Raw genomic sequence first — 57,419 nt, 5'->3', positions numbered from 1 at the left:
CCACCGGAAGATCGGCGGGGGCCACATGGCGGTGCAGGGCGATGAGCGCGTCGGTTGCGCAGAGATAGAGCCGCTTTTCGCTCTGCGGATCGGTGGCGAGCCGGGCGATGAGACCGTCGCCAAGGTCTTCGAGCAGCAGCAGGCCGGGGGCTTCGGCCTGAACCTGCGGCGCGCTCAGCCCGAGCGATGTGAGGTGCCGCGCCAGCCGCGCAAAGAGCGCCACGTCGCCGTCGGGGTCTTGCATCAGGATGGCGGTTTGCCCGCCCATCGACAGGCGCGTGTAGCGGCGGGTCGACGCATCCCCGGCGAGCGGCTGCGCCGCAGCAGCCTCCCACCCGGCGGCGCGCAGGAAATCACGCATCGAGAGCCTCCAGCAGCGCATCCCAGCGCGGGTCTTGCCAGCTCAGCGTCACCCGGCGGCTGTCGTCGCCGGTGACCTCGAAGCTGAGCGACAGCGCGGCCTTGGGGGTCAGGTCCTCCAGCCGGTCGGGCCATTCGACGAGGCAGATCGCCTCTTCGAAGGCCTCGGTGAGGCCCAGTTCGACCACTTGGTCGGGGTCGGAGAGGCGATAGAGATCGGTGTGCCAGAGCTCGCCCGTGGGCACGTCGTAGACCTGCACCAGCGTGAAGGTGGGCGAGGGCACATCCTCGGGCTCCTCCTGCAGCGACTGGATCAGGCAGCGGGCGAAATGGGTCTTTCCGGCGCCGATGCCGCCGTCGAGCAGCAGCACGTCGCCGGGACGCAGGCGCGGCGCAAGCGAGGCGGCCAGCGCGCAGGTTGCGTCGGAAGAGGGCAGGGACAGGGCGCGGGTCGTCATGGCGCGAAGATACCTTCGCCAGCCGCACGCGCAAGCGGCATCCAGAGGTTAGGCGGGCGTGGCCGCGCCGGTGTCCTCGGGGGTAAAGCGGACCAGCGTCGCACCGCCGGCCATCGGCGCGACGCGGCACAGCAGGCCGCCCCCGCTATGCAGCCGAAGGTGGGCTTCCCATGGCGCGCGCTCGCGCAGGCAGAGGACGAAATCGCGAATGTCGCCCCAGACCGGGCTGGGCGCGCAGAGCGCCTGCCAGCGCGCCGTCGCCTCGGCCACTGAAAGATCGGCGACGCGGCTGTCGGGGTCATCGTCCCAAAGCCTGCGGTAGGCGGCATTGCACAGGCTGAGGGTGCCGTGATCGGAGAAGACCGCGACCGCATCTTCGAACTGGTCGAGCACCGAATGCGCATGTTCGATCTCGCGCCGGAAGCGCCGGGTGAGCGAGATCTCGGAGCTGATGTCTTCGAACAGGAAGGCGATGCCGCCATCGGGATGCGGGCGCCCGGTGATCCGATAGGTCAGCCCGGAGGGCAATTCCCATGTTTCGACGTAAAGATCCGAGGCGGCGGCGGCGATCACCTCGGACAGATGCTCGCGCCAGCTTTGGTAGTTCTTCGGCTCGGGCATCATGCGCCCCTCGCGCAGCGCGTCGAAGAAGCTCATCAGATTGGGCCGGGTGCTGAGAAACTCGGCCTCGAGATGCACAAGATCGATCAGGGCCGGGTTGAACAGCGCCAGCCGGCGCTCGCGGTCAAACACCGCAAGGCCGATCGGCAGATGCGCAAAGATGCGGGTGAGGGTCTGCAGAAAGTTGCGCTGGGTGACCTCGGAATGAATGACCGAGTCGATATTCGTCGCCACATGCAGCCAGCCGTCGCAGGTGCGGTGCGATTGCACCTCGTACCAAAGCTGTGCGCGGTTGCCGCGCGGGCCGACGGCGGTGCGGCTGCGGCGGGTGTCGCTGCCATCGGGGGCGGCAAGCTCGAAGGGCGCGGGACCATCGGGCGCGGTGCCGATCTGGGCGCAGACATCCTCATAAGCGGGATTGAACCAGCTGACCTGACCCAATGCGTCGCTCTGCCAGATCGGGCAGGGCACAAGCGCCATGGCGCGCCGCAGCCGAAGCATTTCCGCTTGATCGAGCCGCAGACGAATTTGATGCCCGGCGGCGAGGTAATCCGCCTGCACCGACAGCCGCAGGGAATCCTTGGCGGGGAACATGGAGAGCCGCGCCTCGGGGAAGAGCGGCGAGTCGATGCTGGCCGGTGTGTGCGGTGGCTGCTCCGGCAATGGGCCGAAGACCGGCTCGAGGTGCCGGATCAGCGTGGGCCAGTCCAGATCTTCATTCGGTTCGCAGTCGAGCATCTGCCGCGCGGCGCCGGTCATATCGGCGACTTGGCCGTCCACGAGTAGGATTTCCGTGTCGGCGCTGTTTCTGGCGATCGGGTCAACGTCACTCGCACGCCGCGATTTGGGCAGCAGGAGCGAGCCGAGGAAGGCCGCGCCTCCGGCACCGAGTCCGATGGCCAATGCGACGGACGGGGTCATGACGATCTCCTCAAGGCAGGTCGTCCCCTATGCCTATGGGAAGATTGGTTAATAACCCGTTAATTCTCGAGGGATTTGACGCCGGTTCAGAGCCGTTTCGGCAGGCTTCAAGGCTCGAACACGGGGTTCTCGCCAAGCATCGCGCCGAGGTCTTGCTCAGGCACAACGATCACCTCACGCGGCCAGACCAGTTCGACCACGGCACCGCGGCGGGTGCCGGGCGGCTCGGGGGCATTGGGATCGGAGGCATTGGCAAAGCTCAGTTCCGCGCCCGAGCGTTCCAGCAGTGTCTTGGCGATGAACAGGCCCAGTCCCATGCCCTCATACTCGGGCCGCGCCTTGCGCTCGGCTTCCGAGCGGCGGCGGCGGATCATCGGCTCACCGATGCGGCCGAGCAGATACGGCGGATAGCCCGGCCCGTCGTCGATGATCCGCACGGTGATGCTGCGCTCGTTCCAGCCGGTCTCGATCCAGACCCGGCTGCGGGCGAAATCCACCGCATTCTGCACGAGGTTGCGCAGCCCGTGGATCACCTCGGGGCGGCGCAGCACCTGCGGCATCGGCCCCTCGGTGCCGGTGATCTGTTCAAGCTCGATGGTCTTGCCGCGGTTCTCATGCGGTTCGGCGGCCTCGCGCAGCACTTCGCTCAGCGGCGCGCTGCGCAGGTGCAGATCGTCCTTCCCGGCGCGGCCCATGGACCGCAGGATGTCGCGGCAGCGGTCGGCCTGCTCGCGGATCAGCCGCGCGTCTTCCTGCAGGTCCGGCCGGTCGTCGAGATCATCAATCAGTTCCGCCGAGGTCAGTTTGATCGTGGCCAGCGGCGTGCCCAGTTCATGCGCGGCAGCGGCGACCACGCCGCCCAGATCGTTGAGCTTTTGCTGCCGTGACAGCGCCATCTGCGTGGCATTGAGCGCGTCGGACATGGCGTTCATCTCGGTGGTCACCCGGCGCGAATAGACCGACAGGAACACCAGCGCGATGGCGATGGCGACCCATTGGCCAAAGACGAAGAGATCGGGGATCTGCAGCACCTGCCCGTCGAATGTGTGCAGCGGCACATTGGCAAAGACCATGCCCGAGATCAGCACAAAGGCGGTGACGTTGAGCACGATGGTCGAGCGCAGCGACAGCATCACCGCAGAAACGGTCACCGGCCCCAGCACCATAACCGAGAAGGGGTTGTTCAGCCCGCCGGTGAGATAGAGCAGGAAGCACAGCTGCAGCAGATCGAACATCACCATCAGGAAGTTCTCGGCTTCCGACAGGCGTTTTGTTTCTGGAAAGATCAGACTGGCGACGAGATTGCCGATCACCGAGATGCCCACCGCGACGTAGCACAGGCCCAGCGGCAGCTGCAGGTCATAGATCGACTGCGCCACCACCAGCGCGGCGATCTGGCCGCAGATCGCCACCCAGCGCAGCAGGATCATCGTGCGCAGGCGGATGAAGGTGCTGCGCTCTTCGGTCCAGAGCAGCGCCTGCCCGGGTTCGTTCAGGTCGGTCTGGCTCATGCCCTTGCTTTCGTGTCTTGATCCTCTGCCGGCAATTGTTAGGTCTGGGGCGGGGATTTGCAATGCGATCCCGGGGTCCGGGCTTTGCCGCCGGGACGGGATCTCTCAGGGAGGCCAGATGAAAACCGCACCGATCGTCGCCATCGCCGCTGCTGGTGGGCTTATCGCGCTGAGCGCCGGAATGTGGGTCGCCACGCAATGGGGCCGCGGCGACGACCGTTTCGCGCAGTGCCGCGCCGGGGCCGTGGCGGGCGACATCGGCGGGCCGTTCGAGCTGCTGAATGCAGCCGGAGAGACGGTGAGCGATGCCGATGTGATCACCGAGCCGACGCTGCTCTATTTCGGCTATACCTTCTGCCCGGACGTCTGCCCGATGGACAATGCGCGCAACGCCGAGGCGACGGATCTTCTGGCCGAAGCGGGCTATTCGGTGACCCCCGCGATGATCACCCTCGATCCGGCGCGCGACACGCCCGAAGTGATGGGCGATTATGTCACCAACTTCCACGACAAGATGATCGGTCTGAGCGGTACGCCAGAGCAGACCGACGCGGCGGCCAAGGCCTATAGGGTCTATTACAAGATCAACGACCCCGACGAAGAGTTCTATCTCGTCGACCATTCGGCCTTCACCTACCTCGTGCTGCCGGGGGAAGGCTTTGTCGACTATGTCCGCCGCGACGTGACGCCGGAGCAGCTCTCCGAGCGGGCCGCGTGCTTTATCGACCACATGTGAGCCGCCTTGGTTTGACCGCATCCCTCGGGCGGGATAAGAGAAATTCTCATACGGCGATATTTGCCGATGGATAACACGGGGGCCGCCGTGGCGGAACTTTCACAAGACGATCTGGGCGACGATCGCTCGCTGTTGCTTGTCGATGACGACGAGCCTTTCCTCAAACGCCTCGCCAAAGCTATGGAGAAACGCGGCTTCGAGGTTGAAACCGCCGAAACCGTGGCCGGGGGCAAGGCCATCGCCACGGCCCGACCACCAGCCTATGCGGTGATTGACCTGCGGCTTGAGGATGGCAATGGCCTCGACGTGGTGGAAGTGCTGCGCGAACGCCGCCCCGACAGCCGTATCGTGGTGCTGACCGGCTATGGCGCGATCGCCACCGCCGTGGCCGCGGTGAAGATCGGTGCCACCGACTATCTGTCGAAGCCTGCCGACGCCACCGACATCACCAATGCGCTGCTGTCGAAGGGCGACGACCTGCCGCCACCCCCCGAGAACCCGATGAGCGCCGACCGGGTGCGTTGGGAGCACATCCAGCGGGTCTATGAGCTTTGCGACCGCAACGTCTCCGAAACCGCGCGGCGGCTCAACATGCACCGCCGGACGCTGCAGCGCATTCTCGCGAAACGCTCGCCGAAGTGAGGGAGGCGCCCTTTGGGCGCTGCCTCCGGCGGGGATATTTTTGCCAAGAGGAAGGGGCTGCCGAAGCGGCCTGAGCGAGACACGAAGTCGTGTCGCGGCTCGATCCGATGTGTGGCGATTTTTCTCTTCACTTGTGGTAAGATAAAGCATTCTCGACATGTGAAGCCGGTCGGACACCGGCACTGGCGGCGCTCCTTCCGGCGGGAAGGAGGATCCCATGTACAAACGTCTGTTCACCGCAAGTCTGATCTTCGGCGCGGCGGCGCTGGGCCCACCCGTGGGCGAGGCGCAAGTGCCAAGCTGCCTGCCGCGTGCGGCGCTGGTGGAGCGGCTGAAAAGCGAGTTCGGCGAGCGTCAGATCGCATTTGGTCTGCAATCTCCCGAAACACTCTTCGAGCTTTGGGGCTCGGAGGACAGCGGCGGCTACACGCTTTTGCTGACGCGCAGCGACGAGATCAGCTGCGTGATTTCGGCGGGTGGGGCGCTGGTGCTTGTGCCGCGGCAGCCGCCGGGGGTGCGCGCCGATCTGGAACCGGAGTGATCGGGCTCAAAGGTCGTAGCGTTTGAGCAGCTTGTCGACACGCGTGCCGTCGTCGAGACGATAGTCTCTAATGTGGCCGTATGTCTCGAACCCGCGGCTTTGATAGTAGATCAGCCCGCCTTCGTTGTCGGCGCGGATCTCGGCGTTGATCCATCGGTACCCGGCATCGCGGCAGGCCGCCCGTGTCGCCTCGAAGAGCGCCGAGCCGATGCCGAGCCGCGTGCGGCCCGGACGCGCGAAGCTGGCGATCTGCGCCACATCCGCGCCGTGCTTGGGGTGCGGCTCGACCCACTGAAAGCCCAGAAGCGCGCCGCCGGTATCCTCGGCGATGTGCCAGATGGCGCGCTCGGTCTGCATCCAAGCGCGCAGCTCCGCTCCGGTGACGGGCCGTGTCATCGCGGTTGTGCCGCCCTGCGCGATCACCTCGTTCAGCAGCTCGGCCATGGGCCGTGCGTCCAGCGCACCGGCGCGGCGGACGGAGACCGGGGCGCTCACAGCTCGGCCAGCAATTCTGCGTGGCGCGCGGTATAGGCGCGGCGCACCTCGACCGGCGGGCGCAGGTGAATGTCGAGCCCCGCGATCAGTTCCGTATCCGGGCGTTTGAAAAAGCGCGAGGCCTCGGCTTCGGAAAACCCGGCGATCTGCACCGCCTCCATCCAGGCCGAGACATTGTCGGCCTTCTTGATCTGCCTCTTGAGTTTCTGGCTGGGCGCCGACGGCAGGCCAAAGCGCAGGTGGATCGCCGCCTCGAGCCGCTTGTCGAGCTCCTTGTAGCCCGGACCCACCGCCGCCTTCACCGGCGAGATCATGTCGCCGATGACATACTCCGGCGCGTCATGCAGCAGCGCGAAAAGCTTTTCGGCGGGCGTCGCATTGGGGCAGAGGCGGCAGAACAGGGTCTCGACCAGCAGCGAATGCTCGGCCACGGAATAGGGGTAGTCGCCATGGGTCTGGCCATTCCAGCGCGCCACGAAGGCGAGACCATGGGCGATGTCCTCGATCTCGATGTCCACCGGCGTGGGGTCGAGCAGATCGAGGCGGCGGCCCGAGAGCATGCGCTGCCAGGCGCGGGGCTGTTTGGCCATGGGTCAGCCTCCGCTGCTTGGGTGCGGGACGGGGCAAAGAAGGGCGGGATGGGTCATCTGGACGGGGCCTGTCTGCGGATTATGCTTCCGTTTGCCGTGGATTGTGATCCACGTTGCGGGGTATCGCAAGGGATGCTACCCCGCTCCGCAATCCCGAGATTGGAATTGGAGCGCCGGAACATGGCTGAAGACTATATCGTCAAGGACATCGCGCTGGCCGAGTTCGGCCGCAAGGAACTTGATATCGCCGAGACCGAGATGCCGGGCCTGATGGCCTGCCGCGCCGAATTCGGTGAAGCGCAGCCGCTGAAGGGCGCGCGCATCGTCGGCTCGCTGCATATGACCATCCAGACCGCCGTGCTGATCGAGACGCTGAAGGCGCTCGGCGCGGATGTCCGTTGGGCCTCGTGCAACATCTTCTCGACGCAGGACCACGCCGCCGCAGCGATCGCCGCGGGCGGCACGCCGGTCTTTGCCGTGAAGGGCCAGACGCTTGAAGAGCATTGGGATTATCTCGACCGCTCGTTCCAGTTCGCCGAAGGCGCGAACATGATCCTCGACGATGGCGGGGACGCCACGCTCTACATCCTTCTGGGCGCGCGCGCCGAGGCGGGCGAGGATCTGGGTGTGCCGACCTCGGAAGAGGAAGAGGTGATCCACGCGCAGATCAAGAAGCGCATGGAGCAGAGCCCGGGCTGGTTCGCCAAGACCCGCGACGCGATCATGGGCGTCTCGGAAGAGACCACCACCGGCGTGCATCGCCTGTATGATCTGCAGAAGAAGGGCCTGCTGCCCTTCCCGGCGATCAATGTGAACAATTCGGTGACCAAGTCGAAATTCGACAATAAATACGGCTGCCGCGAGAGCCTCGTGGACGGCATCCGCCGCGCCACCGACGTGATGCTGGCGGGCAAGGTCGCCGTGGTCTGCGGCTATGGTGACGTGGGCAAGGGCTCGGCGGCCTCGCTGGCCGGCGCCGGTGCGCGGGTGAAAGTGACCGAGGCCGACCCGATCTGCGCCCTGCAGGCGGCGATGGACGGCTTTGAAGTGGTGCTGCTGGAAGACGTCGTCGCCGACGCCGACATCTTCATCACCACCACCGGCAACAAGGACGTGATCCGCATCGAGCATATGCGCGAGATGAAGAACATGGCCATCGTCGGCAACATCGGCCACTTCGACAATGAGATTCAGGTCGCTTCGCTGAAGAACCACAAGTGGACCAACATCAAGGATCAGGTGGACATGATCGAGATGCCCTCGGGCAACAAGATCATCCTGCTGTCGGAAGGCCGCCTGCTGAACCTCGGCAATGCCACCGGCCACCCGAGCTTTGTGATGTCGGCCTCCTTCACCAACCAGGTGCTGGCGCAGATCGAGCTCTATAAGAACGGCAGCCAGTATGAGAACAAGGTCTACATCCTGCCCAAGCACCTCGACGAGAAAGTGGCGCGCCTGCACCTTGATCGCGTCGGTGCCAAGCTGACCAAGCTCTCGGTGGAGCAGGCGTCCTACATCGGCGTGACGCCGGAGGGCCCGTTCAAGCCCGAGCATTACCGCTACTGATTTCGAGTCTGTTTCAGGCTTTTTGCGACGCCCCGCCAACTGGTGGGGCGTTTTGCATTTGGATTATTTTGCGTCACTGAGCCCGGAGCAGAGGCCGTAGGCCGCCGGGCGAGCGCCTGCCCGTCCCGGCGGGCTGGCGCTTTGTCGTCTGCGCAAAACGTTTGGGTGTCACACGGATTTGGCGAGATAAAGCGCAGACCTCAACAGGCGCAGCGCCACCCCACGGGCAGGCGCTCACCCGGCTCTCCACTTTCACCCCGGCGTCACATCGCGGCCATGTGAGCTTTACGCAAGGGCGGTAGCAGCGGCGCATTGCAGCATCCCTGAGGAGATACACGATGCGCCTTTCGCTGTCCGTCCTTGCCCTCGCCAGCGCGCTTGCCGCGCCCGCCACGGCTCAGGAAGTCTTCCCGGCCAAGCTCGCCGGTCACGCCTACCTGCCCGCCCTGTCGCTGGTCGAGCCGCCGGCGGATGCGCCGCGCGATGCATGGCTGTCGGGCAAGTTCACCGGCGCCGTCCGCAACGCGCAGGCGATGAGCGTCGAAGGCAACACCGGCAAGAGTTACGGCAACCACGGCACCGGCATCTCGCTGCCCTTCATCGGCCAGCCTGTGCAGGGCATGTCGGGCTTTGCCATGACACGCGCCGAGGATGGCAGCTTCTACACGCTGACCGACAACGGCTTTGGCTCGAAGCGCAACTCGCCCGATGCGCTGCTGTTCTTTCACAAGATGGCCCCGGATTTCGAGACCGGCACTGTCGAGCGCCGTGAGACCGTCTTCCTGTCGGACCCCGACCATAAGGTGCCCTTCCGCATCGCCTATGAAGGCACAGAGAGCCGTTATCTGACCGGCGCCGATTTCGACACCGAGTTGATTCAGGTGCTGGACGGTGAGGTCTGGATCGGCGACGAGTTCGGTCCCTATATCATCCGCGCCGGTCTTGACGGCGTGGTGAAAGAGGTCTTCGCCACCGAGCTCGATGGCAAGGAATTGCATGGGCCGGACACCTACAGCGTCTTCGTCCCTGCCGAGGCGGGCCGCGACTATCAGGTGCAGCGCTCGGGCGGTTACGAGGGCATGGCGCTGCAGCCGGGCACGGATTTGCTCTGGGCGATGCTGGAAAAGCCGGTGCTGATCGAGGGCGGCGAGACCGAGGGCCCGTTCCTGCGGGTCATCGCTTTCGACCCTAAAGCAGGCGAATGGACCGGCGAGAGCGTGAAGTTCCAGCTTGCCGAAGGCGCCACCGCGATCGGCGATTTCAACTTCATCGACGAGACCCGCGCGCTGGTCATCGAGCGCGACAATGGCGAGGGCGACATGGCGCAGGCCTGCGTCGAGGGCACAAGCGACACCTCGGACTGCTACCCCAACCCCGCCAAGGTGAAGAACATCGTGCTGGTCGACATGAGCCAGACCGACGATGAGGGCTTCATCCGCCGCATCGGGCAGATCGACCTGCTGAACATCGCCGATCCGGGCGCCAAGGCGCTGCCGGGTATGGGCGCTGGCGGCGAGACCTTCAGCTTCCCGTTCTTCACCATCGAGGACGTGATTGCCGTGGACGAGAGCCACATTCTGGTCGCCAACGACAACAACCTGCCGTTCTCTGGCGGCCGCGTGCCGGGCGAAGCGGCGCACAACGAGTTCATCCTGCTCGAAGTGCCGGAGCTGCTGGCGGCGAAGTGATCGCCTGCAAAAGACAATGGGGGCGCCTTGTGGCGCCCCCATCCGTAAGCTTTGGGAGGTCTTACGCGTAGCGCTTGATCTCGCCGGACTTCAGCCGCGCGTTGTAGCTGTTCAGCTCGCCCTTCACGATCGGCATCAGGAAGTAGAGGCCGAAGATGTTGACCAGCGCCATGGCGAAGATCGCGGCGTCCGAGAAGTCGATCACCGGGCCGAGGTTCATCGCCGCGCCAATGATCACGAAGATGCAGAAGATCACCTTGAAGATCAGCTCCTGCGCCTTGCCTTCGCCGAACATATAGGTCCACGCCTTGAGGCCGTAGTAGCTCCAGGAGATCATCGTCGAGAAGGCGAAGAGGATCACCGCCAGCGCCAGCACGTAGGGGAACCACGAGATAGTCGTGCCGAAGGCCGCCGAGGTCAGCGCCACGCCCGAGACGTCGCCGATGGTTTCGACACGGCCCAGATCGGCGTTCCAGATGTAATTGCCGGTCTCAGGGTCGATCTGCATGACGCCGGTGATGATGATCACAAGCGCGGTCATGGTGCAGATCACCACCGTGTCGATGAAGGGCTCGAGCAGCGACACGAAACCTTCGGTGATCGGCTCTTTGGTGCGCACCGCTGAGTGGGCGATGGCCGCCGAGCCGACGCCCGCTTCGTTCGAGAAGGCGGCGCGTTTGAAGCCTTGGATCAGCGCGCCGACAAGCCCGCCCGCAACACCGGCACCGGTGAACGCGCCGTCAAACACCTGACCGAAGGCCCAGCCGATCTTGTCGAAGTTCATCAGCAGGATGATCAGCGCGGTGCCGACATAGAGCACGCCCATGAAGGGCACGACTTTCTCGGTCACCTGCGCGATGCTCTTCAAGCCGCCGATGATCACCGCAAAGACGATCGCGGCAAAGATCACGCCGGTGATCCAGCCTGGATAGTCGCCGACGATATTGGCGATCTGCGCATGGGCCTGATTGGCCTGGAACATATTGCCGCCGCCAAGCGCGCCCAGCACGCAGAAGATCGAGAAGAAGATCGCGAGGATCTTGCCGAGCCAGCCAAAGCCGCGCTCTGTCATCCCCTTGCTGAGATAGTACATCGGGCCGCCCGAGACGGTGCCGTCGGGGTATTCGTTGCGGTATTTCACGCCCAGCGTACATTCGGTGAATTTCGACGCCATGCCCATGAGGCCAGCGAGGATCATCCAGAATGTCGCGCCGGGGCCGCCGATCGAGACGGCCACCGCCACACCGGCGATATTGCCAAGGCCGACGGTGCCCGAAAGCGCTGTGGCGAGGGCCTGGAAATGGCTGACCTCGCCCGCGTCGTTCGGATCGGAATATTTGCCCGAGACGAGCGCGATGGAATGCGGGAAGGATCGAAATTGAACAAAAGCGAAATAGAGCGTGAAAATGGTCGCGGCGATCACCAGCCAGAGCACGATCCACGGAAAGGACGTGCCGGGAAAGGGTGAGAAAATAAAGCTGACGAAAGGCCCAGTGAGATTGCCGACCGCTTCGTTGATCGCGGCGTCGATGCTGTGCGCCTCTTCCTGAGCCTGTGCAGGCGCGGCGGCAAGCAGCGCGGTCGCAGGCAGCAGAGCGGCGCGAAGAATGTTTTGGTTTATGGACATGAGAGGTCTCCTTCGGCTCACGGCACGATGACGGTTGGCACGGTGGCAATCTGTGCCAGCCCCAGCGGGACCGAGCCAAAGATGCGCGCCGTCATGGATTGCGTGCCGGAGCGGCCGACGATGATCATCGAGGCCTTCGCCTCGGTGGCGATCTCGGCCACCAGTTCGACCACAGAGCCGTATCGGATGCGGCAGTCGACCTCGAGCCCGGCGTCCTTCACCTTGGCCAGAGCCGGATCGAGGATGACCTCCTGCGCGCGTTTCAACTCTTCCTTGCGCCGTCCGTGCCGCTCTTCAAGCTCCTGCGGTGTGAGGAACTTGTAGGGCGACCATTCCAGAATATGGACAAGCAGCAATGCCGCATTGTCCTTCTTGGCCCGCGCGATCGCATAGTCGAGCAGGCCGTCATCACCTTCCTTGTTCTCGTAGGCGACGACAAACGTCTCAGTTGCCATTGTATTTCCCCGGTATGATTTTTCTGAGGCCGCGTCTGCGCCCCCTGTTGGCCGGGGCTCTTTGGCAGATGCTTTCCCTAGGGTCTATGCTGCGGGCGACGTTACGCATTTGTCACGAAAAAAAGCAAAATGCCGCAGGTTCCCGCCGAATGGAGCGGGGTGGAGGAGAAAATTTTCTCCTTTTTTTCAACAATGCGGCCTGACTATAGTCGGTCTTGCCGGGAAACGGCTGCTGTGGCCCGGTGCAACACGTCCTTTGGGAGAGCGACATGGGCAAGAGAGACGATCTGATCGAGAAATACGCCGAGGACCTGCGCAGCAAATGCGGTGTCGAGCCGGACATGGACCTGCTGACCAAGGTCACCATCGGCTGCGGCCCGTCGATCTATGACGCTGATGCCTCGACCGTTGCCTCCAGTCAGGATCACGAACTGGAAACGGTGAAAGACAACTTCCTGATCAAGAAGCTGGGGCTCGACGACGGGCCCGAGCTGATGGATGCGATCCATGCGGTGGCCGAGACCTACGGCCATTCCGAGCGCAACAAGTACCGCGCCGTGGTCTATTACCTGCTGGTCAAGCATTTCGGCAAAGAGGCGGTCTACGGCTGAGCGCTTCGGCGCGCTGGATTTTAGACAGTTCGCCTTTGCCAGAGTCGCTTTGCGATGGCATTTTGAGGATCCGGCCAGAAGGTCGGATCCGGTTTCACCGCAGCGCCTGTGGGAGTGCGCGTGGGGTGGCAAGGGGTCCGGCGATGCGTCGGGCCCCTTTTCCGTTTCCAAACTCGATATCGGATCGCCTTGGCTCATGCCCGGCCAGTAGACTCGGCAAGCAGCCTAGACGGGCAGGCAACCTAGAACAGACCGAGCACCAGCCCGATCACCGCGCAGCCAAAAATCGCATAGCCGCCGTCGATCAGTGTCAGCTTAAAGGGCCGCTGGCCGTAGGCGTTGTTGATCATGATCCACGGCGCGATGAAGAAAAGGCCGATGCCCAGCCCCGCGACCAGACCGGCGCCGGGGCTGGTGATGCCCGCCATATGAAAGATGTGCCGCATCATGCCCGCCACCAGCAGCATTGCGATGGCCGATAGCACGAAGGGCAGGGGGCTGCCTTTCTTCGGCTTGCCCGACGCGTCGCACTCTATGCCCGAGGCTGCGAGCCAAGGCTTCGACAGGCTCATGTACCAGCCCGCCCCGAAGAGCCAGCCCGCCAATGCCGCGACGATCACGCTGATCAAGTCCATCAAGGCCTCCCTCGCTGTCGCGGGAAGCCTGCCGCAAAGCGGGCGTGCTGCCTAGCGGCAATCGCGGGATCAGGCCTTTAGGCCGCCTTTGGCGCAGATGTGCTGAAACTCGGCCTCGGTCACCGGCTGCACCGACAGGCGCGACTGTTTGATCAGCGCCATCTCGGACAGCGCCGGGTCGCCCTTGATCTCGTCGAGCGTCACCGGGTTGGGCAGTTTCTCGATGGCCTTGATGTCCACGCATTCCCAGCGCGGGTCATCGGCCTTGCTGTCGGGGTGCACCTCGGCGCAGATCTCGACGATGCCGACGACGGCCTTCTCCTTCTGCGAATGGTAGAAGAAGCCGCGATCCCCAAGCGTCATCTCGCGCATGAAGTTGCGGGCCTGATAGTTGCGGACGCCGTCCCATTCCTCGCCCGCCTCGCCCTTGGCGACCTGGTCATCCCATGACCAGGTCGAGGGCTCGGACTTGAAGAGCCAGTATCTCATCGCAGCATCCTCAGCCGATGACTTTTTTCCACGCGGTCAGGGTGACGCTCTCGAACAGACCGGCGAGCGCATAGGGGTCCTTGTCGGCCCACTCCTGCGCGGCGGCCATATCCTCGACGTCGAGGATCACCAGGCTGCCCGCCATCTCGCCCGCCTCATCCAGCAGCGGACCGGCCTGCGCGACCACGCCGGTGCGTTCGATATAGGCGAGGTGTTCGGCGCGGGTGTCCTTGCGGATTTGCAGGGCACCGGCTTTGTCCTTGGCGATAAGTGCGACGAGCATGGTCATTCCTCCTTCAGGGGTCTGGAAAGAAGCTCATCCAGAGCTTCGGCAATGGTAACGCGTCCCTCGGTCAGACCGGCGACAACGGCAGAGATCGGCATGGCGATCCCCTCGCGGTTGGCCAACGCAGTGACCGCGCGTGCGGTTGCGGCGCCCTCGACCGTCACCGACGGATCGAAACCCTCAGCGCGGCCCAGCGACTGGCCATAGCGATAGTTGCGCGACAGATCCGAGGTGCAGGTGAGCGCCAGATCGCCAAGGCCCGAAAGCCCTGTAATCGTCTCTGGTTTCGCCCCCAGATGCACCGCAAGGCGGGTCATCTCGGCAAAGCCGCGGGTCATCAATGCGGCGCGGGCGCTGTCGCCCAGACCGGCGCCGATGCAGGCGCCGCAGGCGATGGCCATGACGTTCTTCAGCGCGCCGCCAACTTCGGCCCCGGTGACATCGAGGCTGCGATAAAGCCGCAGCGTCTTGGTCGAGAGCACATGCTGCAGCACCAGCCCGGCCTCGGCGTCCTCGCAGGCGAGCGTCAGCGCCGTCGGCAGGCCGCGCGCGATGTCGGCGGCAAAGCTGGGGCCGGTGAGGATGGCGGGCAGGGCGCCGGGCTTGGCATGGGCGATCACATGGCTGGGGCCGGTGGTGGTGGCCAGATCGATGCCCTTGCAGCAGGCGACCAGCTTTTGCCCTTCGAGAGAGCTGTCAATCGACCCTAAAACGGCGGAAAGCGTCTGCATCGGCACCGACAGAAGCAGCGTTTCCGCTTCGGCGGTGCGCGGCAGATCGGCGGTGATCTCGATGCTTTCGGGCAGGGTGACGCCGGGCAGGCGCGCGGTCTGGCGGGTGCGGGCCATCTCGGCCATCGTCTCGGCGTTGCGGCCCCAGAGCATCACCTTGCGGCCATCACGGGCCAGCGCCACGGCCAGAGCGGTGCCGAACGCCCCAGCGCCAAGCACGCCGATCATGCTTTGGCGCCTTTCTTGCCCGAGCCAAGAAGCGGTGCCGCCGCCTTATCCAGCGGCCAGCGCGGGCGCGCGGCCAGCGTCATGTCCGAGCGTTCGCCCGCCGCCAGAAGCTCACCACCCGCATAGGCGATCATCGCCGCGTTGTCGGTACAGAGCCGCAGCGGCGGCGCGGTGAAACTGACGCCATGCGCGTCGCACAGGCTCTCGAGCGCGCCGCGCAGAGCCTTGTTGGCCGCCACGCCGCCTGCCACGGCAAGCGCGGGCTGGGCGGGATTTGCTTCGAGATAGAGCCGCAATGCGCGCTTGGTCTTCTCGGCCAGCACGTCGCGCACCGCCGCCTGAAACCCGGCGCAAAGATCGGCCCGATCCTGCGCGTGCAGCCCGCCCTGCTCGTCGATCAGCTTGTCACGCATGCGCAGCAGCGCGGTCTTCAGCCCCGAGAAGGACAGATCGCAGCCCTCGCGGTCGAGCAGCGGCCTTGGGAAGCGGAAGCGTTTCTCGTCACCCTTTTGGGCCTCTTCCTCGACCGAAGGGCCGCCGGGCTGCGGCAGGCCAAGCAGGCGTGCGGTCTTGTCGAACGCCTCGCCCGGCGCGTCGTCGATGGTGCCGCCAAGCCGGGTGAACTCCTGTGGGCCGCGCACCACAAGGAACTGGCAGTGCCCGCCCGAGACCAGCAACATCAGATAGGGATAGGCCAGATCATCGGTCAGCCGCGGCGTCAGCGCATGGCCCGCGAGGTGGTTCACCCCGATGAGCGGCTTGCCGGTGGCCGCGGCGATGCCCTTGGCCATCATCACGCCCGACAGCACGCCGCCGATCAGCCCGGGGCCGGAGGTGACGGCGATGGCATCAAGCTCGCCCACGGGCACACCGGCCTGCACCAAGGCCTGTTCCACCGCCAGATCGAGCTTTTCGGCATGGGCGCGGGCCGCGATCTCGGGCACCACGCCGCCAAAGGCCGCATGCAGCTCGGCCTGCCCAAGCACCACCGAAGACAGGATCTCCCGCCCGCGCAGCACCGCCGCCGCGGTGTCGTCGCAGCTGCTTTCCAGCCCGAGGATCGTCAGTTCAGCCATCAGCGCGTCCGTTGCATCCCTTTGCTCTTGCAGCTACCACCACAGAAACGCTGCCACAATCCCAGCCCTTCTGAATACAGGAGCAAGGATGCCCGACACCCAGCCTCTCCTGCTGCTCACCCGCCCGCGCGCGGCCTCCGAGCGGTTCGTGCAGGAGCTGGCCGAGGAGGGCATCAGCGGCTTTACCCCCGTTATCAGCCCGTTGATCGAGGTCGAGCCTACGGGCCCGCTGCCGCAGATGGAGGGGATCACCGGGCTGATCTTCACCTCTGCCAACGGGGTGCGCGCCTATGCCGAACTGGGCGGAGCGCCGCTGCCGCTGTGCTATGCGGTGGGCGAGGCCACGGCGCGGGCGGCGCGTGATCTGGGCATGTCGCCGCGCGTGGCCGGGGGCGATGCCGAGTCGCTGCTTGCGGCGATCCTCGGCGACGCGCCGGGCGGCCAGCTTCTGCATCTGCGCGGCACCCATGCGCGCGGCGATCTTGCGGCCCGGCTGGGCGCGGCGGGCCAACCTTGCCTTGAGGCGGTGATCTACGACCAGCCGACTCGCCCGCTGACCGCCGAGGCGATTGCCGCGCTGCAGGGCAGGCTTCCTGTGGTAGTGCCGCTTTTTTCACCGCGAACTGCCCGGATTTTTGTGGAAGCCGCAGCGGCCGTTAGCGCAACCGCGCCGCTTTTCGCCGCATACATGAGCGCAGAGGTGGCCGGAGCTTGCTCTGGCCACTATGTTCTCGACTCAGACATTGTTTCGCGACCCGAGGGGCAGCTGATGCGTAAGTCGGTGGGAAAGCTTCTAGAATGCGCGCGACCGCTTGTAGAGCGCGCCGGGTCTGTGGAAAGTTATCAACGTGACGCAGGGTCCGGCAGGGACTCGCGCGCGACAGATTGAAAGGGTGGACCGCGTGGCCGACGAGAAGAAGCCAAAGACCGGCGTCGATGAAAACACGGAACGGGATGAGGGCCTGACGCCCGAAACCGAGCCCACCCAAAGCGAGATCTCGGAGGGTGAGACCCCCGAGGAGAGCGTGACCGCATCCACGGGCGACGACACGCTGGCCTCCGAGGTGCAGAACGCTTCCACCAATGACACCGAAGATGCGGATGCGGACGACAGTCTTGCCGGGGCCGATACGGAACGGACCGAGGGTGACGACACTCTGAGCGAGGCCGAGACGGTTGGCGAAGGCGATCCGCTCTCTGGCGATGATACGCTGGCTGTCTCGAACGAAGACGACACGGTCGCGCATGAGCCGGCGAACTCGATGGAATCCATCCACTCGGTGGGCGAAGCGGTCGAACTTGACGCGGATGAGGATACACCGGCGCAGGCCGAGGACACTCTGGGGTCTGCCGGTGCCGATACGGTCGTGGTCGAGGAAGAGCGGATCGACCCCGCTTCCGATCCGATGGCGCGCGAGCCTGTCTCGCCCGAGCCCGCAGCCACCGTGCCGCCGCAGGTGATCCAAGAGAAGGTGATCGAGCGCAAAGGCGGCTTCGTGCCCATGGTCGTCGGCGGCATCATTGCCGCGGCGCTGGGCTGGGGCGCGTCGGCCTATCAGTCCGGCACCTTCCCCTTTGGCGACGCCTCCGGAGCCTTCGAGGAAGAGACCCGCGCCGCATTGGCTGATCAGTCCCAGCAGATCGACGCGCTTGGCGCGACGCTCGAGGACACCGCCTCGCAAGTTGGCGGCATCGACCTCACCGATCTGGAGAATTCCGCCGTCGATCTCGGACAGCGCATGGCCAATGCCGAGGGCAGTGCCGCCTCGCTGAGCGAGCAGGTGGCGCAGCTGCAGACCCGCATCGAGGACATGCAGAACCAATGGCTGTCGGAATCGGTCTCGCCCGAGGCCATGGCGGCCTATGAAAAGGCGCTGGCCGATGTGCGCACCGCGATCGAGACGCAGCGCGCCGAGGTCGAGCAGATGACGCAGGAGGCCATGCAGGCCCGCGAAGCCGCCTCGGATGAGGCGCTGACCGCCGAGTCACGCTCGGCGCTGGCCGATATCGAGACCGCTTTGCGCGACGGCGCCCCCTATGCCGAGGCGCTGGCCACGCTGCAGGAAAACGGTGTCGATGTGCCCGAGGGGCTGAGCGCCCCGGCGGGTGACGGTGTGCCGACGCTTTCGGCGCTCGAGGCCGACTTCCCGCCCGCCGCGCGCGATGCGCTTTCGGCGGCGCGCCGGGCCGAGGCGACCAATGAGGACACCACCAGCCGCGTTGCCACCTTCTTTGCCAACCAGCTTGGCGCGCGCTCGGTCGAGCCGCGCGCGGGCGACGATCCCGATGCCGTCCTGTCGCGCGCCGAAGCGGCGCTGCGCTCGGGCGATCTTGGCGCGGTGCTGAGCGAGGTTGCGGCTTTGCCCGAACCCGCGCAACAGGAACTCTCGGACTGGGTCGCCAGCGCCGAGACGCGCAAGGCCGCACTCGACGGGGCCGATGCCGTCGCACAAACTCTGAACCAGAACTGAGGGTAAGGGCTCGTTTTCATGCTTTGGTCACTTCTGAAAATCGTTCTCTTCGTCGCCGCCGTCGCGGCGCTCACCCTTGGGGCTGGCTACCTGATGGAAAGTCAGGGCGGGGTGCAGATCACCGCCGGCGGAATGGAATTCACCCTTGGGCCGCTGCAGTCGGTGATCGCCGCCATCGTGCTGGTCTTCGTGCTGTGGGTGGTCTTCAAACTGGTGTCGCTGCTCATCGCGATCCTGAAGTTCATCAACGGCGATGACACCGCGCTGTCGCGCTATTTCGACCGCAACCGCGAGCGCAAAGGCTATCAGGCCATGTCCGAAGGCCTGCTGGCGCTGGCCTCGGGCGAGGGCAAGCTGGCCATGGCCAAGGCGCAGAAGGCCGAGCGCTACCTGCACAAGCCCGAAGTCACCCATCTGCTGACCGCGCAGGCGGCCGAGCTGACCGGGGACACGCGCAAGGCCGAAGAGGTCTACAAAAAGCTCATCACCAACGAGCAGACCCGCTTTGTCGGCATCCGCGGCATGCTCAAGCAGAAGCTGGCGAAGGGCGATACCGACACCGCGCTCAAGCTGGCGGAACGCGCCTTTGCGCTGAAGCCCAAGCATGAGGAAATTCAGGACGTTCTGCTGCAGCTTCAGGCGCAAAAGCACGACTGGCAGGGCGCGCGCAGAACGCTCTCGGCCAAGCTCAAGCACGGTGCGCTGCCGCGTGACATCTACCGCCGCCGCGACGCGGTGCTGGCGCTGTCGGAAGCCAAGGATATCATGGATGAGGACAAGCCGATCGAAGCCCGCGAGGCGGCCATCGCCGCCTCCAAGGGCTCGCCGGACCTCATCCCCGGTGCCTCCATGGCGGCGCGTTCTTACATCGCGCAGGAAAAGCCCAAGCTCGCCGCCCGCATCCTCAAGAAGGCATGGTCGGTGCAGCCGCATCCGGACCTTGCCGCCGCCTTCGCCGAGATCGCCCCCGACGAGACGCCGCAAGCGCGGATGAAGCGGTTCGGCACGCTGACCTCGGTCAAGCCTGACCACCGCGAAACCCGTCTGCTGAAGGCCGAGCTTGCGCTCGCCGCCGAGGATTTCCCCGAGGCGCGTCGCGCCGTGGGCAACCTCGCCGAGACCGAGCCCGATGCCCGCGTGCTGACCGTCATGGCGGCGATCGCCAAGGGCGAGGGCGCTGGCGAGCAGGTGGTGCGCGGCTGGCTGGCCAAGGCACTGGTGGCGCCGCGCGGCCCGCAGTGGGTCTGCGACAAGTGTCACCACGTGCACGCCGAATGGGTGCCGGTCTGCGACAATTGCGAAGGGTTCGACACGCTGAGCTGGCGCAACCCGCCGCATTCCGACGTGGCTCCGGCGGGCGCAGAGATGCTGCCGCTGATCATCGGCGCGCTCGAGGACAAGACCGACGAGCCGACGGCGGAGCCCGAGACCGAGGCGCCCGAAGTGCTGACCCCGACGCAGGAGGCCCCAAAAGAAACGCCGGCTGAACCGCCGGTCGCGACCGCTGGCGCGGACGCGGAGAAACGCCCGGATGTGCCCGACGCAGAGACCGTCGAAGAGCCGGCCCAGAGCGCCGAACCCGAGAAGGCAAAATAGGCCTTTTCCTAGGGCGGCCCCGGTGCTAAGAGGCCGCCCACCAGTGCCGCTGTAGCTCAGCTGGTAGAGCACGTCATTCGTAATGATGGGGTCGGGGGTTCGAGTCCCTTCAGCGGCACCAGTTCTCTTCGGAGACCGGATCAGAAGGCCACCCGCGCGGGTGGCCTTTTGCGTTTGGGGGGCTCTGCCCCCGTCCGCTGCGCGGACTCCCCCGGGATATTTTCGCCAAGAGGAAGGAGGGGGGCAGCGCGGAGCTTTGGTCATCGCGGAGGCATCTTGATGCCGTCATGGGCAGTTTCGGTGGCCGAAGGCGGCCGCGCTCTCGACTTGGCCGGACGTTCCCCCTAACGCAGCGGCACGCAATACACTCACGAGGACAAGTCACGTGCCCGCCATTGTCACCGGAATCATCGCGCTGCTGCTGTTTCAGCTCGGCGGTGAAGTCCTCTCCCGCATGTTTTCCCTGCCGCTGCCCGGCCCGGTGCTGGCCATGGTGGCGCTGGTCGTCGGTATGGTGCTGTCGCCCAAATTGCTCGAGCTGATCCGCCCTGTGGCGAGCTTCCTTTTGCAGAACCTCTCGTTGCTCTTCGTGCCGGTGGGCGTGGGCGCGGTGGCGCGGCTCTCCGAGCTGTCGTCCAATGCGCTGGCGCTGGGAGCGGCGCTGATCGGATCGACGCTTCTGGCGATCTGCGTCGGCGCGCTGACCTTCGAATGGGTGGCGCGGCTTACCGGCAATACCGACGAGGAGGAAGACGCATGACCGATCCGCTTCTCGTCTGGTCATATCTGGAAAGCGGCCCGCTGCTGTGGCTGACGGCGACGCTGGTGGCCTATTGGATCGCCGACCGGATCTTCCGGCTCAGCCGCGGCAAGCCTTGGTTCAATCCGGTGATGCTTTCGGTGATCCTGCTGGGCGCGCTGCTGATGGCCACGGGCACGCCCTATGAGACCTATTTCGAAGGCGCGCAATTCGTCCACTTCATGCTTGGCCCGGCGACGGTGGCGCTGGCGCTGCCGCTGCACGCCAACCTGCGCCGGGTGCGCAAGGCCGCGTTGCCCATGGCGCTGGCGCTGCTGGCAGGCTCGCTGACGGCGGTGGTCTCGGCGCTTGGGCTGGCAAAGGCGCTGGGGGCGGAGGGGCAGCTTCTGGCCTCGCTGGCGCCGAAATCGGCCACCGCGCCGGTGGCGATCGGCATTTCGGAAAAGCTCGGCGGCGATCCGGCGATGACCGCGGTGCTTGTGCTGCTGACCGGGATGATCGGGGCGATCGCGGTGACGCCGATGCTCAACGCGCTGGGGCTGCGCGACTGGCGTGCGCGCGGCTTTGCCACGGGTGTTGCCGCGCATGGCGTCGGCACCGCGCGGGCGCTGCAGGTGCATCCGACCGCCGGGGCCTTTGCGGGCATCGGCATGGGGATGAACGCGGTGCTGACCGGCATCCTCGCGCCGCTGGTGCTGCATCTGTTCGAGTAGGCGGTCAGCGCCGGAGACCCGAACGCCGCACGAGGTCAGGGCAGGATCAGGCCACCCCGGCCCGCAGCGCGTCATGGATGTGCAGCAGCCCGACAAGTTGCCCGGCCTCGTCGACCACCAGAAGGACCGTGCGCTTCTTCTCGTTGAGGATGCCAAGCGCCTCTGTGAGCAGCATCTCCGGCCGCGTGGTGAGCGGGCCGGGGGTCGCCACATCGCCCGCGCGGCGATCCAGCAGCCCCTCCATGTTGCGGCGCAGGTCGCCGTCGGTGATGATGCCGCTCAGGCGGCCGTCCTCGACCACCGCAGCGACGCCAAAGCCCTTCTGCGACATGGTCACCAGCGCTTCGCTCATTGGGGTTTCCGGGCGCACCACGGGCAGCTCGTCGCCCTTGTGCATCACCGCCGAGACCCGCAGCAGCGCAGCGCCCAGCGAGCCGCCGGGGTGGAAATGCGCATAGCTTTCCTTGCCGAACCCACGGTTGCTCATCAGCGCCACGGCAAGCGCATCGCCAAGCGCCATGCACAGGGTGGTCGAGGTGGTGGGGGCCATGCCGATGGCGCAGGCTTCGGGCGCATCGGGCAGCAGCAGCAGATGCTGCGCGGCGCTGGCCAGCGTGCTGCCTGCGCGTTTCGTCACGGCGATCATCGGGATCGAGAAGCGGGCGCAATAGCCGATCATATCGGCCAGCTCGCGGGTCTCGCCGGAATTGGAGATCAGGATCACCGCATCCGCCGAGGTGATCATCCCCAGATCGCCGTGGCTGGCCTCGCCGGGGTGCACGAATTGCGCCGGGGTGCCGGTCGAGGCGAGGGTGGCGGCGATCTTCGCGGCCACATGGCCGGATTTGCCCATGCCCGAGACGATGACGCGGCCCCGGATGTGCAGCAGCAGATCGACCACCGCATCGAAATCGGCAGGCAGCTCGTCGGCGAGCCGGGTCAGCGCTTCGGTCTCGGTGGCGAGGACGGCGCGGGCGATGTCGGACGGGGTTTCGGGCATGATCTTCCCTGTTGTGACCTGCGCGGGTGTTAGCCCGCAAATGCGGGCTTGTCCAACCTCGGGCAGCATGGCCCGCGTGCCGGGTCGCTCCGGCGGGCGAGAGGAGAAAGCAGAATCAACGTGCCAGAGCGCCCACCTCCGTGCCATGTCGGTCAGGCGACGCTTATGCTGCCTCGGGTTGTTTCGCGGGAAACCGCATTCCGCTCCGGCAAGAAATTGACACAAAATGAGTCAGCTTCCGGCCCTCGGCGCTCTCTCAACAGGCTGGATGGGCAAGCCCGCGATTGCTATTTTGTAGTGTATAAAAACAAACGAGAGCAGGATTTCAGGACATGACAACGGCCTATCGTGGCACGTTCGTCATCTCTTGGTCACAGACGCGCATAGACGGCCTGAAGGCCGCGCCTCCGTCGGCCCTGCAAGTTGGGGCCGCTTGGGCTTGGTGTGGTGAGTTAGTACAGGTCGCGGGGCCTTCGGGTCCCGATGTGTTTGACCGGGAAGATGGGGAAGCGGAGCTTCGCAAGCGGGCGGCGCAGAGGGTGCGCCGGTTGGTGAGCGAAGCCATGACGGATCAAGCGGCGGAGCGCCGGGCACATCCGGAGACTTCACAAAGCGATGTATCCGCGCCGGGCCAAACCGGCGGCGCGGTCATGCCGGAGTCCAGCTTTGTCGTCACCGACGGCTTGAAAAGCTACACAGTGACAGAGATCGAGGTCGCGGACAGCTCGCGGCCTCTGTTGATGTTCATCGGAGAGATACCGCCGCGCGACAAGGACATGTGGGTCGTCCACAACACGCTCGAGCCGAGTTTCCGGCGCGATCGCGCGCGCCCGGACGAGGGCGGGGTGATCTGCTTTGCGGCGGGGACGCGCATCCTGACGCCGCGCGGGCTTGTCGCGGTCGAGCATTTGCGCGAGGGCGACAGCGTGCAGACCAAGGATGACGGCGTTCAGCCCGTGCATTGGGTCGGCAGCCGCAGGATGAGCGGCGCGCGCCTGCATGTGATGCCCGATCTGCGCCCGGTTCTCATTCGTGCGGGCGCCTTTGGGATCGAGCGCCCGGACGATGAGTTTCTCGTCTCGCCGGAGCATCGGATGCTGATCCGCGGCGCGGTGGCGCGGGCGCTGTTCAACACCGATGAGGTTCTTGTGGCCGCCAAACATCTGGTCAACGGCAGCACGATCCGCCGGGACATCGGGCAGCGCGAGGTGACCTATGTGCATCTGCTGCTGCCGCGGCATGAGATCGTCTTTGCCAATGGCGTCGAGACAGAGAGCTTCCATCCCGCCAATACGGCGCTTTCGAGCCTGTGTGACGATGATCGCGCGCGGCTCATGAGCCTTTTGCCGGGCATTGCCGAGCGTCCCTGTCTCTATGGCACACACGCACGCCGCAACCTCAGCGCGCGCGAAGCGGCGCTGCTGATGAAGGAAGCGGCCTGACCCGAACGCCATGCCGGTCTCAAGACAGAGCTGGCATGGCGCTTGGATTGATTTTGATGGCGTCTCCGGTGGAGACGGTCAGGCAAAGCCTCCGCCCACATCCGAATGCAGCCAATCCGGCCAAGACACACCGTGATGTGCCAACTCCGGTGCGTGCTTATCGGAAGTGCCATCGAACTGGCCGTGATGCGCGCCGAAGTCGACCGGTGGGTCGCCGTCGAACAGCGCCCCGTGAAGCGCGGCGTATTGGCTTTCGATGAACTGAAGCTCCTGCGCCATCATCTCGACATGTGTCTGCTCGGCATGAGACAGCGCTGCAGGACCAGATGCGGTCTGTACGCCATCCCGGTCCCCAGCAGCGCCCGAGAAATCGAACGTATCCGGCTCGTCCGCATCCTCGTCGAGGAACCGCAGCATCAGATCCCGCGCCTCGGCGGAAAATGCCGGCGCGGTGCTGGCGGCAAGCATCTCGGTGCCTGCCTCGGTCGAGAGCACGCTTGCGCTTGGGGACAGCGGGTCTTCGACCGGGGCGCGCGGCACATGGCCGGTCGCGTCCAGACCCATATCCTCCAGCGGGCCATCGACCGAAAGCTGCATGATCTCGGGCAGCCGCTCGGTCCAGCCAATGCGCCAGCTTTCGCCATAGCCGGTTTGGTCGGTGGCCCCATGCGAGTCTCGGTCGTCGCCCGCCTCATTGCGGTCCGGCATATAGCCAAGGCTGATCGCAGCGTTGCGCAACCCGCGCACACTACCGTCGGCCTCTAACCGGAACAGCGCGAGCTTCGACTTGCGGCCGGTGGTCAGCTCGGCCCGCTCGTGGGCCAGCGCATCATATTCGAGGCCGTAGAATTGCTCGGCCTCGGTTTCGGGCATGAGGGTGAGCCGCGCAGCGTCGCGCGGATCGGTCATACCGTAGCCAAAACTGCCGACGGCAATGCCGGCATCGACCAGCGCAAGATCATGAGCCTGCGCGAGTTCAAGGTTCAGGGACTGGACGCCGTTGCCCATGCCCCCGGCCCGCCAAGAGGACGGGACGATGTCATATGTCGGTTCCATGGTTCACTCTTCTTCCGCCACCCATGCGATGACGCCACAATCGCGCAGAGCGGCGGCAGAAGAGGTGCGGGAAGATGGCTGAAAAGCGGACATTCTCCCCGTTTTTACATGAACTTGAGTGGGCCTTGAGACCCCGCCGGTCAGGCGTCCTGCGGTTTGCTCTCCAACTCGCGCAGGATATCCGCCAGACCGTTGCGCCAATCCGGGCGCGGCAGCCCAAAGGCGGACACGGTGGCGCTATTGTCCATCCGCGAGTTGCCGGGCCGTTTGGCCGGGGTCGGGAACTCGGAGGAGGGAATATCGGCGACCTCGCAGGTGATCCCGGCCTGAGCAAAGATCTCGCGGGCGAAATCGGCCCAGCTCACATCGGGCGCGCCCGAGAGGTGATAGGTGCCGGATTTTTCCGGCGCCTCGATCAGCTGCTCGGCGGCGGCGAGGCAAAGCACGGCGATATCGGCGGCGCAGGTCGGCCCGCCGATCTGGTCGGCGACGATGGTCAGCCGGTCGCGCTCGGCGCCGAGCCGCAGCATGGTCTTCACGAAGTTCTTGCCATGCGCCGACACCACCCAAGAGGTGCGGATGATCGCATGCGGCCCGCCCGCGGCGCGCACGGCCTCTTCGCCCGCCAGCTTGCTGCGCCCATAGGCACCCAGCGGGGCCGTGGGGGCGTCGGGGAGGAAGGGCTCATCGCCGGCGCCGTCAAAGACGTAATCGGTCGAGATATGCACGAAGGGGATGCCAAGATCGGCGCAGGCCTTGGCCATCGCGCCCGGCGCGGCACCATTGACCAGCGTCGCGGTCTCTTCGTCGGTTTCGGCCTGATCGACGGCGGTATAGGCGGCGGCGTTGATCACCACATCGGGGGCCTCGGCGCGCACGGCCTCGGCGCATTCTTTCGGGTCGGTCAGATCGACCTCATCCCGTGCCAGCGCCACAACGGGCGCGCGGCGCTGCAACTCGCGGGCCACCTGACCGGTGCGGCCGAATACCAAAACTCGCATCTCTATTCCTTGTCTCTCTGTCTCAGAGCATCGCCGGGACAACCTGATCCGGCGGGCGGTGCCCATCGGCAAAGGTCTTGACGTTGATGATCACCTTCTCGCCCATCTCGATGCGGCCTTCCAGCGTCGCCGAACCCATATGCGGCAGCATCACCACATTGGGCATGTTCACCAGATCCGGGTTGCCGCGGATCTTGTGCTGGTAGACGTCGAGCCCGGCCCCGGCGATCTCGCCCGCCTTCAGCATCCGGGTCAACGCGGCCTCGTCGATCACCTCGCCGCGCGAGGTGTTGAGCAGCACCGCCGAGGGTTTCATCAGCCGCAGCCGCCGCGCGTTGAGCAGGTGGAAGGTCGAGGGCGTGTGCGGGCAGTTGACCGAGATCACGTCCATCCGCGCCACCATCTGGTCGAGGCTCTCCCAATAGGTCGCCTCGAGGCCCTCTTCGATCTCCGGCCTCAGGCGGCGGCGGTTGTGATAGTGGATCTGCATCCCGAAGGCCGAGGCGCGGCGCGCCACCGCCTGCCCGATGCGGCCCATGCCGAGGATCCCCAGACGTTTGCCGCCCAGCCGTGTGCCGAGGAAGGCGGTCGGCGCCCAGCCGGCCCAATTGCCTTCCTGCATGGTGGCGAGGCCTTCCTGCATACGGCGCATCACCGCCAGCATCAGCCCCATCACCATGTCGGCGGTGTCATCGGTCATCACGCCGGGGGTGTTCGAGACCATGATGCCACGGGTGCGCGCGGTCTCGACGTCGATATGATCGACCCCGGCGCCGTAGTTGGCGATCAGCTTGAGCCGCGGACCGGCCTGCGCGATCAGCCCGGCGTCGATCTGATCGGTCAGTGTGGGCACCAGCACATCGGCCTCGGCCATGGCGGCGGTCAATTCTGCGCGAGTCATCGGGATGTCCTCGGTTCGCAGTTTGACGTCGAAAAGCTCGCTCAGGCGGGTTTCGACCGCCTCTGGCAAACGTCGCGTGACGACAACAGTCAGGCGTTTCTGCGGCATGGCGGGTGGGGCCTCCCTTTCCTTACGCTCTGCGCTTTGGCACAGTGTCCCATGCATGCACGGGGCACAAGAACCCCGGCGGAAAATCTCGAGCAGGACAGACACGATGGTCAGGACTTCTGTGTTGGCGGGGCTGCTTGCCGCCCTGCTTTGCGGCCCGGTCACACCGGCGGTCGCACAGGCGGCCGAGGAACGCGGGCCGGTCACCAACCTTCCGTTGCCGCGCTACGTTTCGCTCAAGACCAGCGAGGGCAACGCGCGGCGTGGCCCGTCGCTCACCCATCGCATCGACTGGGTCTACACGCGGCGCGACATGCCGCTGGAGATCGTCGCCGAATACGGTCACTGGCGCCGGGTGCGCGACAAGGACGGTGCGGGCGGCTGGATCCATTATGCGCTGCTCTCGGGCGTGCGCACGGTGCTGGTCGAGGAAGACATGCTGGAGCTACACGCCCAGCCCGATCCCGAAACGCCGGTCGAGGCGAAGCTGGCGCTCGGCGTGATCGCCCAGCTCGAGGCCTGCAACGCGGAGTGGTGCCAGCTTTCGGCGGGCGGCTATGAGGGCTGGGCCCCCAAGAGTGCCATGTGGGGCGTCGCGCCGGACGAGATTCGGGAGTAATAAACGGTAGCCGGGCGAGCGCTGGCCCGTGGGATGGCGCGCAGCCTTACGAGGTCATCGCTTTATCCCAGCAAGATCCTTGCGACCTCAATCCGTATCGCACCGCTGACAAAGCGCCAGCCCGCCCACGCGCCAAAGGCGCGTAATCTTGAAATGCGCACCTCTGGTGCGACGGGCCGGCGCTCGCCCGGCGGCTTCGCCTTGATTCCGGGCGGGCTCGCCAGCCACAAGGAAGCCCCCAAACAAAAATCGCGCCGCAGGGGGCGGCGCGATCTTCTGATCTTCAGCGATGGGGCGTGGCTCAGCCAACGTCCTTGTAGCTGATTTCCTTCTGGTCGCTGCCGGTCTTGCTGCGGCGCACATGCAGGCGGTTGAGCGCGTTCACATAGGCCTTGGCCGAGGCATAGACCGTGTCGGTGTCCGCCGACTGGCCGGTGGCGATCTTGCCGTCCTCTTCCAGACGCACCGACACCGTGGCCTGCGCGTCGGTGCCTTCGGTCACCGCGTTCACCTGATACAGCTGCAGCCGGGCCGAGTTCGGATAGAGCGCGCGCACTGCCTTGAAGGTGGCGTCGACAGGGCCGTCGCCTTCCATCACGGTGGATTTCTCTTCGCCGCCCACTTCCATCTCGAGCGTCGCCTCGGCCGGACCGCCGGTGCCGCAGACGACCTTGAGCGAGACGATCTCGAGGTGATCGGCGCCATCGGTCATCGCCGCCGTCACCAGCGCGAGGATGTCCTCGTCGAAGACCTCTTTCTTGCGGTCGGCAAGATCCTTGAACCGCACGAAGATGTCCTTGAGCTGGTTGTCGCCCACATCGACACCGAGATCCTTGAGCTTGGCGCGCAGCGCGGCGCGGCCCGAGTGCTTGCCGAGCGGCAGCGAGGTGCCCGCAAGACCCACGTCCTCGGGACGCATGATCTCGAAGGTCTCCTTGTTCTTGAGCATGCCATCCTGGTGAATGCCGAACTCATGCGCAAAGGCGTTCTTGCCGACGATCGCCTTGTTGTACTGCACCGGGAAGCCCGAGACCGTCGCGACGCGGCGCGAGATATGCATGATCTTTTTGGTGTCGATATGCGTCTCGAACGGCATGATGTCGCCGCGCACTTTCAGTGCCATGACGACTTCTTCGAGCGCGGTGTTGCCCGCGCGCTCGCCAAGGCCGTTGATCGTGCATTCGATCTGCCGTGCACCGGCTTCGACGGCGGCAAGGCTGTTCGCTGTCGCCATGCCCAGATCGTTGTGGCAGTGCGTGGCAAAGATGATCTCGTCGGCGCCCGGCACCTTTTCGATCAGCATGCGGATCAGTTCCGCCGATTCCACCGGCGCGGTGTAGCCCACGGTGTCGGGGATGTTGATCGTGGTGGCACCCGCCTTGATGGCGATCTCGACCACGCGGCAGAGATAGTCATGCTCGGTGCGGGTGGCGTCCATCGGCGACCATTGCACGTTGTCGCAGAGGTTGCGCGCGTGGGTCACCGTATCGTGGATGCGCTCGGCCATCTCGTCCATGGTAAGGTTCGGGATGGCGCGGTGCAGCGGCGACGTGCCGATGAACGTGTGGATGCGCGGGCGGTTGGCGTGTTTCACCGCCTCCCAGCAGCGGTCAATGTCGTTGAGCTGGGCGCGGGCGAGGCCGCAGATCACCGAGTTCTTGGAGCGTTCGGCGATCTCCGAGACGGCGCGGAAGTCGCCCTCGGAAGCGATCGGGAAGCCCGCCTCGATGATGTCGACACCCATATCGTCGAGCAGCTCGGCGATTTCGAGCTTTTCGTCATGGGTCATGGTCGCGCCGGGCGACTGCTCGCCGTCACGGAGGGTCGTGTCGAAGATATACACGCGGTCTTTGGCTTGGTCGGTCATTTTTCGGATCTCTTGAGTTGTCGTCCTGGAAAGGGTTCGCCGGCGCGAAACGGTCCTCCTCTGAGCGGTCGCGCCGAGATGCGCGCTCAGAGGCGGATTAGGACTAGACGCAGGCCAAGCGCAAGCGCCGCGCCAAGGGCACGTGCTGCTGCGGGGATATGGCCGAGTGTCATCATGGGCGCGACTATACGCACGAAGCCCGAAATGAAAACCGCAAAAATCCCACTCTGAGCCGGAAAGTTACGCTGCGGCGCAGCGCCAGCGCGCAGGCCGCTTGAGTGGCGGCGCAGGCTGCCCATATGGTTGAGCAAAGGTATTTTGTTCGGGGGAGTTTGATGTTCCGGCGTTTGTTGAAGGCGGCCATTCTTGCCGCTGGCTGGCCGCTTGCCGCGCTTGCGCAAGAGCGCGAGGTCTATGTGTTCGGCAATTCCCTCGTGCATTTCCTCGGGCAGGAGGCGCATAGCAACACGCCCTACTGGCTGAGCCGTCTGGCCGAGGCGGGCGGGGGCGAGCTTGCGCTCGACGGGCAATGGGGCTTTCTGCGCGACTTCTCGGATGGGCTGCCGCCGGAACCGAACTGGAGCATTCCCGGCGTCGCCAACAACTGGGACCCGGGCCGCGGCAGTTTCGGGGATGCGGGCTATGATGCGGTGCTGATCACCCCGGCGAACTTTCTGCAGTATCAGGCCGCCGACGCGCCCTATCCGGGCAACAATCCCGGCAACACCAGCCCGCTGGATGCGATTCTCACGGTGGCGGACTGGATCGAGGGCCATGCCCCCGGCACGCCGCTCTGGGTTTATGAAGGCTGGCCCGACATGGCCTCGGTGGCCGGGGATTACCCGCCTTCGGCACGCGGGCTGCATAAGTACCACGACTTCACGCTCGGCACCTACGGCGTTTGGTATGACGATCTGCTGGACAAGCTGCGCGCCGCACGGCCCGAGCAGGACCTGCATCTGATCCCGGTGGCGCGGGTGATCGCCGGTCTGCTCGGCGAGGGCGGGTTGCTGCAGGATCTGCCGGTCGAGGCGCTCTACGTCGATGACGCGCCGCATGGCACGCCGTCTCTGTATTTCCTCGCCGCAATGGTCAGCTACAGCGCGCTCTACGGCGCGCCGCCGCCCGCGGCCTACGTGCCGCCACCCGAGATCGCGCCCGAGATCACCGCCGCCTATGGGCAGATCGCCGCGCAGGTCTGGCAGGCGGTCTCGGACCTTGCGCCGCGCCAAAAGGCCGCCGCAGAGACCCCCGAGCCGCTGATCCAGACCGCCGCTGCCGAGACCGCCGAGACCACCCCCGAGACCACGCCCGAGGCCGCTCCGGAAGCACCGCTGCCGCATCGCCCGGATCTTGCGCTGCCCGATCCCGGCGCGCGCCCCGAGGGGGACCCGGCGCTGGCCATGGGGCTCAACGGGCTGTCGGATTGGTCCACCCAGATGCCCTTTGTCGACCTGATGAAATCGGCGCGCGAGTGGATCGGCCATCTGCCCGGCCAATGGGGCGGGGTCGAGATCGCGGCGCTGCGGGCGCAGGGCGTGCTGGACGAGAACGGCTGGCCGCTGCGCATTCCCGAAGGCGTCGAGCGGCTCGAGGCGCTCTTGCTGACCGATCAGCCCGAGGCGGCGGTATCGCTGCGCGGCACCTATGTGGTGCTCTGGCAGGGCAAGGGCGATCTGCAGATCACCGGGCGCGCCAGCCGGGTGCGGATGGAAGAGGGCCGCGCGTTTTTCGACTATGCGCCGGGCGAGGGGTCGGTGGGAATTTCGATCTCGGCCACCGATCCCGACGATCCGATCCGCGACATCCATGTGGTGCGTGAGGATCAGATGCAGATCTTCGAGGCCGGGGCGCTGTTCAACCCGCATTGGCTGGCCCGCATCCATGATCTGCGCAGCCTGCGGTTCATGGACTGGATGATGACCAACGGCTCGCCGGTGATGGGCTGGGACGACCGCCCGCGCAGCAGCGATTACACATGGACCGCTTGGGGCGTGCCGCCCGAGGTGATGATCGAACTGGCCAATGAGATCGGCGCCGACCCGTGGTTCACCCTGCCGCATATGGCCGATGACGACTACGTCCGGCGCTTCGCCGAACTGGTGAAGGCGCGGCTCGACCCGCGGCTCAAGGCCTATGTGGAATATTCCAATGAGGTCTGGAACTTCGTCTTCCCGCAGGCGCATTGGGCGGCCCAGCAGGCCGAGGCGCGCTGGGGCCGTTCGGAATCGGGCTGGATCCAGTTCTATGGTCTGCGCGCGGCGCAGGTGATGGACATCTGGTCAGAGGTTTATGGCAATGAGGCCGAGGACCGTCTCGTGCGGGTGGTCTCGACCCACACCGGGTGGCCGGGCCTCGAGGAGCAGATCCTCACCGCGCCGCTGGCGTTTCTCGCGCTCGGTCATCAGCCCGCCGAAAGCTTTGATGCCTACGCGGTGACCGGCTATTTCGGCTATGAGCTGGGCGGCGAGGAGATGGCGGGGCAGGTCGAGGACTGGCTGTCGCGCGCCGAGATGCAGGCACAGGAGGACGGCGAGGCGCAGGGGCTGCGCCGGGTCGCCCTGCGCGAATACGTCAAACGGCACAGGTTCGACGCGGCTATGCTGCCGGTGGCCATGGCGCTGCAGGACGGCGCGCTGGCGGAACTGACCGGCGAGATTTTTCCCTATCACGCCGAGGTGGCCGAAAAGGCGGGGCTGCGGCTGGTGATGTATGAGGGCGGCACCCATGCGGCGGCGCAGGCCGAGCGGGTGCAGGACGAGCGGCTGACCGCCTTTTTCGAGGCGTTCAGCTACACGCCCGAGATGGCCAAGCTCTATGAACAGCTGCTGAGCGGCTGGGTCAACGCGGGCGGCACGCTGTTCAACGCCTTTGTCGATGTGGCGCCCGCCTCGCAATGGGGCAGTTGGGGCGCGTTGCGCCATCTCGACGACGACAACCCGCGCTGGGACATGCTGATGAGCTACAACGCCTCGGGGCCGACCGGCTGGGAAGACCGCGCGGCAGGGACTTTCGACGATGGGCTGATGCTGCGTTCCGATGCGAAAGGCGCGCGGCTCGAAGGCTCCGAGCGGTCCGATATCCTGCTCGGCGGCGCGGGGGATGATGCGCTGGTCTCCGGCGGCGGCAGCGACAAGCTGCACGGCGGGGCAGGGCAGGATCATGCGCTGCTGCCGGGGGCGCGGGACGATTATGCCTTCAGCCGCGACGGGCAGGGGCGGCTGCTGGCCGAGGGGCCGCGCGACCGCATCACGCTTTTTGCCATCGAGACGCTGTCCTTCGAAGAGGCGCCCGAAACCGAGCTGCCGACCGCGGGGCTCTGAGCCGCAAATCTCTTCGAAGAGATTTGCAATAGCCTTCGAAGGCTATTGCCCGCCGCGGGACCGCCGGATCTCGCGCACCAGCGTTTCCGCCCCGAGACTGGCGCGGAAATGCGCCTCCACATGGGCGCGGCCCGCCACGCTGAAACGCTCGGCGCTCTCGGGGTTCTGCGCCAGATCGCGGATCGCCCGCGCCAGCGCCGTGGGATCCTTCGGCGGCACCAGCTTGCCGGTGTGTCCCGCCTCGATCAGCTCGTTCACGCCGCCCGCGTCGATGCCGATCACCGGCACGCCGCAAGCCATCGCCTCCATATAGGCCACGCCAAGCGGCTCGTGCCACGAGGCCAGCACGAAGACATGCGCCGCCAGCAGCTTCTCCTTCACCTCACCGGCGTCGATCGCCCCCAGCAGCTTCACGTGGTCCTGCAGCCGCAGCTTGCGCAGATGCGCCTCCAGAACCTGCCGGTAGCCGCTGCCGCCCGCGTCATCCTCGCCGGCGATCTCGAGCCGCACGTCGACGCCCTGATCCAGCAGCTGGCGAATTGCCGACATCAGGTCCTGATGGCCCTTCACCACATTGAGCCGCCCGCAAGAGAACAGCCGGATCGGGCGGCCCTTCTGCGGCGGCTCATAGGGCGTCTCGCGGCGCAGAATCTCGGTATCGACCCCCATCGGCCGGACCTCCACATGCGGCGGCAGATGCCCGTGCAACTGGCTCTGGACCTCATCCATCAGGCGATGGGTGATCACCGTCGCAAAGGCCGCGCCGCGCCATTTCATCTTCTGGCCATGGCCGTAATCCGACAGCGGCCCGTGCAGGGTCAGCGAATAGGGCACACCGCCAAGCCGCCGGGCCAGCGTCGCCACCAGCGCGGCGCGGCCACAGCTGTGCACATGCACATGATCGAGCGAATGTTCTTCGCAATAGGCGCGCAGCGTCTCGGCGGCCGAGAGCGTCACGGCGATATCCGGGGCAAAGCGCGGACCTTCGCGCAGCAGGTCACGCGGCAGGCCGCGTCCGATCAGCTTGGCCAGCGCGCCCGCGGCACCGAGCGGCCGGACCTCGCCAAGGTAGGTCGTGCGTGCAATCGCATCCTGCGACCAGCTGTGCGCGATCAGCGCGGTCGGCGGCAGCCGCGTCGACAGAAGATGCACCTCGTGGCCCATCGCCTCGAGCGCGCGCACTTCGCGCCAGTAGAAAATATGCGTCTGCCCCGGGAATTGGGGCACGAGATACCCGATCCGAAGTTTCTGCGGCACTCGTCCCCCCAACTCTCCCAGAGGATCCACGAATCCGCCGGTGAACACGTTACACTTGCTTATGATCATTCTTTGGCCACAGTTGACTGGCAATTCCACCCTGCCACGGTGCAGGAAGTGCTGATGTGTGGCGTCCTTGGTACGGATCATGAGTGTTCACGAGTTTTCTCTTCCCGGCAATCCGGCGCTTTCCGTCATTCTGCCTGCCAGCAATGAAGGCGCGGTTATCGCGCGCTGCCTGAGAGCGCTGCTGGCCTCGGACTGGACCGCCGCAGCCCCCCCCGAGATTGTGGTGATCGCCAATGGTTGCCGTGACGACACCGCGGCGCAGGCGCGGGCGCTGATGCCCGAGGCCGAGGCGCGCGGCTGGAACCTGCGGGTGATCGAGGTCTCGAAGGGATGCAAGCTCGGCGCGCTCAACGCCGGTGATGCGGCGGCGCGGGGCGGATTGCGGGTCTATCTCGATGCCGATGTCACCGTCAGCCCGCCGCTTCTGGCGCAGCTGCAGGACGCGCTCGCCGGGCCGGGGGCGCGCTATGCCAGCGGCACGCTGCGGATCACCGGCGAGGGCTGGGCGGCCCGCGCCTATGCCCGGATCTGGCGGCAGGTGCCTTTCATGGCGCGCGGCGTGCCCGGCTGCGGTGTCTTTGCCGTCAATGCCGAGGGCCGTGCCCGCTGGCAGGAGTTTCCCGACATCATCTCGGACGATACCTTTGTGCGCCTCAGCTTCACCCCCGCAGAGCGCAGCGCCGTGCCCGCCACCTATGAGTGGCCGATCGCCGAGGGGCTGGCGGCGCTGATCCGCGTGCGCCGCCGTCAGGATGCGGGCGTCGCGCAGGTCGGCACGCTGTTCCCGCGGCTGCTGCGCAACGATGACAAGCTGCCCTTTGGCGCGGGCGGCAAGCTTCGCATGGCGCTGCGCGACCCGCTGGGCTTTGCGGTCTATTCGGGCGTCGCGCTGATGGTCCGGCTGACCCCGCAACGCGCACCGGAATGGAGCCGCGGGCGATGAGCACGGCGATCTGGCAAAGATTTTCGGGCAGTTCCCTCTCGGCCCGTGCGCTGCGCTCTTCGGTGCTGACGGTCGGCAGCTTCGGCTTTTCGCAGGCGCTGCGGCTGGGCGGTAACCTGATCCTCACCCGGCTGCTGTTTCCCGAGGCCTTCGGGCTCATGGCGCTGGTCTCGGTCTTCCTGATGGGGCTGGTGCAATTCTCGGATGTGGGCGTCACCCCGGCGATCCTGCAAAGCAAGCGCGGCGACGACCGGGATTTCCTCGACACCGCATGGACGCTGCAGGTGCTGCGCGGCATCGGCCTGTGGCTGACCGCCTGCGCGCTGGCATGGCCGATGGCGCAACTCTACGACGAGCCGCAGCTGATGCACTTTCTGCCGGTTGCCGGGCTGGCGCTGCTGATCGCGGGCTTCCGGCCCACCCGCATGGACACCGCGAACCGCCATCTGATGCTGGGCCGGGTCACGCTGCTGGAGCTTGGCACGCAAACGGTTGGTGTCGGCAGCGCGGTGCTGCTGGCATGGGCCACCGGGTCGGTCTGGGCCTTGGTGGCCTCGGGGCTGCTCAGCACGCTGTTCGAGCTTATCGCCAATTCGCTGCTGCTGGCCGGGGGGCGCAACCGCTTCCGCTGGGAGCCCGAGGCTCGGGCCGAACTGGTGAATTTCGGCAAGTGGATCTTTCTGTCGACGGTCTGCGGCTTCTTCTTCAGTCAGGGCGACAAGCTGCTGATCGGCAAATACCTCAGCCTCGAGCGCTTTGGCGTCTACAACATCGGCTATTTCCTCGCCTCCTTCCCGATGCTCCTCGGCGGCATGGTGACGCGCAAGATCCTCATCCCGATCTATCGCGAGACACCGCCACGCCAGAGCCGCGAGAACTTTCTGCGGCTACGCAAGATGCGCTTTGCCGTCACCGGCCCGCTGCTGGTGCTGGTGGCGAGCTTTGCCGTCAGTGGCCACTGGCTGGTCGATCTGATGTATGACGAACGCTATCTGGCGGCGGGCGCGGTGACGGTGATCATCGCCTGCATGCAAATGCCGCAGATCGTCGTGCAGACCTATGATCAGGCGGCGCTGGCGGCGGGCGACAGCCGCAGCTTCTTTGTGCTGTCGTTGGCCCGCGCGGTGCTGATGATCGGCTGCATTCTCGTAGGGCTGGAAACCTACGGGCTCATCGGCGCGTTGCTGGGCTATGGGGCGGCGTTCCTGCTGTCTTATCCGGTGGTCGTCTGGCTGGCCCGCCGCATGGGCGTCTGGGATCCGCTGCACGACCTGTGCTTCGCGCTGCTTGGCGCGGCTCTGGCACTGCTGGCGGCGGTGCTCAACTGGCCCGCGATCAGCGCATTGGTGGCGTCCGGGGCCTGAGTCTCCTTTCGGGGACCCGCCGGGTCATCCGGCTAGGTCATCTGCCGGGGCGCAGACAGGCGGTGCGGGCACTGCTAAGGTGCGATACAGGGACAGTGGCGCGACAGGGCATGGTTTGTTGCCGGATGGGGGCCGGGCACGCCAATTTGCGCCCAATTTTCTCCGTATTCGGCCTTTACCACGCGGGATGTCGCGGGTTTGCGAGTGAGGATTGGTTTTGGACGTTCAGCACGACATTGCACGGACCTCGGCCAACCCCGGCGCCGAGACGGACGTCGCCATCGTCGGCATGGCCGCGCATCTTCCCGGGGCCGCCGACATTGCCGCCTATTGGGACAACCTGCGCGAAGGCCGCCGTTCCATCCGCCGCTTCACCGAAGAGGAGTTGCGCGCCGCGGGCGAGGATCCGGGTCTGCTGCGCCACCGCGACTATGTGCCCTTCGGCGCGCCGCTCGACGGTTTCGAGATGTTCGACGCCGAGTTCTTTGGCTTCGCCCCCAAGGATGCGGCGATCATGGACCCGCAGCACCGGCAGTTCCTTGAAACCGCATGGGAGGCGCTGGAAAGCGCCGGTCACGTGCCGGAAAATTTCGAGGGGCCGGTCGGCGTTTTCGGCGGCGTCGGCATGGGCAGTTATTTCTACGTCAACCTGTGCTCGAACCCCGATCTGGTGGACAGCACCGGCATGTTCCTGCTGCGCCATACCGGCAACGACAAAGACTTCCTGACCACGCGGCTGAGCTATGTGCTCGATCTGCACGGGCCGTCGGTCAACGTGCAGACCGCCTGTTCCACCTCGCTCGTCGCCACGCATTTCGCGGTGCAGGCGCTGCTCAACGGCGAATGCGACATGGCGCTGGCGGGCGGGGTGACGATCGAACTGCCGCAGATGCGCGGCTATCTCTACCGCGAGAACGAGATCCTCTCGCCCGACGGCGAATGCCACGCCTTCGACCACCGCGCGCAGGGCACGGTTTTTGGCTCTGGTGCCGGTGTGGTGGTGCTGCGCCGTCTGGCCGATGCGCAGCGGGACGGCGATCACATCTGGGCGGTGATCAAGGGTTCTGCCATCAACAACGACGGCGCGGGCAAGGCGGGCTATCTGGCGCCGTCGGTGGACGGTCAGGCGCAGGCCATCGCCGAGGCGCAGGCTGTGGCGGGCATCAGCGCCGACACGGTGGAGTATGTCGAATGCCACGGCACCGGCACCTATCTGGGCGATCCCATCGAGGTGGCCGCGCTGACGCAGGCCTTCTCGGAAAGCGGCTCTAAACAGGGCCATTGCCGCATCGGTTCGGTCAAAACCAACATCGGCCATCTCGACACCGCCGCCGGTGTGGCGAGCCTGATCAAGACCTCGCTGGCGCTGCATCACGGGCAGATGCCGCCCTCGCTGGGCTTCGAGGCCCCCAACCCCGCCATCGATTTCGAAAACTCACCCTTCGTGGTGAACGACAGGCTCACCGCATGGCAGCGCAGCGACCATCCGCGCCGCGCCGGGGTCAACTCGCTGGGCGTTGGCGGCACCAATGCGCATGTGGTGCTGGAAGAGGCGCCGCTGCGCCCCGCGTCCGAGCAGAGCGACTGGCCGTTCCAGATCCTCACGCTTTCGGGGCGCAGCAAGGCGGCGCTGGACGAGAACGCGAAACGTCTCGCCGCGCATCTGCGCGCCCACCCCGAGCAGCCGCTCGCCGATGTGGCCTTCACGCTCAAAGAGGGCCGCCGCGCCTTTGAAAAGCGCCGCATTGTCGTCGCTGAAAGCCATGAAGAAGCGGCGCGCCTGCTCGAAGAGGACAGCCCCCGCCGCGTGCATTCGCATAGCGCGCTCGATCGCCCCGACGTCGCCTTCCTGTTTCCCGGCGGCGGTGCGCAATACGCCGGGATGGCGCGCGATCTTTACGAAACAGAGCCTGTTTTCGCCGATTGGATGGACCGCGGCCTTACCGCGCTTGCCGAGATCACCGATGCCGACATCCGCGCGCTCTGGCTGCCCAAGCCCGACGCCAAAGCCGCCGCCGATGAGGCGCTGAAAAAGCCCTCGCTGCAGTTGCCGCTCATTCTGATCTGCGAGGTGGCGCTGGCCAAGCTCTGGATCAGCTGGGGCATCACCCCCGCCGCGCTCTCGGGCCATTCCATGGGCGAGAACACCGCCGCCTGTATCGCCGGGGTGATGAGCTTTGAGGATTGCATCGGCCTCGTGCATCTGCGCGGGCGGCTCTTTGACACGGTGCCCGCGGGCGGCATGCTCTCGGTCAGCCTTCCAGCGGAAAAGCTGCAGGGCAATCTTGGGGATGATCTCGATCTCGGCGCGGTCAATGCGCCCGAGCTGTCGGTGGCCTCCGGCCCCGCAGAGGCTCTGAAAGCCCTTGAACAGAGACTGAAAGCCGAGGGCATCGACTGCCAGCGCATCGCCATCGACATTGCCGCGCACAGCCGCATGCTCGAGCCGATCCTTGATCAGTTCCGCGCCTATCTGCGATCTATCGACCTCAGCCCGCCGCAGATCCCGCTGACCTCGAACCGCAGCGGCGCATGGATGACTGACGCAGAGGCCATCAGCCCCGACTATTGGGTTGAGCATCTGCGCGGCACCGTCCTTTTCGCCGACTGCGTCGCCACGCTGGCCGAGACGCAGAACCGTGTCTTCCTCGAGGTCGGACCGGGCAAGGCGCTCTCGTCGCTGGCCCGCCAGCATCCCGATGTGCCGGGTCAGCAGGTGCTAAGCTCGCTGCGCCACCCCGACGAGCAGATCGGTGACGACCGGTTCATGTTCGAAGTGCTGGGCCGCCTGTGGGCGCTGGGCGCAGAGATCGACTGGGGGCAGGTCTGGGGCGATGCCCGCCGCAATCGCGTGCTGCTGCCCAGCTACGCCTTCCAGCGTGCGCCCTATTTCATCGCGCCGGGCAAGGCGCAGACCGCCAGCGCGCCGCAGTTCCTGATGCGCAGCGATGACATCTCGGGCTGGGGCTGGGCACCGCACTGGCGGCCGCGCGCTGCCGAGACGCCGGTCGATGTGACCGACGACCTCGCCAGCGCAGAGCCGCAGGTCTGGCTGATGTTCATGGACGAGGCCGGGCTCGCCGCCCGCTGCGCTGCGCGTCTCACCGCCGCCGGGCATGAGGTGATCGAGGTGCGCCCCGGCGATGCCTTCACACGGCTGTCCGACACATCCTACATCCTCCCGCCAGAACGCGGGCGCGAGGGCTATGATCTGCTGCTGCAGGACCTGTCCCTGCGCGGCCACGTGCCGTCCCGCATCGCGCACTTCTGGCTGGTCACCGAAGGCGAAACGCACCGCCCCGGCTCCAGCTTCTTTCACCGGGTGCAGGAGCAGGGGTTCTATTCGCTGCTCTTTCTCGCGCAGGCCATCGCCGAGGAAAACCTGCCGCGCCCGCTGCCGCTGACCGTTCTGACCACCGGCGCGGCGAAGCTACGGGACGAGGGTTTCGTGCACCCCGGCAAGGCGACCATCGCCGGTCCCGCCCGCGTCATTCCGCGCGAACTGCCGGGGGTGAGCGCGCTGACGCTGGATCTGGTGCTGCCGGAGCCCGCGCAGGGCGGGCTGCTGACCCGCCGCAAGGCCGAAGCGGCGCGCGAGGCCGCCTTTACGCAGCTGACCGATCTGGTGCTCGAGGATCTGCTGGCCGAGCCCAAGGATGCCAGCGCCGCGCTGCGCGGCGGGCGCCGTTTCGAATGCGCCATGAAGCCGGTGCCGCTGCCGGAAGGCGCGCCGCAGCCGGGGCCGGGCACCTACCTGCTCACCGGCGGCTTCGGCGGCATTGGCCTGTCATTGGGCATGGCCTTCGCCCAACATGGCGCCAAGCTGGTGCTCGTCGCCCGCCGCGCGTTGCCCGCGCGCGCGGACTGGCCCGACTACCTCGCCCGCCACGCGCCGCAGGATCCGCTCGCCCGCCGCATTCGCGCGGTGCAGGCGCTGGAAGAGGCCGGGGCCGAGGTCTTGGTCATCGCCGCCGACGTCTGCAACCGCGCGCAGCTGCAGGCGGTGCGCGAGGCCGCCGAGGCGCGCTTTGGCCGGATCACCGGCGTCATCCACGGCGCCGGGGTGATCGACGACGCGCCGCTGCTGACCAAGACGCCCGCCTCGGTCGAGGATGTCTTCACGCCAAAGATCCACGGCACGCAGGTGCTGGGCGAGGTCTTCCCCGATGGCGCCTGCGACTGGATGGTGCTGTTCTCGTCGTCCTCCACTGTCACCGCGCCTGCGGGGCAGGTGGATTACGTCGCCGCCAACGCCTATCTCAACGCCTTCGCCGAGGCGCGCGCCGGGGGCAAGACCCGGGTCACCGCGATCAATTGGGGCATCTGGAACGAGGTCGGCATGGCCGCCGAGGCGGTGGCCGCGCGCAGCGGCGATCTGCCCGAGCCGCCGGTCGAGCCCACCGGCCTGCCGCTGCTGGGCGACGCCACCTTCGACGCCCATGGCAACCGCCTCTTCACCAGCACGCTGTCCGCCGATGACTGGATCATCGACGAGCACCGCACCCGCGCCGGGGACGCGCTGCTGCCCGGCACCGGCTATCTGACCCTTGCCGCCCACGCGTTGAAGGCGCAGCGCGAGGAACAGCCCTTCGAGATCCGCGACCTGTCGTTCCTGCGCCCGCTGCGGGTGAGCGAGGGCGGCCGCCGCGACATGCGCCTGCGCCTGACCCGCAAGGACGAAGGCTATGGCTTCGAGGTGCTGGCCGATGCCACGCTGGGCGGGCGCCGCGGCTTTGCGCTCACCGCGCAGGCCACGCTGGCGCTGTTGCCCATGGCACGCCCGGCGCCGCTTGATCTTTCGGCCATCCGCGCCCGCTGCGCCGCGCCGATGCGCGCGCCTCAGGGCAGCAAGCTGGTGGCCGCGCAGGAGGTGCAGCTGGACTTCGGCCCGCGCTGGAAGGTGCTGGACACCCGCGCGCTGGGGCAGGGCGAGGGCATCGCCGAGCTGTCGCTCGCGCCCGAGGCGGCGCAGGACGGCTGCCTGCTGCATCCGGCGCTGCTGGACATCGCCACCGGCTGGGCGATGGAGCTGATCGAGGGCTGGCAGCCGACGCATCTGTGGGTCCCCGTCTCATACGCCCGCGTCCGCGTGCACGCGCCGCTGCCGGATCGCATCGTGTCGTGGGTGCGCAATGCCGCGGGCAACCGCGCCGAGGCCGAGACCGCCAGTTTCGACGTCACGCTCTGCGCCCCCGATGGCGCCGTGCTGATGGAGATCTCGGGCTTCACGATCCGCCGCCTCGCCTCGCCCGATCTGCTGCAAAGCCCGCCGCGGCTCACCGCCGCCGAGCTTGAGGTCGACGAGGGGGGTGCCGCGCAGCCGCTCTCTGCCGCCGAGGAACGGCTGGCCCATAACCTCAGCCAGGGCATCCGGCCCGCCGAAGGCGTCGAGGCCTTTGCCCGCGCGCTGCAGCTAGGGCTGCCGCAGGTGGTGGTTTCGTCGATGGATCTGGATCAGCTGACCCGGCAGACCGCTGCCTCGACAGCCGAGAAAGCCGAAGGCCAAAAGTTCGACCGCCCGCAACTCGACGGCGATTTTGTCGCGCCCGAGGGCGAGATCGAGCGCACGCTGGCGGGCTTCTGGGAGGATCTGCTGGGCGTGCAGAACGTCGGGGCCGAAGACAGTTTCTTTGACCTCGGCGGCCATAGCCTGATCGCCGTGCGGCTCTTTGCCATGGTCAAAAAGGCCTTCCGCGTCGATTTCCCGATCTCCGTGCTGTTCGAGGCGCCGACGATCCGCACATGCGCCGCGCTCATCGCTGCGCAGACCGGGCACAGCGGCGACAAAGGCGACACCGGCGAAACAGCCGATGCAAAACCCGCCGTGCCCGAGCGCCGCTTCACCCATCTGGTGCCGATGCATGACGGCGAGGGCGGGCCGCGCACGCCCTTCTTCCTCGTGGCGGGGATGTTCGGCAATGTGCTCAACCTGCGCCACCTCGCGCATCTGCTGGGCGCCGACCGTCCGTTCTATGGCCTGCAGGCCAAGGGGCTTTACGGCGGCGAGGCCCCGCATGACAGCATCGAAGCGACGGCTCGCGACTATATCGCCGAGATGCGGCAGGTGCAGCCCGAGGGCCCCTATATGGTCGGCGGCTTCTCGGGCGGCGGCATCACCGCCTATGAGATCGCCCGCCAGCTCGAAGCGATGGGCGAGGAGGTCTCGCTCTGCGTGTTGCTCGACACGCCGCTGCCCACGCGCCGCCCGCTGGAGCGCGCCGACCGGCTGCGCATCCAATGGCAGGAGGCTAAGGCCAAGGGCGCGCTTTACCCGCTGGTCTGGGCCCGCAACCGCCTCCGCTGGGAGATTGCCAAGCGCCGCGCCAGCGCAGAGACCGCCACCCAGCACGCCTTCCACAATGCCGAGATCGAGGCCGCCTTCCTTGCCGCCGTGGCGCGCTATGAGGTGCGGCCGTGGCAGGGCAACCTCGTGCTCTACCGCCCGCCGCTGGTCGGCAAGTGGCGGGTCGGCGGCGGCCGCATGGTGAACTCTGAACGCGCCTATGTGCTGGAGGACAACGACTGGCGTCAGTTCGTGCCGCATGTGGCGGTGCATGAGGTGCCGGGCGATCATGATTCCATGGTGCTGGAGCCCAATGTGCGGGTGCTGGCGGCGCAGATGCGGCAGGCCATCGCCGAGGCCGAAGCGGGCCATTTGGGCAGCGCCGTGCTGCCCTTCGCCAGCCCCCATGCGGCGGAGTAGGGCCATGGCCAACCTGTCCAATCAGCCCAGCGTCCTTATCGTCTCGCTCAACTACCGCACGCCACAGATGACCCTGCGCTCGGTGCGTGCGGCGCTGCGCGCGATGGACGGGCTGCGGGCCGAGCTTGTGATCGTCGACAACGACAGCGGCGACGGGTCTTACGAGGTGATGAAGCAGGCGCTCGATACCGAAACCTGGGCGCAAGGCGCGCCGCTGCGGCTGATCCGCTCGGAGCGCAACGGCGGCTTCGGCGCGGGCAATAATATCGGCATCCGCGCTGGCCTGACCGACGGCAGCCGCCCCGATTACGTCTATCTGCTGAACTCCGATGCCTTCCCCGCGCCAGAGGCAATCCGCGCGCTTCTGGCGCATCTCGAGGCGCATCCCGAGGCGGGCTTTGCCGGCAGCTACATCCACGGCGAGGATGGCGCGGCGCATATGACCGCCTTCCGCTTCCCGTCGATCGCCTCCGAGTTCGAGGGCGCCATCCGCTTTGGCCCGGTCTCGCGCCTACTGCGGCGCAAGGCGGTGCCGATGCCTGTCCCCGCGGGGACACAGGCGGTGGAGTGGCTGGCCGGGGCCTCGATCATGATGCGGCAGAGCGTGCTGGATCAGATCGGCCTCTTTGACGAGGCCTTCTTCCTCTACTTCGAAGAAACCGAGCTTTGCCTGCGCGCCGCCCGCGCCGGACACGCAACCCACTACGTGCGCGGCAGCGAGGTGATGCACATCGGCTCGGTCTCTACGGGGATGAAGCGCTGGTCGCGGATCCCCGGTTTCTGGCTCGACAGCCGCTGGCACTATTTTTCCAAAACCCGCGGGCGCGGCTATGCGGCGGCGGCGACGCTGGCGCATCTGGCGGGCGGGCTCATGTGGCGGCTGCGCCGGGTGCTGCAGCGCAAACCGCGGGTCGATCCGCCGCATTTCCTGCGCGACCTCGCGTGGCATGACCTCAAGGCACTGGTCCGGCCCGGACCGGCCCGCGCCGTCCCCGCGGGGACAGCCCGCAGAGCGGCGAAAGTGGAGTGAACGTGATGGCCAAGTTTTCCTCTGTCGTGATCGGCAATGAATCCCTGCTGGTGCACTGCGGCGCCAAGCTGCTGCAGGCCGGGCACGAGATCAAAGCCGTGGTGACGCGAAACGCCGAGATCGCGGCATGGGCGCAGGCCGCCGGGCTGGCGACCGTCGCCCCCGGTGCCGGGCTGGAGGCCCGCCTGCCGCGCGGGTTCGACTACCTGCTGTCGATCTCTAATCTGGACATTATTCCCGCCGCCGTTCTGGCGCTGCCAGCCAAGGGCGCGGTGAACTTCCACGACGGTCCGCTGCCGCGCCACGCCGGGCTCAACGCGCCGGTCTGGGCGCTGATCGAGGGCGAGACCCGCCACGGCATCAGCTGGCACATGATCGAGGGCGGCGTCGACGAGGGCGATGTCCTTGCCGCGCGCGGCTTCGATATCTCGGCCAGCGACACGGCGTTGACGCTGAACGCCAAGGCCTTCGAGGCCGGGATCGACAGTTTCGACGCGGTGATCGAGCAGCTTGCACACGGGCTGAAGCGGCTGCCGCAGGACCTGTCGCAGCGCAGCTATCACGCGCTGGCCGACCGGCCTGCGGCGCATGGTCTGCTGGATTTCACCAAGCCCGCCACCGATCTGGCGCGGCTGGTGCGGGCGCTGGATCACGGCGGCTATTTCAACCCGCTGTCGATGCCCAAGGTGTTTTCGAACGGGGCTTTCTGGAATGTCGGCACGGCCAAGGGGATCGAAGGGCGCGGCGCGCCGGGAGAGATCCTCGAAGCGACCGACGACCATCTGACCGTGGCCTGCGGCAGTGGTGCGCTGCGGCTGGCGCATTTCTCTTATCCCTGCGGGGCTTTGGCCCCTGTGGCGCTGGTCGGCACGCCGGGCGGCACGATGCAGGCGCTTCCCGCCGAGGACCGCGCGCGCATCGACACTGCGATCCGCACCGTCGCGCCGCATGAGGCGCATTGGCGCGGCAAGCTCGCGGCGCTGCGGCCTTTCGAGATGCCGGGGCTGGGCAAGGCGTCGGGCGAGATCACCAGCCGCCCGCTGTCGCTGGGCGAGGCCGATCTGGCCGCCACCGTCGCGACCTTTGCTGCCCGTCATGACGAGCATGGGGCCTGCGATATCGCCGTCTCGGGCATCATGCTCAACAGCCTCGCGCTGAGCGGCATCATCCTGCCTTGGGTGCCGCTGCGGGTCGAGGCCAGCGGCGATGCGGCGGCGCTGCAGGCGCAGATGGCCGAGGCCATCGCCGAGGCGCGCAAGCGCAAGGGTCTTGCCAAAGACCTGCCCGCCCGCGCGCCGGAACTGACCGGCGCACCGCAGGTGCCGCATCTGGGGCTGAGCCTTGCCGGCGGGATGATCCCCGGCACCGTTCTGACCGTTGAAGAGACCGCGGGCGGCGCGCTGCTGCATGCGGACACCGGGCGGATCAGACCGGCGCAGGCCGAGCTGATCGCCGCCCGGCTGGAACTGATCGCCGCGCAACTGGCCCAAGGCGCGCAGCCCGCATCGCTGCCGGTGCTGCCCGAGACCGAGCGCGCCGTGGTGGTGGACCTGTGGAACGCCACCGGGGTGGAGCATGACCGCAGCCTGACCATGCAGAGCGCCTTTGAGGCGCAGGTGGCGCGCAGCCCCGAGGCCATTGCGCTGGTCTTTGAGGGGCAGAGCCTGAGCTACGCCGACCTCGACGCGCGGGCCAACCGCGCGGCGCATGTGCTGCAGGGCATGGGGGTGGGGCCGGGTGTCGTGGCGGGGCTGTGCACCCGCCGATCGGTCGATCTGCTTGTCGGCGCGCTGGCGATCCTCAAGGCGGGCGGGGCCTATCTGCCGCTCGATCCCGCCTATCCGGCGGACCGGCTGCAGCACTATATCTCGGACAGCCGCGCCCCGGTGATCGTCACGCAATCGGCGCTGGCGGGAACGCTGCCCGAACATGGCGCGGATCTGCTGCTGCTCGACGCCGACCCGCGGCTGGCGCAGGCCCCCGCCGCGCCCCCCGAGGGAACCAGCGCGCCCGAGGATATCGCTTATCTGATCTACACCAGCGGCTCGACCGGCACGCCCAAGGGGGTGATGGTCGAACAGCGCAACGTGGTGAACTTCTTCACCGGCATGGACGCGGTGGTGCCGCATGTCCCCGCGGGGACATGGCTCGCCGTGACCAGCCTCAGCTTCGATATCTCGGTGCTGGAGCTGTTCTACACGCTGGCGCGCGGCTTCAAGGTGGTGCTGACCTCGGACGAGGATCGCGGGCTGATCTCGAACGGGCCGATGCCGCTGTCGGACCAGCGCATGGAGTTCTCGCTCTACTATTGGGGCAATGACGATGGCGTCGGGCGCGACAAATACCGGCTGCTGCTGGAGGGCGCGAAGTTCGGCGACAAGCATGGGTTCTGCGCGGTCTGGACGCCCGAGCGGCATTTCCACGCCTTCGGGGGGCCCTATCCCAACCCCTCGGTGACCGGCGCTGCGGTGGCGGCGGTGACCGAGAATTTGGCCGTGCGTTCGGGCTCTGTCGTCTCGCCGCTGCATCACCCGGCGCGGATCGCCGAGGAATGGGCGGTGATCGACAATCTGACCAACGGCCGGGCCGGGCTGGCGCTGGCCTCGGGCTGGCAGCCCGATGACTTCGTGCTGCGGCCCGAAAACACGCCGCCCGACAACAAGCGCGCAGTGATCGAGAATATTTCCCAAATTCGGGAACTGTGGTCTGGCAAGCCCGTCGCCTTCCCGCGCAAGGATGGGACGCTGTTCGACGTGGTGACCCAGCCGCGCCCGGTGTCGAAAGACCTGCCGCTCTGGCTGACCGTCGCAGGCAACCCGCAGACGTGGAAGGACGCGGGCACCCATGGCTGCAACGTGCTGACCCACCTGCTGGGCCAGAGCATCGACGATGTGGCCGAGATGATCCGCCTCTATCACGCGTCGCTGCGTGAGGCCGGGCGCGATCCGAAGGATTTCACCGTCACGCTGATGCTGCACAGCTTTGTTGCAGACACCCGCGACGAGGCGCGCGAGATCGCCCGTGAGCCGATGCGCGAATACCTGCGGTCTGCTGCGGCGCTGATCAAGCAATACGCATGGGCCTTCCCGGCGTTCAAACGCCCGAAAGGGGTGAACAACGCCTTCGATCTGGACCTCGACATTCTGGAGCCGGACGACCTTGAGGCTATTCTGGATTTCGCCTTCGAGCGGTATTTCAACGAAAGCGGGCTCTTCGGTACGGTCGAGGACGCGCTGGAGCGGACCGAGCAGCTCAAGCGCATCGGCGTGGGCGAGATCGCCTGCCTGATCGACTATGGCATCTCCGTTGATACGGTGCTGGAGGGGCTGAGGCCGCTGGCCGAGGTGGTGAAGCGAGCGAATGTAGCGCCGGAACTGGCCGAGGATGATTTCTCGATCGCCGCGCAGATCCTGCGCCATGGGGTCACGCATATGCAGTGCACGCCCTCGATGGCGCGGATGATCGCGATGAACGACGAGGCGCGCTTTGCGCTGTCGAAGGTGGATCACCTGTTCCTTGGCGGCGAGCCGCTGCCCGGCGCGCTGGTCGAGGAGTTCGGGCGGATCACCGAGGCTTCGGTGACCAATATGTACGGGCCCACTGAGACGACGATCTGGTCCTCGACCGAGGATGCGCGCGCCGCCGAGGGTGTGGTGAACATCGGCCTGCCGCTGGCGAACCAGCAGCTTTACGTGCTGGACGAGGCGCAGCAGCCAGTGGGCGTGGGTGTGCCCGGCGAGTTGTGGATCGGCGGCGAGGGCGTGACGCGCGGCTATTGGGGCCGCGAGGAGCTCACCGCCGAGCGCTTTGTGTCCAACCCGTTCCACGCAGGTCGCATGTACCGCACCGGCGATCTGGTGCGGCGGCGGATGGACGGGCGGATTGACTTCATCGGGCGCGTCGACAATCAGGTGAAGCTGCGCGGCTACCGGATCGAGCTTGGCGAGATCGAGGCGGTCATGGAGGCGCAGCCGGGCATCGCGCAGGCCGTGGTGGTCGCGCGCGAAGACACGCCCGGCGATCTGCGGCTGGTGGGCTATTACACCGCGCCCGCGCCGGTGAACGACGCGGCGCTGCGGGCCGAGATGGGCAAGGGGTTGCCCGCCTTCATGGTGCCGGCGCATTTCGTCGCGCTGGAGAGCTTCCCGCTGACCCCGAACAAGAAGGTCGACCGCAAGGCGCTGCCAGCGCCGGTGGCGCGCAAACCCGTGGCCGCACCGCGTCCGGCCGCGTCCGCGCAACCTGCGGCAGCCAGCGCCGTGCCCGATAAAGCCAGTGCCGCCGATACCGGCAAGGTGCAGGCGGCGATTGCCGAGATCTGGCAGGCGGTTCTGGGCGTGCAGGGGATTTCGGGGCGCGACAATTTCTTCGAGCTGGGCGGCCATTCGCTGCTGGCGGTTCAGGCGCATCGTGCGATCCGTGACGATCTGGGCGCGCGGGGGCTGTCGATCACCGATATCTTCCGCTTCCCGGTGCTGGAGGATCTTGCCGGGCGTGTCGCGGGACTTGGCTCCGGCGCCGCCTCCGGCACCGGTTCTGGCAAAGCGCCGCGCCCGAGGGTCGCGACCCCGGCGCCTGCGGCGGCGAAAGCGGTTGCGCCCGAGCCCAATGCCGAGACGGCCAGCGACGCGGGCCCGGCGCAGCCGATGAACGAACGCGCCCGCGCAAGGTCCGACGCGATGGCCCGGCGGCGCGAGATGCGCGCGCGGCGCAGCGCCTGAGATGGCTGGGGCCGCCGATCTTCGCGACCTGCTGACCCGCGCGGCGCTGCCCGAGGGGGTGGTCTGGGCGGTCTCGGAGCCGACCGAAGATCTGCCGGAGCTTTACCCCGTCGAGCGCGAGGCGATGTCCCGCGCGGTGCCTGCAAGGCGGGCGGAGTTCGCGGGAGGGCGGCTCGCGGCGCGGGCGGCCCTGCGTCAGCTTGGCCTGCCGGATCAGGCGATCCCCAAGGCCGAGGACCGCGCGCCGGTCTGGCCCGACGGGGTGGTGGCCAGCATCACCCATGCCGGGGGCATCTGCCTTGCGATGGCGGCGCGGGCGCAAGACTGGCGCGCGCTTGGCATCGACCTCGAGCTTGATGCGCCGATGGAGCCGCGGCTCATTCCGGCGATTGCCAGCGTGCCCGAGCTTTCCCGCCTCAGCCCGCTGCCTTTCGAACGCGCCGGGGTGCGGATCTTCAGCGCCAAGGAAGCCGCCTATAAGGCGCAATACCCGCTGACTCGCAGCTTGTTCGGATTCGAGGCGATGGAATCGCTGCTCCCTGATCCTCGGATGCGAATGGTGGCGGAAATGGGGCTAGGGCGCGGCACCCTATTTCCAATGCTTCAGATCGCCGAATTGGGCCTCATTCTGTCCGTATGCGCCGTTTCGCACGGCTGATGCGCGGAAATCCCTCGCTTTATGACCGAAATGTGTTCGCGATCCCGGTTCTGGACACGAAGTGTTTCCCAAAACGCATTCTTTAAACATGGCATAAACGGGGCGTCTTCGGTAATTTGTGACGTGAAAGAGGCGTATTTGTTGCTGGGTCCCATGTGTTACGGCCAGCGCGCGGCGCCGCTTTTCGAGCACAGCGGGGGCGCTTTGCGGGAGTGTAGTTTATGAACCAGTTCCAATCGTTTGACGAAGTGTTGTCCGCACTGCGCCGCCGCTTCGGCCTGATCTTTCTGGTGTTCGTTCTGGGCACCGGGATTTCCGTGTTCTTCGCGCTGAATCAGCCCAAGCTCTATGAAGCGACGGCAGTGGTTCAGATCGAAGACGCGCAGGTCGCGCCCACCACCACCAACCCCGCCACCGTGTCCGAGGATGCCTCGCGCCGGGTGCAGCTGATCGAGCAGCGGATCATGTCGCGCGACAACCTCGTGCGGATCATGGAAAAGCATAACCTGTTCAGCAACATCCCCAATATGACGGTGAACGAGCGCGTGTTTAACATGCGCAAGGCCGCCACGATCGAAGAGATCCAGTCGGGCAACCCGGCTTACGGCCAGCCGCGCATGCCGTCGGGGCTGATGATCACCGTGCGCCTTGATGATGCGCAGAAGGCTGCCGATCTGGCGAATGAGCTGATGCAGTCGGTGATCGACCAGTCGCGCAACCGCAGCGAAACGCGCGCCCGTGACGCGCTGGCCTTTTTCGAGGCCGAAGAAGCGCGGGTCGAGACGCAGATCGAGGCGATGGATGCCCGTATTGCCGACTTCAAGCAGAAGAACTCCGAGGCGCTGCCGTCGGGACTTGCCGCGATGCGGGACCAACTGGCGACGCTGGAGGACAACAAGCTCGATCTCGACCGGGACATCGTTGCGCTCGACGCCAATTCCTCGCGGCAGCGCGAAGACGTGCTGACCCGTCAGCTGGCGCTGCTGCAAGAGCAGAAGCAGCTGATCACCGCGCGCATCGCCTCGCTTGAGGACACCATCCGCCGCGCGCCCGAGGTTGAGCGCACGCTCAACGGGCTGGAGCGCGAGCGCACCCAGTTGCAGGACCAATATAGCGTCATCACCCGCCGCAAGGCGGATGCCGAGATGGGCCAGATGCTGGAAGATCGTCAGCAGTCGGACCGTTTCGAAGTGCTGGAAACGGCGCTGGTGCCCGAGGTCGCGGCCTCGAAGAGCCGCCGCAAGCTGGTGGCCGTGGGTGCCGTGGCCAGCCTCTTTGCCGGGCTGATCACCGGCTTTGTCGCCGAGATGATGAACCCCGCGCTGCGCACCGCCAGCCAGATGGAGCGGGTGCTGGGCGTGCAGCCTGTGGTGGCGATCCCGCCGGTGAAGACCCGCCGCGACCGCCGCCGCAAGGGGCTGGGGATCGTGGCACTGCTGCTGGCCTTGGCGGCGCTGATCTTTGGCCTCCTGCGCGTGCTGGGCGACCGGCTGCCGCTGATCGAGCGGTTTCTGCCGCGCGTCGGGGCCTGATCTGCCCAGGATTGAGTTTATGGATGTGAAAAGAGCCGGGCGAGAGATCGCCCGGCTCTTTTTCGTTGGGTCCGTGCACGCAGCGCGGCGCGCTCAGTACTGGTATTTCTTGAGCTCCGTGCCCTCGGCCTTGTTCAGCACCATCCCCAGCAGCGGCGTCGACGTGCCGAGCCTGCGCTCGACCTCGCGAATCTCGCGCTCGGTGGTGATGCCACCGCCGACCACCAGCAGCACGCCGTCGATCTGCGGGCGGAAGGCCAGCACGTCGTCATAGTAAAGCGCGGGCGGCAGATCGAAGAGCATCACGTCCGGCTGCAGCCGCGCCTCGATCGAGGTCAGCACTTCGGCGGTGGCCGGAGCGTTCAGCAGTTCGGCGGCATAGGGCTCGATCACCTCGTTGAAGCCAAAGGCGATGTCGTGCCCGGCGTGGATGTGGTTCTCGCCCATGCGCATCAGATGCGCCTCGGGCGAGATCGCGCCGCGCAGCAGCGCACCCATGCAGCCGGGGGCGCGGACGCCCATCGCCTTATGCAGCGACGGGTTGCGCAGGTCGAGGTCCATCAGCATGGCGCGCAGACCCTCCTGCCGCGACAGGCTGATCGCGAGGTTGGCGGCGGTGAAGGTCTTGCCGCATCCCTTGCTGGGCGAGGTGATGCCGACGCGGGTCCAGCCGTTTTCGGCCAGCGCCTGCGTCAGCCGCGTGCGCAGCACGTCAAAGGCCGCATGGGCCGGATCTTCGCGGTTGGCGGTGATGATGCGGTTGCGTTCGAGATGATCGCTGTCGATCTCGAAGACCGGAAGCTGATCCCACAGCAGCGTGGCCTGCGGTGCCGGCCGCCGGGTGACGGCGCGGCGCGGCGGGCGGGCCGGTGCCTCCGCAGCGGGCGCGGCGGGCGGAACGGGCTGAGCGGGGGCAAGCTGTTCGGCAGCGGCAGCGGGCGCAGCGGCAGGAGTCCGAAGGCTGGCAAGCTCGCGCCGCGCGGCCTCCATCTCGGCTTGCTCGCGTTCGGCCTGCTCTTGCGCGGCCTGCTCCCTCGCGGCCCGTTCTCTTGTGGCCTGTAGGCGTTCGGCCTCTTCGGCCTGATGGCGCGCCCGGTCCTGCGCGGCGGCACGGGCCTCTTCGGCGTCGCGGTCGGCACGGCGGCGGGCGAGACGCTCTTCACGGCGCTCGAGCGGAAGGATCGGGGGATCCTCCGGCGTCTCTTCGCTCCGCTTCCGACGGCGGAATCTCCGGCGTTCTACCATACTCGTCTCTCCGCACCGCACGGGCAGGGGCGCTGCCGGATCCGTTCCGGCGGCGCGTCTCGCACCTGCCGTGGAACCATACCGCTCTTTGTCCTGCCTTGTCTCGCTGGGGCCGCTGGGCCCCGGCGCGCGCACTCGATATTTACCTTCGCCCCCAGAACACCATTCGATTCGGTCAAGAATGAGGTGAAATTGCGGGGATTGTTCACGATCCGTGGCAGCCCCGCCTGTCCAACTCGGCGTGCCTAGAAGCCAAAGAGATTGGCCTGCGTGATCGCCTTTTCAAGGAAGGCGGCGCGATCCGCCTCGGGCTGCCAGCCGAGCACCCGCTTGGGCTTGTCGTTGACGAACGGCGAAAAATGCGCCCGGCTTTGCCAGTCGGCGCGCGAGGGGCGCACCAGCCCGCGCTTGCGCAGCGCGTATTTCTTCAGCCCGTATTTCACCGCGTCGCTGGCATAGAAGACGTTGAGGTTGCCCGAACTGACGCGGATGCGCGCGCCCAGCGTTTCGTGGATCGCGTCAAAATAGTCGCGGGCGCTCAGCATCGGCTCGCCCACGAGGTTGAAGCTTTCGCCCACCGCGCCGGGATGTTCGCCCATCCGCATCAGCCCCTCGGCGACATCGTCGATCAGCACGAAGGGCAGGATGTTCTTGCCCGGTCCCCAGATGCGCACCGCGCCCGCGCCATGCCAGCGCCCGATGCCCCAGTGCTGCAGCGGCCCGCCATGGCCGACCACGATGCCGGGGCGGGCGATGGTGATGGGCAGGCCGCGCTCGCGGTGCAGCTTCATCAACTGCCGTTCGCATTCGGCCTTGGAGCGGGCGTAGAGATTGCGGTCCGACATATCCTCGGGAAAGCGGGTCTCTTCGGTGATCTGCACGCCCGGATCGGACATGTCGTAGCTGGCGATCGTGCCGGTGTAGACGAGGCGCTTCACCTCGGCTTTCCCGCAGGCCATGGCGATGCGGGTGGCGACACCGACGTCGTTCACCAGCGCCTCGGCCCATGTCTTTTCCAGCGAGCGGGCAAGGTTGTAGACCACGTCGATGCCCTGCATCGCCTCGGTCAGCGCATCGAGATCATGCAGCGAGACGCCCACCGTTTCCACCTGATCGGGCAGATCGGGGAAGGGGCCGTGGCGGCCGCGCGACAGCACCCGCACGTCGTGGCCCGCTGCCACCAGTTTGCGGGTCAGCGCGCGCCCGATGAAGCCGGTGCCACCGATCACCATGGCGGTGGGCTGCGGCTTGCGGCTCTGCACGGCGGGGGCCTTCACCTCCAGCGCCTCGGGCGGCAGCTTGGCGATGGCGGCGTCGATGGCCTGCATCACCTGCACCGCGCTCTCGGCGGAAAAGCGGGCGTCCTGCGGCTTGCCCCGCGCCAGCGCGCCATAGACCGCCGCGCACATGCCCCGGAAGCTTTGCGCATAGGGGCCTTTCTGGTTCAGCGATGCGGTCTGCACGGCGGCGTTGCGGAGGCCCTCGCGCAGATGCTGCCAGCCGAGGTCCATCTGCCTGCGCAACGGGTTCACGATGAGGTCCGAGGCGTTCTCGCGGTCCACCACCAGCGTGTCGGCCGCATAGTCAAGCCGCGCCCGCCCCGAGGAGCCGCGCAGGGTGACCGAGCGGTCATCGACCGTCTCGACCATCGACAGGCTGAAGGTGATCTCAACACCGCCGGCGCGCGCGAAGATGCGGAAGCCCTGCGGGCGCGGATCATCGCCGGGCAGCGGGACGGGTTTCGTGGCCTCAGCATAGAGCACCTCGAGCGGGCCGAAGAGATCGACGGCAAAGGCGAAGGGATGCGGCCCCAGTTCCAGCAGCAGGTTCTTGGGCTCGCGCAGCAGCCACAGGTTGAACGGCCCCGAGCGCAGCGGCGCCAGCGGCAGCGCCCAGCTGATCTCGGCCTGCGAGACGCGGCCATAATCGCCCGCACGCAGCGCCTCTTTCATCCGCACATAAGAGGGCAGGCCAAGGAAGTTGTGCCCGGGGTGAAAGCGTTTGCCCGCCGCCTCGGCAGCGGCGGCGATGGCGCGGGTTTCCTCAAGGCTCACCGCCACCGGCTTTTCCACCAGCACATGCAGCCCGGCCTTCAGGCATTGCTGCGCCAAGGCGGCATGCAGATGCGGCGGGGTGAGGATATGCACCGCGTCGCAGGCACCGCTTTCGATCATCGCCTCGACGGTGCCGAAGACCTGCGCGCCATGCGGCAGCGCCAGCCCCTCGGCGGCGGGCTGCGAGAGGTCGCAGACAGCGGCCACTACGGCGTCCTCGGTCGCGGCCAGCGCATCGGCGTGCCAGCTTGCGATATAGCCTGCGCCGATGAGGCCGACGCGAATGGGTTGCGGCTTTGACCAAGGTTGGGGCATGGCGGGGGTCCTTACTTATACTCGATCAGGCGCATCGGGGCCTGCCGCAGGCGCCGCCAATGGTAGGTGGCCATGCCGACGAGATTGGGAAACTTCGAAAGGGTTAGCAGCAGCGCGTGGCGGCGCGCCTCGGGGGCAGGCAGCCCCTCGCGGCGCAGGCCGCGCGCGGTGCGGGCCCAGTTGAGCGGATAGGCGGCGAGCAGCAGCAGCGCCAGCGGCCCGACGGTCAGCAGGCCGAGCAGGAGCAGCAGCGGCAGGCCAAGCGCATAGACCAGCGCGCGCTTGCGCTCTGTGGTGAAATACTCGGGGTGTAGATGGCCGACCTGCGCAAAGCCGTGGCCGGTGCGCACGGCGCGGCGCCACCATTGCGAGAAGCGGGTCATCGCGGCGTCGTGGCGGGTCATCTCGTGGGGGATGCGTTCGAGCGTCCATCCGGCCTTGCGCAGGCGGGTACAGAACTCGTCATCCTCGGCGGCGATCACCGTGGGATCGAAGCCGCCGACCTCGGCAAAAGCCTCGGCACGCACCATCATGTCGCCGCCACAGGCGAGGATCTCGCCCGCCGGGCGGCGCCATTCCACGTCGCAGAGCTGGTTGTAGAGGCTGGCATCGCGGTGAATTTCCGAGCGCCAGCCGGTGACCATGCCGATCTGCGGGTTGGCCTGCAGATGGGCACGGGCGGCCTGCAGGTAGCCGGGCACAAGCGCGCAATCGCCGTCGATGAATTGCACCAGCTGCGGATCGTCCAGCGCGGCATATCCCGCGTTGCGGGCGCGGGCGGCGGTGAAGGGCGTGGAAAGGTCGAGCTGAATGACGATTGCCCCGGCTTTGCGCGCGGCCTCGACGCTGCCATCGGTCGAGCCGCTGTCCACATAGACCAACTGCCGCGCCTGTCCCTGCACCGAGGCAAGCGCCGCGACCAGCCGCGCGCCCTCGTTGCGGCCGATGAGAACCACGTCCACCTCGCTCATGCCGCGCCCTCGCTGAAGAGGGCCGAGAGCTTGGCGGCCTCGGTTTTGATATCGAACTCGGCGATCACCTTGGCGCGGCCCGCGGCGCCCATGCGGCGGCGCGCGTCGGGATCGCTCAGCAGGCTGCCTAGCGCGGCGGCCAATGCGCCCGCCTCTCCGGGCGGCACCAGCAGGCCGCTTGCGCCGTGCTCAACCAGTTCCGGCACCCCGGCGATGCGGGTGGTGACCACGGGAAGCTGCGCCGCCATTGCCTCCATCAGCACCACCGGCACCCCTTCGGCGAAGCTTGGCAGCACGAAGATGTCGGCGGCGCTCAGCGCCTCGGCGACCTCGGCCTGCGAGCGGTAGCCAAGGAACGCCACGCGCTCTGCAAGGCCCAGCTCGGCGGCCTTGCGTTCGAGCGCTGCGCGTTCGGGCCCGTCGCCGATCAGCCGCAGCCGCAGGTCGGGATGGCGCGGGGCGAGATCCGCCAGCGCGCGCAGCAGCACCGGCACGCCCTTCACCCCGGCGAGCCGCCCGACGAAGAGCAGGCTCTGCCCGCTCTGCGCGGCGGGGGCATAGCGCTCGGGGTCGATGCCGCAATGCACGATCCGCAGCTTGGGCCAGTCGGCGGCATCGGCGAAACACATCAGTTGCGCGCGGCAATAGGCGCTGATGCAGGCGACAAACCGGGCGCGGCGGGTCTTTTCGTCGATGCGCCAATGGTGCGGCTCAAAGAAGATGTCGGGGCCGTGGATGGTGAAGCTGTAGGGGATGCCCGAAAGCTCGGAGGCCAGCATGGCGACGGTGCAGGAGGCCTTGGCGATATGATTGTGCAGATGCTGCACGCCCGCCGCTGCCAGATGGTCGGCGAGCACGCCCGCCTCGGCGAAATAGATGAGGTTGTAGGCGCGGCCCTTCAGACCCTTGGGGGCCGTCTGCCATGCCAGCGCCAGCGCGCGCAGGTAGCGCGAAGGGCTGCGCAGCCAGCGGGCATGGGCGCGCAGCAGCCACAGCGGCGCGCGGCAGGCATCGAGCACCTTGAAGGTTTGGGCATGTTCGGCGCGCTGCTCTGGGCCGACCAGGTGCTCGGCCCCGGTGGTGCGGATCGAGCAGGTCAGCACCTCGTGACCCATGGCGCGCAGCGCCGCCACCTCGCGTTGGATGAACGTATCCGACGCGCGGGGGTATTCGCCGGTGAGATAGGCCAGCTTGGGGCGGCTCATTCGCGGCCCTCCTGCAGTGCGCGGGCCATCAGCGTCTCAAACCGGGGCAGCGAGAGCGGGCCAAGCGCCGACACAAGCGCGCGGTCCGGGTAGCGCAGGGGCATCATCCGCGCCTTCAGCGGTGCGACGCGCAGCAGTCCCGGCAGATGCGCCCCGAGCGGCGACAGGATCCGCGCCGCCGCCAGCCACAGCGGCCACGGCAGCGGCAGCACCAGCTTGGGCCAGCCC

45 protein-coding genes and 1 tRNA gene (2 of these 46 running past the window's edge) are annotated in these 57,419 nt (G+C 66.8%); 22 read left to right on the top strand and 24 right to left on the bottom strand.

Features of this window, described 5'->3' with window-relative positions:
* The 4 genes from ACXAD2_RS10785 to regB form a co-directional block, all read right to left on the bottom strand.
* Positions 1–361, bottom strand: partial view of an aminoglycoside phosphotransferase family protein gene (locus tag ACXAD2_RS10785; protein WP_475169743.1) — the 5' portion only. 596 nt of this gene lie to the left of the window's left edge; the window shows 361 of its 957 coding nt (coding positions 1–361); its start codon is at positions 359–361; its stop codon lies off the left edge, out of view.
* Positions 354–818 (bottom strand): tRNA (adenosine(37)-N6)-threonylcarbamoyltransferase complex ATPase subunit type 1 TsaE, encoded by a 465-nt coding sequence (gene tsaE / locus ACXAD2_RS10780; RefSeq protein WP_224902037.1) that lies wholly within the window; start codon positions 816–818, stop codon positions 354–356. The genes ACXAD2_RS10785 and tsaE overlap by 8 nt, the downstream gene beginning before the upstream one ends.
* 48 nt (positions 819–866) lie before the next feature.
* Complete coding sequence (locus tag ACXAD2_RS10775; RefSeq protein ID WP_475169740.1) at positions 867–2,360, bottom strand: PAS-domain containing protein; 1,494 nt, start codon at positions 2,358–2,360, stop codon at positions 867–869.
* Positions 2,361–2,467: 107 nt separating this feature from the next.
* Positions 2,468–3,871 carry a sensor histidine kinase RegB gene (gene regB / locus ACXAD2_RS10770; RefSeq protein ID WP_475169739.1) on the bottom strand — a complete coding sequence of 468 codons (1,404 nt, stop codon included), beginning with the start codon at positions 3,869–3,871 and terminating at the stop codon, positions 2,468–2,470.
* Positions 3,872–3,989: 118 nt separating this feature from the next.
* Here regB and ACXAD2_RS10765 point away from each other — a divergent pair, with 118 nt between their 5' ends.
* The 3 genes from ACXAD2_RS10765 (at position 3,990) to ACXAD2_RS10755 (ending at position 5,790) form a co-directional block, all read left to right on the top strand.
* Positions 3,990–4,607 carry an SCO family protein gene (locus tag ACXAD2_RS10765; RefSeq protein ID WP_475169737.1) on the top strand — a complete coding sequence of 206 codons (618 nt, stop codon included), beginning with the start codon at positions 3,990–3,992 and terminating at the stop codon, positions 4,605–4,607.
* 66 nt (positions 4,608–4,673) lie between these two features.
* Entirely contained in the window at positions 4,674–5,249 is a 576-nt protein-coding gene (locus tag ACXAD2_RS10760; RefSeq protein ID WP_224902028.1) for an ActR/PrrA/RegA family redox response regulator transcription factor, read from the top strand.
* 217 nt (positions 5,250–5,466) lie between these two features.
* Positions 5,467–5,790, top strand: coding sequence for a hypothetical protein (locus ACXAD2_RS10755; protein ID WP_475169735.1), 324 nt, complete (start codon positions 5,467–5,469; stop codon positions 5,788–5,790).
* A 6-nt stretch (positions 5,791–5,796) separates the two neighbouring features.
* On the opposite strand, the gene ACXAD2_RS10750 is transcribed toward ACXAD2_RS10755, so the two are convergent.
* The gene (locus tag ACXAD2_RS10750; protein ID WP_475174822.1) at positions 5,797–6,234 is read right to left on the bottom strand and encodes an N-acetyltransferase family protein; all 438 of its coding nucleotides are present in this window, start codon (positions 6,232–6,234) and stop codon (positions 5,797–5,799) included.
* Between the two features lie 47 nt (positions 6,235–6,281).
* Positions 6,282–6,875 (bottom strand): hypothetical protein, encoded by a 594-nt coding sequence (locus ACXAD2_RS10745; protein WP_475169733.1) that lies wholly within the window; start codon positions 6,873–6,875, stop codon positions 6,282–6,284.
* A gap of 180 nt (positions 6,876–7,055) precedes the next feature.
* On the opposite strand from ACXAD2_RS10745, the gene ahcY reads away from it, so the two are divergent.
* Entirely contained in the window at positions 7,056–8,441 is a 1,386-nt protein-coding gene (gene ahcY, locus ACXAD2_RS10740; protein WP_475169731.1) for an adenosylhomocysteinase, read from the top strand.
* 338 nt (positions 8,442–8,779) lie between these two features.
* On the top strand, positions 8,780–10,129 hold the full coding sequence (locus tag ACXAD2_RS10735; RefSeq protein ID WP_475169728.1) for an esterase-like activity of phytase family protein: 1,350 nt from the start codon (positions 8,780–8,782) through the stop codon (positions 10,127–10,129).
* A 61-nt stretch (positions 10,130–10,190) separates the two neighbouring features.
* Here the strand turns inward: ACXAD2_RS10735 and ACXAD2_RS10730 are convergent, their stop codons facing one another.
* Positions 10,191–11,756, bottom strand: a complete 1,566-nt coding sequence (locus ACXAD2_RS10730; protein ID WP_475169726.1) for an alanine/glycine:cation symporter family protein — start codon at positions 11,754–11,756, stop codon at positions 10,191–10,193.
* Between the two features lie 17 nt (positions 11,757–11,773).
* Positions 11,774–12,211, bottom strand: a complete 438-nt coding sequence (locus ACXAD2_RS10725) for a universal stress protein (protein WP_475169724.1) — start codon at positions 12,209–12,211, stop codon at positions 11,774–11,776.
* A 269-nt stretch (positions 12,212–12,480) separates the two neighbouring features.
* Here ACXAD2_RS10725 and ACXAD2_RS10720 point away from each other — a divergent pair, with 269 nt between their 5' ends.
* Positions 12,481–12,822 (top strand): DUF2853 family protein, encoded by a 342-nt coding sequence (locus ACXAD2_RS10720; RefSeq protein ID WP_475169722.1) that lies wholly within the window; start codon positions 12,481–12,483, stop codon positions 12,820–12,822.
* Positions 12,823–13,064: 242 nt separating this feature from the next.
* Here the strand turns inward: ACXAD2_RS10720 and ACXAD2_RS10715 are convergent, their stop codons facing one another.
* From ACXAD2_RS10715 to tsaD, 5 genes are all read right to left on the bottom strand, one after another.
* The gene (locus ACXAD2_RS10715) at positions 13,065–13,457 is read right to left on the bottom strand and encodes a DUF1761 domain-containing protein (protein ID WP_475169720.1); all 393 of its coding nucleotides are present in this window, start codon (positions 13,455–13,457) and stop codon (positions 13,065–13,067) included.
* Positions 13,458–13,526: 69 nt separating this feature from the next.
* Positions 13,527–13,946 carry an EVE domain-containing protein gene (locus ACXAD2_RS10710; RefSeq protein WP_475169718.1) on the bottom strand — a complete coding sequence of 140 codons (420 nt, stop codon included), beginning with the start codon at positions 13,944–13,946 and terminating at the stop codon, positions 13,527–13,529.
* Positions 13,947–13,956: 10 nt separating this feature from the next.
* On the bottom strand, positions 13,957–14,229 hold the full coding sequence (locus ACXAD2_RS10705; RefSeq protein ID WP_475169717.1) for a YciI family protein: 273 nt from the start codon (positions 14,227–14,229) through the stop codon (positions 13,957–13,959).
* Positions 14,230–14,231: 2 nt separating this feature from the next.
* Entirely contained in the window at positions 14,232–15,191 is a 960-nt protein-coding gene (locus tag ACXAD2_RS10700) for an NAD(P)H-dependent glycerol-3-phosphate dehydrogenase (RefSeq protein WP_475169714.1), read from the bottom strand.
* Positions 15,188–16,267: a tRNA (adenosine(37)-N6)-threonylcarbamoyltransferase complex transferase subunit TsaD gene (gene tsaD / locus ACXAD2_RS10695; protein ID WP_475169713.1), complete on the bottom strand. Its 1,080-nt coding sequence runs from the start codon at positions 16,265–16,267 to the stop codon at positions 15,188–15,190. Before tsaD ends, ACXAD2_RS10700 begins: the two co-directional genes overlap by 4 nt.
* An 88-nt stretch (positions 16,268–16,355) precedes the next feature.
* Between tsaD and ACXAD2_RS10690 the strand changes: the two genes are divergently transcribed.
* The 6 genes from ACXAD2_RS10690 to ACXAD2_RS10665 all read left to right on the top strand — a co-directional run bounded on the left by ACXAD2_RS10690 (position 16,356) and on the right by ACXAD2_RS10665 (position 21,807).
* On the top strand, positions 16,356–17,156 hold the full coding sequence (locus ACXAD2_RS10690) for a uroporphyrinogen-III synthase (protein WP_475169711.1): 801 nt from the start codon (positions 16,356–16,358) through the stop codon (positions 17,154–17,156).
* 13 nt (positions 17,157–17,169) lie between these two features.
* Positions 17,170–18,738 carry a COG4223 family protein gene (locus ACXAD2_RS10685; protein WP_475169710.1) on the top strand — a complete coding sequence of 523 codons (1,569 nt, stop codon included), beginning with the start codon at positions 17,170–17,172 and terminating at the stop codon, positions 18,736–18,738.
* A gap of 18 nt (positions 18,739–18,756) precedes the next feature.
* Positions 18,757–20,334 carry a heme biosynthesis HemY N-terminal domain-containing protein gene (locus ACXAD2_RS10680; RefSeq protein ID WP_475169708.1) on the top strand — a complete coding sequence of 526 codons (1,578 nt, stop codon included), beginning with the start codon at positions 18,757–18,759 and terminating at the stop codon, positions 20,332–20,334.
* Between the two features lie 45 nt (positions 20,335–20,379).
* Positions 20,380–20,455, top strand: a tRNA-Thr gene (locus ACXAD2_RS10675).
* 264 nt (positions 20,456–20,719) lie between these two features.
* The gene (locus ACXAD2_RS10670) at positions 20,720–21,094 is read left to right on the top strand and encodes a CidA/LrgA family protein (protein ID WP_318246643.1); all 375 of its coding nucleotides are present in this window, start codon (positions 20,720–20,722) and stop codon (positions 21,092–21,094) included.
* Entirely contained in the window at positions 21,091–21,807 is a 717-nt protein-coding gene (locus ACXAD2_RS10665) for an LrgB family protein (RefSeq protein ID WP_066103263.1), read from the top strand. The genes ACXAD2_RS10670 and ACXAD2_RS10665 overlap by 4 nt, the downstream gene beginning before the upstream one ends.
* A gap of 46 nt (positions 21,808–21,853) precedes the next feature.
* On the opposite strand, the gene ACXAD2_RS10660 is transcribed toward ACXAD2_RS10665, so the two are convergent.
* Positions 21,854–22,807, bottom strand: coding sequence for a KpsF/GutQ family sugar-phosphate isomerase (locus tag ACXAD2_RS10660; RefSeq protein ID WP_475169705.1), 954 nt, complete (start codon positions 22,805–22,807; stop codon positions 21,854–21,856).
* A 650-nt stretch (positions 22,808–23,457) separates the two neighbouring features.
* On the opposite strand from ACXAD2_RS10660, the gene ACXAD2_RS10655 reads away from it, so the two are divergent.
* Positions 23,458–24,249: a Hint domain-containing protein gene (locus tag ACXAD2_RS10655; RefSeq protein ID WP_475169703.1), complete on the top strand. Its 792-nt coding sequence runs from the start codon at positions 23,458–23,460 to the stop codon at positions 24,247–24,249.
* Between the two features lie 78 nt (positions 24,250–24,327).
* Here the strand turns inward: ACXAD2_RS10655 and ACXAD2_RS10650 are convergent, their stop codons facing one another.
* The 3 genes from ACXAD2_RS10650 to ACXAD2_RS10640 form a co-directional block, all read right to left on the bottom strand.
* A complete protein-coding gene (locus ACXAD2_RS10650; RefSeq protein ID WP_475169702.1) occupies positions 24,328–25,305 on the bottom strand; it encodes a hypothetical protein in 978 nt (325 codons plus the stop codon).
* 140 nt (positions 25,306–25,445) lie between these two features.
* Entirely contained in the window at positions 25,446–26,306 is an 861-nt protein-coding gene (gene rfbD / locus ACXAD2_RS10645) for a dTDP-4-dehydrorhamnose reductase (protein ID WP_475169700.1), read from the bottom strand.
* Positions 26,307–26,328: 22 nt separating this feature from the next.
* Positions 26,329–27,315, bottom strand: coding sequence for a 2-hydroxyacid dehydrogenase (locus tag ACXAD2_RS10640; protein ID WP_475169698.1), 987 nt, complete (start codon positions 27,313–27,315; stop codon positions 26,329–26,331).
* A gap of 106 nt (positions 27,316–27,421) precedes the next feature.
* Here ACXAD2_RS10640 and ACXAD2_RS10635 point away from each other — a divergent pair, with 106 nt between their 5' ends.
* Positions 27,422–27,934 carry an SH3 domain-containing protein gene (locus ACXAD2_RS10635; RefSeq protein WP_066103243.1) on the top strand — a complete coding sequence of 171 codons (513 nt, stop codon included), beginning with the start codon at positions 27,422–27,424 and terminating at the stop codon, positions 27,932–27,934.
* A 301-nt stretch (positions 27,935–28,235) separates the two neighbouring features.
* On the opposite strand, the gene ACXAD2_RS10630 is transcribed toward ACXAD2_RS10635, so the two are convergent.
* Positions 28,236–29,801, bottom strand: coding sequence for a 2-isopropylmalate synthase (locus ACXAD2_RS10630; RefSeq protein WP_475169697.1), 1,566 nt, complete (start codon positions 29,799–29,801; stop codon positions 28,236–28,238).
* Positions 29,802–30,136: 335 nt separating this feature from the next.
* Here ACXAD2_RS10630 and ACXAD2_RS10625 point away from each other — a divergent pair, with 335 nt between their 5' ends.
* On the top strand, positions 30,137–33,124 hold the full coding sequence (locus tag ACXAD2_RS10625; RefSeq protein WP_475169695.1) for a calcium-binding protein: 2,988 nt from the start codon (positions 30,137–30,139) through the stop codon (positions 33,122–33,124).
* Between the two features lie 42 nt (positions 33,125–33,166).
* Here the strand turns inward: ACXAD2_RS10625 and epsE are convergent, their stop codons facing one another.
* On the bottom strand, positions 33,167–34,381 hold the full coding sequence (gene epsE / locus ACXAD2_RS10620; RefSeq protein WP_475169692.1) for an exopolysaccharide biosynthesis GT4 family glycosyltransferase EpsE: 1,215 nt from the start codon (positions 34,379–34,381) through the stop codon (positions 33,167–33,169).
* Between the two features lie 148 nt (positions 34,382–34,529).
* Here epsE and ACXAD2_RS10615 point away from each other — a divergent pair, with 148 nt between their 5' ends.
* From ACXAD2_RS10615 to ACXAD2_RS10585, 7 genes are all read left to right on the top strand, one after another.
* Positions 34,530–35,393 (top strand): glycosyltransferase, encoded by an 864-nt coding sequence (locus ACXAD2_RS10615; RefSeq protein WP_475169689.1) that lies wholly within the window; start codon positions 34,530–34,532, stop codon positions 35,391–35,393.
* A complete protein-coding gene (locus ACXAD2_RS10610) occupies positions 35,390–36,757 on the top strand; it encodes an oligosaccharide flippase family protein (RefSeq protein WP_475169685.1) in 1,368 nt (455 codons plus the stop codon). Before ACXAD2_RS10615 ends, ACXAD2_RS10610 begins: the two co-directional genes overlap by 4 nt.
* A gap of 217 nt (positions 36,758–36,974) precedes the next feature.
* Positions 36,975–43,460 carry a type I polyketide synthase gene (locus ACXAD2_RS10605; protein ID WP_475169683.1) on the top strand — a complete coding sequence of 2,162 codons (6,486 nt, stop codon included), beginning with the start codon at positions 36,975–36,977 and terminating at the stop codon, positions 43,458–43,460.
* Between the two features lie 4 nt (positions 43,461–43,464).
* Entirely contained in the window at positions 43,465–44,490 is a 1,026-nt protein-coding gene (locus ACXAD2_RS10600) for a glycosyltransferase family 2 protein (RefSeq protein WP_475169681.1), read from the top strand.
* Positions 44,491–44,495: 5 nt separating this feature from the next.
* On the top strand, positions 44,496–49,211 hold the full coding sequence (locus tag ACXAD2_RS10595) for a MupA/Atu3671 family FMN-dependent luciferase-like monooxygenase (RefSeq protein ID WP_475169679.1): 4,716 nt from the start codon (positions 44,496–44,498) through the stop codon (positions 49,209–49,211).
* A gap of 1 nt (position 49,212) precedes the next feature.
* The gene (locus tag ACXAD2_RS10590; protein ID WP_475169676.1) at positions 49,213–49,869 is read left to right on the top strand and encodes a 4'-phosphopantetheinyl transferase family protein; all 657 of its coding nucleotides are present in this window, start codon (positions 49,213–49,215) and stop codon (positions 49,867–49,869) included.
* A 221-nt stretch (positions 49,870–50,090) separates the two neighbouring features.
* Positions 50,091–51,401: a GumC family protein gene (locus ACXAD2_RS10585; RefSeq protein ID WP_475169674.1), complete on the top strand. Its 1,311-nt coding sequence runs from the start codon at positions 50,091–50,093 to the stop codon at positions 51,399–51,401.
* Positions 51,402–51,494: 93 nt separating this feature from the next.
* Here ACXAD2_RS10585 and ACXAD2_RS10580 read toward each other — a convergent pair whose 3' ends face one another.
* From ACXAD2_RS10580 to ACXAD2_RS10560, 5 genes are all read right to left on the bottom strand, one after another.
* Positions 51,495–52,646, bottom strand: a complete 1,152-nt coding sequence (locus ACXAD2_RS10580) for a CpsD/CapB family tyrosine-protein kinase (protein WP_475169672.1) — start codon at positions 52,644–52,646, stop codon at positions 51,495–51,497.
* Between the two features lie 245 nt (positions 52,647–52,891).
* Positions 52,892–55,015: an NAD-dependent epimerase/dehydratase family protein gene (locus ACXAD2_RS10575; protein ID WP_475169670.1), complete on the bottom strand. Its 2,124-nt coding sequence runs from the start codon at positions 55,013–55,015 to the stop codon at positions 52,892–52,894.
* An 11-nt stretch (positions 55,016–55,026) separates the two neighbouring features.
* Positions 55,027–55,986, bottom strand: a complete 960-nt coding sequence (locus ACXAD2_RS10570; RefSeq protein ID WP_475169668.1) for a glycosyltransferase family 2 protein — start codon at positions 55,984–55,986, stop codon at positions 55,027–55,029.
* On the bottom strand, positions 55,983–57,191 hold the full coding sequence (locus ACXAD2_RS10565) for a glycosyltransferase (protein ID WP_475169666.1): 1,209 nt from the start codon (positions 57,189–57,191) through the stop codon (positions 55,983–55,985). The genes ACXAD2_RS10570 and ACXAD2_RS10565 overlap by 4 nt, the downstream gene beginning before the upstream one ends.
* Positions 57,188–57,419: the end of an NAD-dependent epimerase/dehydratase family protein gene (locus ACXAD2_RS10560; protein WP_475169663.1), read on the bottom strand. Its footprint extends 767 nt past the window's final position; 232 of the gene's 999 nt are visible here — the last part of the coding sequence; its start codon lies off the right edge, out of view; the stop codon is at positions 57,188–57,190. The genes ACXAD2_RS10565 and ACXAD2_RS10560 overlap by 4 nt, the downstream gene beginning before the upstream one ends.

Source organism: Salipiger sp. ABN3_019 (genome assembly GCF_056158605.1).
The sequence above is the reverse complement of the archived record's forward strand: the minus strand, read 5'-3'. Positions and strand labels throughout refer to the sequence as shown.

Excerpts from the sequence above, each read along its gene's own strand:
- tsaE (WP_224902037.1), bottom strand. The coding sequence starts at position 818 with ATGACGACCCGCGCCCTGTCCCTGCCCTCTTCCGACGCAACCTGCGCG.
- ACXAD2_RS10775 (WP_475169740.1), bottom strand. The coding sequence starts at position 2,360 with ATGACCCCGTCCGTCGCATTGGCCATCGGACTCGGTGCCGGAGGCGCG.
- regB (WP_475169739.1), bottom strand. The coding sequence starts at position 3,871 with ATGAGCCAGACCGACCTGAACGAACCCGGGCAGGCGCTGCTCTGGACC.
- ACXAD2_RS10765 (WP_475169737.1), top strand. The coding sequence starts at position 3,990 with ATGAAAACCGCACCGATCGTCGCCATCGCCGCTGCTGGTGGGCTTATC.
- ACXAD2_RS10760 (WP_224902028.1), top strand. The coding sequence starts at position 4,674 with ATGGATAACACGGGGGCCGCCGTGGCGGAACTTTCACAAGACGATCTG.
- ACXAD2_RS10755 (WP_475169735.1), top strand. The coding sequence starts at position 5,467 with ATGTACAAACGTCTGTTCACCGCAAGTCTGATCTTCGGCGCGGCGGCG.
- ACXAD2_RS10750 (WP_475174822.1), bottom strand. The coding sequence starts at position 6,234 with ATGGCCGAGCTGCTGAACGAGGTGATCGCGCAGGGCGGCACAACCGCG.
- ACXAD2_RS10745 (WP_475169733.1), bottom strand. The coding sequence starts at position 6,875 with ATGGCCAAACAGCCCCGCGCCTGGCAGCGCATGCTCTCGGGCCGCCGC.
- ahcY (WP_475169731.1), top strand. The coding sequence starts at position 7,056 with ATGGCTGAAGACTATATCGTCAAGGACATCGCGCTGGCCGAGTTCGGC.
- ACXAD2_RS10735 (WP_475169728.1), top strand. The coding sequence starts at position 8,780 with ATGCGCCTTTCGCTGTCCGTCCTTGCCCTCGCCAGCGCGCTTGCCGCG.
- ACXAD2_RS10730 (WP_475169726.1), bottom strand. The coding sequence starts at position 11,756 with ATGTCCATAAACCAAAACATTCTTCGCGCCGCTCTGCTGCCTGCGACC.
- ACXAD2_RS10725 (WP_475169724.1), bottom strand. The coding sequence starts at position 12,211 with ATGGCAACTGAGACGTTTGTCGTCGCCTACGAGAACAAGGAAGGTGAT.
- ACXAD2_RS10720 (WP_475169722.1), top strand. The coding sequence starts at position 12,481 with ATGGGCAAGAGAGACGATCTGATCGAGAAATACGCCGAGGACCTGCGC.
- ACXAD2_RS10715 (WP_475169720.1), bottom strand. The coding sequence starts at position 13,457 with ATGGACTTGATCAGCGTGATCGTCGCGGCATTGGCGGGCTGGCTCTTC.
- ACXAD2_RS10710 (WP_475169718.1), bottom strand. The coding sequence starts at position 13,946 with ATGAGATACTGGCTCTTCAAGTCCGAGCCCTCGACCTGGTCATGGGAT.
- ACXAD2_RS10705 (WP_475169717.1), bottom strand. The coding sequence starts at position 14,229 with ATGCTCGTCGCACTTATCGCCAAGGACAAAGCCGGTGCCCTGCAAATC.
- ACXAD2_RS10700 (WP_475169714.1), bottom strand. The coding sequence starts at position 15,191 with ATGATCGGCGTGCTTGGCGCTGGGGCGTTCGGCACCGCTCTGGCCGTG.
- tsaD (WP_475169713.1), bottom strand. The coding sequence starts at position 16,267 with ATGGCTGAACTGACGATCCTCGGGCTGGAAAGCAGCTGCGACGACACC.
- ACXAD2_RS10690 (WP_475169711.1), top strand. The coding sequence starts at position 16,356 with ATGCCCGACACCCAGCCTCTCCTGCTGCTCACCCGCCCGCGCGCGGCC.
- ACXAD2_RS10680 (WP_475169708.1), top strand. The coding sequence starts at position 18,757 with ATGCTTTGGTCACTTCTGAAAATCGTTCTCTTCGTCGCCGCCGTCGCG.
- ACXAD2_RS10665 (WP_066103263.1), top strand. The coding sequence starts at position 21,091 with ATGACCGATCCGCTTCTCGTCTGGTCATATCTGGAAAGCGGCCCGCTG.
- ACXAD2_RS10660 (WP_475169705.1), bottom strand. The coding sequence starts at position 22,807 with ATGCCCGAAACCCCGTCCGACATCGCCCGCGCCGTCCTCGCCACCGAG.
- ACXAD2_RS10655 (WP_475169703.1), top strand. The coding sequence starts at position 23,458 with ATGCCGGAGTCCAGCTTTGTCGTCACCGACGGCTTGAAAAGCTACACA.
- ACXAD2_RS10650 (WP_475169702.1), bottom strand. The coding sequence starts at position 25,305 with ATGGAACCGACATATGACATCGTCCCGTCCTCTTGGCGGGCCGGGGGC.
- rfbD (WP_475169700.1), bottom strand. The coding sequence starts at position 26,306 with ATGCGAGTTTTGGTATTCGGCCGCACCGGTCAGGTGGCCCGCGAGTTG.
- ACXAD2_RS10640 (WP_475169698.1), bottom strand. The coding sequence starts at position 27,315 with ATGCCGCAGAAACGCCTGACTGTTGTCGTCACGCGACGTTTGCCAGAG.
- ACXAD2_RS10635 (WP_066103243.1), top strand. The coding sequence starts at position 27,422 with ATGGTCAGGACTTCTGTGTTGGCGGGGCTGCTTGCCGCCCTGCTTTGC.
- ACXAD2_RS10630 (WP_475169697.1), bottom strand. The coding sequence starts at position 29,801 with ATGACCGACCAAGCCAAAGACCGCGTGTATATCTTCGACACGACCCTC.
- ACXAD2_RS10625 (WP_475169695.1), top strand. The coding sequence starts at position 30,137 with ATGTTCCGGCGTTTGTTGAAGGCGGCCATTCTTGCCGCTGGCTGGCCG.
- ACXAD2_RS10615 (WP_475169689.1), top strand. The coding sequence starts at position 34,530 with ATGAGTGTTCACGAGTTTTCTCTTCCCGGCAATCCGGCGCTTTCCGTC.
- ACXAD2_RS10610 (WP_475169685.1), top strand. The coding sequence starts at position 35,390 with ATGAGCACGGCGATCTGGCAAAGATTTTCGGGCAGTTCCCTCTCGGCC.
- ACXAD2_RS10600 (WP_475169681.1), top strand. The coding sequence starts at position 43,465 with ATGGCCAACCTGTCCAATCAGCCCAGCGTCCTTATCGTCTCGCTCAAC.
- ACXAD2_RS10595 (WP_475169679.1), top strand. The coding sequence starts at position 44,496 with ATGGCCAAGTTTTCCTCTGTCGTGATCGGCAATGAATCCCTGCTGGTG.
- ACXAD2_RS10590 (WP_475169676.1), top strand. The coding sequence starts at position 49,213 with ATGGCTGGGGCCGCCGATCTTCGCGACCTGCTGACCCGCGCGGCGCTG.
- ACXAD2_RS10585 (WP_475169674.1), top strand. The coding sequence starts at position 50,091 with ATGAACCAGTTCCAATCGTTTGACGAAGTGTTGTCCGCACTGCGCCGC.
- ACXAD2_RS10580 (WP_475169672.1), bottom strand. The coding sequence starts at position 52,646 with ATGGTAGAACGCCGGAGATTCCGCCGTCGGAAGCGGAGCGAAGAGACG.
- ACXAD2_RS10575 (WP_475169670.1), bottom strand. The coding sequence starts at position 55,015 with ATGCCCCAACCTTGGTCAAAGCCGCAACCCATTCGCGTCGGCCTCATC.
- ACXAD2_RS10570 (WP_475169668.1), bottom strand. The coding sequence starts at position 55,986 with ATGAGCGAGGTGGACGTGGTTCTCATCGGCCGCAACGAGGGCGCGCGG.
- ACXAD2_RS10565 (WP_475169666.1), bottom strand. The coding sequence starts at position 57,191 with ATGAGCCGCCCCAAGCTGGCCTATCTCACCGGCGAATACCCCCGCGCG.